Origin of the sequence: Allobosea sp. 2RAB26, assembly GCF_052115465.1 — a bacterium.
Taxonomy (GTDB): Bacteria; Pseudomonadota; Alphaproteobacteria; order Rhizobiales; family Beijerinckiaceae; genus Allobosea.
In genome coordinates, this window is the sequence record NZ_JBFRGS010000023.1 from 1 (window position 1) to 56,937 (window position 56,937).

General features: G+C 63.7%; 54 protein-coding genes (1 of these 54 only partly in view). 21 read left to right on the top strand and 33 right to left on the bottom strand.

Annotated elements, in window-relative coordinates:
• Positions 1-147 precede the first annotated feature (147 nt).
• From AB4118_RS29490 to AB4118_RS29505, 4 genes are all read right to left on the bottom strand, one after another.
• On the bottom strand, positions 148-477 hold the full coding sequence (locus tag AB4118_RS29490) for a hypothetical protein (protein WP_441493100.1): 330 nt from the start codon (positions 475-477) through the stop codon (positions 148-150).
• Between the two features lie 231 nt (positions 478-708).
• The gene (locus AB4118_RS29495; protein ID WP_441493101.1) at positions 709-1,872 is read right to left on the bottom strand and encodes a helix-turn-helix transcriptional regulator; all 1,164 of its coding nucleotides are present in this window, start codon (positions 1,870-1,872) and stop codon (positions 709-711) included.
• Between the two features lie 848 nt (positions 1,873-2,720).
• On the bottom strand, positions 2,721-2,852 hold the full coding sequence (locus AB4118_RS29500) for a hypothetical protein (RefSeq protein ID WP_441493102.1): 132 nt from the start codon (positions 2,850-2,852) through the stop codon (positions 2,721-2,723).
• Between the two features lie 12 nt (positions 2,853-2,864).
• Positions 2,865-3,245, bottom strand: coding sequence for a phasin family protein (locus AB4118_RS29505; protein WP_441493103.1), 381 nt, complete (start codon positions 3,243-3,245; stop codon positions 2,865-2,867).
• Between the two features lie 949 nt (positions 3,246-4,194).
• Between AB4118_RS29505 and AB4118_RS29510 the strand changes: the two genes are divergently transcribed.
• On the top strand, positions 4,195-4,827 hold the full coding sequence (locus AB4118_RS29510; protein WP_441493104.1) for a DedA family protein: 633 nt from the start codon (positions 4,195-4,197) through the stop codon (positions 4,825-4,827).
• Positions 4,828-4,891: 64 nt separating this feature from the next.
• On the opposite strand, the gene AB4118_RS29515 is transcribed toward AB4118_RS29510, so the two are convergent.
• From AB4118_RS29515 to AB4118_RS29545, 7 genes are all read right to left on the bottom strand, one after another.
• Positions 4,892-6,955, bottom strand: coding sequence for an alkyl/aryl-sulfatase (locus AB4118_RS29515; RefSeq protein WP_441493105.1), 2,064 nt, complete (start codon positions 6,953-6,955; stop codon positions 4,892-4,894).
• Positions 6,956-7,221: 266 nt separating this feature from the next.
• Positions 7,222-8,058, bottom strand: a complete 837-nt coding sequence (locus AB4118_RS29520; RefSeq protein ID WP_441493106.1) for a hypothetical protein — start codon at positions 8,056-8,058, stop codon at positions 7,222-7,224.
• A 202-nt stretch (positions 8,059-8,260) separates the two neighbouring features.
• Positions 8,261-9,259: an HAD family hydrolase gene (locus AB4118_RS29525; RefSeq protein WP_441493170.1), complete on the bottom strand. Its 999-nt coding sequence runs from the start codon at positions 9,257-9,259 to the stop codon at positions 8,261-8,263.
• Positions 9,260-9,333: 74 nt separating this feature from the next.
• Entirely contained in the window at positions 9,334-9,729 is a 396-nt protein-coding gene (locus AB4118_RS29530) for a hypothetical protein (protein ID WP_441493107.1), read from the bottom strand.
• Between the two features lie 156 nt (positions 9,730-9,885).
• Entirely contained in the window at positions 9,886-10,107 is a 222-nt protein-coding gene (locus tag AB4118_RS29535) for a hypothetical protein (protein WP_441493108.1), read from the bottom strand.
• Positions 10,108-10,205: 98 nt separating this feature from the next.
• Positions 10,206-11,885 carry an arylsulfatase gene (locus AB4118_RS29540; protein ID WP_441493171.1) on the bottom strand — a complete coding sequence of 560 codons (1,680 nt, stop codon included), beginning with the start codon at positions 11,883-11,885 and terminating at the stop codon, positions 10,206-10,208.
• 157 nt (positions 11,886-12,042) lie between these two features.
• The gene (locus AB4118_RS29545; protein WP_441493109.1) at positions 12,043-12,966 is read right to left on the bottom strand and encodes a formylglycine-generating enzyme family protein; all 924 of its coding nucleotides are present in this window, start codon (positions 12,964-12,966) and stop codon (positions 12,043-12,045) included.
• Positions 12,967-13,399: 433 nt separating this feature from the next.
• Between AB4118_RS29545 and AB4118_RS29550 the strand changes: the two genes are divergently transcribed.
• From AB4118_RS29550 to AB4118_RS29575, 6 genes are all read left to right on the top strand, one after another.
• Positions 13,400-15,619 (top strand): sensor histidine kinase, encoded by a 2,220-nt coding sequence (locus AB4118_RS29550; RefSeq protein ID WP_441493110.1) that lies wholly within the window; start codon positions 13,400-13,402, stop codon positions 15,617-15,619.
• Between the two features lie 43 nt (positions 15,620-15,662).
• Positions 15,663-16,232, top strand: coding sequence for a response regulator transcription factor (locus AB4118_RS29555; RefSeq protein WP_441493111.1), 570 nt, complete (start codon positions 15,663-15,665; stop codon positions 16,230-16,232).
• A 100-nt stretch (positions 16,233-16,332) separates the two neighbouring features.
• Entirely contained in the window at positions 16,333-16,710 is a 378-nt protein-coding gene (locus AB4118_RS29560; protein ID WP_441493112.1) for a response regulator transcription factor, read from the top strand.
• Positions 16,711-16,730: 20 nt separating this feature from the next.
• Positions 16,731-18,509 (top strand): ABC transporter ATP-binding protein, encoded by a 1,779-nt coding sequence (locus AB4118_RS29565; protein ID WP_441493113.1) that lies wholly within the window; start codon positions 16,731-16,733, stop codon positions 18,507-18,509.
• 42 nt (positions 18,510-18,551) lie between these two features.
• The gene (locus AB4118_RS29570) at positions 18,552-19,544 is read left to right on the top strand and encodes a phospholipase D-like domain-containing protein (protein WP_441493114.1); all 993 of its coding nucleotides are present in this window, start codon (positions 18,552-18,554) and stop codon (positions 19,542-19,544) included.
• A gap of 432 nt (positions 19,545-19,976) precedes the next feature.
• Complete coding sequence (locus AB4118_RS29575) at positions 19,977-20,816, top strand: hypothetical protein (RefSeq protein WP_441493115.1); 840 nt, start codon at positions 19,977-19,979, stop codon at positions 20,814-20,816.
• A 202-nt stretch (positions 20,817-21,018) separates the two neighbouring features.
• Here the strand turns inward: AB4118_RS29575 and AB4118_RS29580 are convergent, their stop codons facing one another.
• The 13 genes from AB4118_RS29580 to AB4118_RS29640 all read right to left on the bottom strand — a co-directional run bounded on the left by AB4118_RS29580 (position 21,019) and on the right by AB4118_RS29640 (position 34,650).
• On the bottom strand, positions 21,019-21,831 hold the full coding sequence (locus AB4118_RS29580) for a c-type cytochrome (protein WP_441493116.1): 813 nt from the start codon (positions 21,829-21,831) through the stop codon (positions 21,019-21,021).
• The gene (locus AB4118_RS29585) at positions 21,828-23,447 is read right to left on the bottom strand and encodes a cbb3-type cytochrome c oxidase subunit I (protein ID WP_441493117.1); all 1,620 of its coding nucleotides are present in this window, start codon (positions 23,445-23,447) and stop codon (positions 21,828-21,830) included. The genes AB4118_RS29580 and AB4118_RS29585 overlap by 4 nt, the downstream gene beginning before the upstream one ends.
• Complete coding sequence (locus AB4118_RS29590) at positions 23,437-23,973, bottom strand: cupredoxin domain-containing protein (RefSeq protein WP_441493118.1); 537 nt, start codon at positions 23,971-23,973, stop codon at positions 23,437-23,439. Before AB4118_RS29590 ends, AB4118_RS29585 begins: the two co-directional genes overlap by 11 nt.
• Entirely contained in the window at positions 23,966-24,190 is a 225-nt protein-coding gene (locus tag AB4118_RS29595; protein ID WP_441493119.1) for a hypothetical protein, read from the bottom strand. Before AB4118_RS29595 ends, AB4118_RS29590 begins: the two co-directional genes overlap by 8 nt.
• Before the next feature lie 4 nt (positions 24,191-24,194).
• The gene (locus tag AB4118_RS29600) at positions 24,195-26,426 is read right to left on the bottom strand and encodes a xanthine dehydrogenase family protein molybdopterin-binding subunit (protein WP_441493120.1); all 2,232 of its coding nucleotides are present in this window, start codon (positions 26,424-26,426) and stop codon (positions 24,195-24,197) included.
• Complete coding sequence (locus AB4118_RS29605; RefSeq protein ID WP_441493121.1) at positions 26,423-26,893, bottom strand: (2Fe-2S)-binding protein; 471 nt, start codon at positions 26,891-26,893, stop codon at positions 26,423-26,425. The genes AB4118_RS29600 and AB4118_RS29605 overlap by 4 nt, the downstream gene beginning before the upstream one ends.
• Before the next feature lie 260 nt (positions 26,894-27,153).
• Positions 27,154-28,311: a tetratricopeptide repeat protein gene (locus tag AB4118_RS29610; protein ID WP_441493122.1), complete on the bottom strand. Its 1,158-nt coding sequence runs from the start codon at positions 28,309-28,311 to the stop codon at positions 27,154-27,156.
• Between the two features lie 10 nt (positions 28,312-28,321).
• Positions 28,322-29,821, bottom strand: coding sequence for a DUF4331 family protein (locus tag AB4118_RS29615; RefSeq protein ID WP_441493123.1), 1,500 nt, complete (start codon positions 29,819-29,821; stop codon positions 28,322-28,324).
• 79 nt (positions 29,822-29,900) lie between these two features.
• A complete protein-coding gene (locus AB4118_RS29620; protein WP_441493124.1) occupies positions 29,901-31,661 on the bottom strand; it encodes a di-heme-cytochrome C peroxidase in 1,761 nt (586 codons plus the stop codon).
• A gap of 62 nt (positions 31,662-31,723) precedes the next feature.
• Positions 31,724-32,281, bottom strand: a complete 558-nt coding sequence (locus AB4118_RS29625; RefSeq protein ID WP_441493172.1) for a HupE/UreJ family protein — start codon at positions 32,279-32,281, stop codon at positions 31,724-31,726.
• Positions 32,282-32,495: 214 nt separating this feature from the next.
• The gene (locus AB4118_RS29630) at positions 32,496-33,596 is read right to left on the bottom strand and encodes an extracellular catalytic domain type 1 short-chain-length polyhydroxyalkanoate depolymerase (protein WP_441493125.1); all 1,101 of its coding nucleotides are present in this window, start codon (positions 33,594-33,596) and stop codon (positions 32,496-32,498) included.
• Between the two features lie 14 nt (positions 33,597-33,610).
• Positions 33,611-34,003 (bottom strand): CopG family transcriptional regulator, encoded by a 393-nt coding sequence (locus tag AB4118_RS29635; RefSeq protein ID WP_441493126.1) that lies wholly within the window; start codon positions 34,001-34,003, stop codon positions 33,611-33,613.
• A gap of 143 nt (positions 34,004-34,146) precedes the next feature.
• A complete protein-coding gene (locus tag AB4118_RS29640) occupies positions 34,147-34,650 on the bottom strand; it encodes a YciE/YciF ferroxidase family protein (protein WP_441493127.1) in 504 nt (167 codons plus the stop codon).
• A 156-nt stretch (positions 34,651-34,806) separates the two neighbouring features.
• On the opposite strand from AB4118_RS29640, the gene AB4118_RS29645 reads away from it, so the two are divergent.
• The 3 genes from AB4118_RS29645 (at position 34,807) to AB4118_RS29655 (ending at position 36,341) form a co-directional block, all read left to right on the top strand.
• Positions 34,807-35,106, top strand: coding sequence for a PepSY domain-containing protein (locus tag AB4118_RS29645; RefSeq protein WP_441493128.1), 300 nt, complete (start codon positions 34,807-34,809; stop codon positions 35,104-35,106).
• 89 nt (positions 35,107-35,195) lie between these two features.
• The gene (locus tag AB4118_RS29650) at positions 35,196-35,732 is read left to right on the top strand and encodes a hypothetical protein (RefSeq protein WP_441493129.1); all 537 of its coding nucleotides are present in this window, start codon (positions 35,196-35,198) and stop codon (positions 35,730-35,732) included.
• Positions 35,733-35,855: 123 nt separating this feature from the next.
• Positions 35,856-36,341, top strand: a complete 486-nt coding sequence (locus AB4118_RS29655; RefSeq protein ID WP_441493130.1) for a pyridoxamine 5'-phosphate oxidase family protein — start codon at positions 35,856-35,858, stop codon at positions 36,339-36,341.
• Between the two features lie 58 nt (positions 36,342-36,399).
• Here the strand turns inward: AB4118_RS29655 and AB4118_RS29660 are convergent, their stop codons facing one another.
• The 3 genes from AB4118_RS29660 to AB4118_RS29670 form a co-directional block, all read right to left on the bottom strand.
• Entirely contained in the window at positions 36,400-37,836 is a 1,437-nt protein-coding gene (locus tag AB4118_RS29660) for an NAD(P)/FAD-dependent oxidoreductase (protein WP_441493131.1), read from the bottom strand.
• 84 nt (positions 37,837-37,920) lie between these two features.
• Complete coding sequence (locus tag AB4118_RS29665; protein ID WP_069881941.1) at positions 37,921-38,265, bottom strand: RidA family protein; 345 nt, start codon at positions 38,263-38,265, stop codon at positions 37,921-37,923.
• Positions 38,266-38,332: 67 nt separating this feature from the next.
• The gene (locus tag AB4118_RS29670; RefSeq protein ID WP_441493132.1) at positions 38,333-38,953 is read right to left on the bottom strand and encodes a helix-turn-helix domain-containing protein; all 621 of its coding nucleotides are present in this window, start codon (positions 38,951-38,953) and stop codon (positions 38,333-38,335) included.
• A gap of 303 nt (positions 38,954-39,256) precedes the next feature.
• Here AB4118_RS29670 and AB4118_RS29675 point away from each other — a divergent pair, with 303 nt between their 5' ends.
• The 3 genes from AB4118_RS29675 to AB4118_RS29685 all read left to right on the top strand — a co-directional run bounded on the left by AB4118_RS29675 (position 39,257) and on the right by AB4118_RS29685 (position 42,897).
• Positions 39,257-40,942 (top strand): peptide ABC transporter substrate-binding protein, encoded by a 1,686-nt coding sequence (locus tag AB4118_RS29675; RefSeq protein ID WP_441493133.1) that lies wholly within the window; start codon positions 39,257-39,259, stop codon positions 40,940-40,942.
• A gap of 88 nt (positions 40,943-41,030) precedes the next feature.
• Positions 41,031-41,984 carry an ABC transporter permease gene (locus AB4118_RS29680; RefSeq protein ID WP_441493134.1) on the top strand — a complete coding sequence of 318 codons (954 nt, stop codon included), beginning with the start codon at positions 41,031-41,033 and terminating at the stop codon, positions 41,982-41,984.
• Positions 41,985-42,021: 37 nt separating this feature from the next.
• Positions 42,022-42,897 carry an ABC transporter permease gene (locus AB4118_RS29685; protein ID WP_441493135.1) on the top strand — a complete coding sequence of 292 codons (876 nt, stop codon included), beginning with the start codon at positions 42,022-42,024 and terminating at the stop codon, positions 42,895-42,897.
• 248 nt (positions 42,898-43,145) lie between these two features.
• Here the strand turns inward: AB4118_RS29685 and AB4118_RS29690 are convergent, their stop codons facing one another.
• Both AB4118_RS29690 and AB4118_RS29695 read right to left on the bottom strand, forming a co-directional pair.
• Entirely contained in the window at positions 43,146-43,802 is a 657-nt protein-coding gene (locus tag AB4118_RS29690; protein ID WP_441493136.1) for a MarC family protein, read from the bottom strand.
• Between the two features lie 135 nt (positions 43,803-43,937).
• A complete protein-coding gene (locus AB4118_RS29695; protein WP_441493137.1) occupies positions 43,938-44,831 on the bottom strand; it encodes a hypothetical protein in 894 nt (297 codons plus the stop codon).
• 625 nt (positions 44,832-45,456) lie between these two features.
• Between AB4118_RS29695 and AB4118_RS29700 the strand changes: the two genes are divergently transcribed.
• From AB4118_RS29700 to AB4118_RS29720, 5 genes are all read left to right on the top strand, one after another.
• The gene (locus tag AB4118_RS29700; protein ID WP_441493138.1) at positions 45,457-46,719 is read left to right on the top strand and encodes an ABC transporter substrate-binding protein; all 1,263 of its coding nucleotides are present in this window, start codon (positions 45,457-45,459) and stop codon (positions 46,717-46,719) included.
• 69 nt (positions 46,720-46,788) lie between these two features.
• Positions 46,789-47,757 carry a YVTN family beta-propeller repeat protein gene (locus AB4118_RS29705; protein ID WP_441493139.1) on the top strand — a complete coding sequence of 323 codons (969 nt, stop codon included), beginning with the start codon at positions 46,789-46,791 and terminating at the stop codon, positions 47,755-47,757.
• A 139-nt stretch (positions 47,758-47,896) separates the two neighbouring features.
• Positions 47,897-48,649: an ABC transporter ATP-binding protein gene (locus AB4118_RS29710; protein WP_441493173.1), complete on the top strand. Its 753-nt coding sequence runs from the start codon at positions 47,897-47,899 to the stop codon at positions 48,647-48,649.
• Entirely contained in the window at positions 48,646-49,518 is an 873-nt protein-coding gene (locus AB4118_RS29715) for an ABC transporter permease (protein WP_441493140.1), read from the top strand. The genes AB4118_RS29710 and AB4118_RS29715 overlap by 4 nt, the downstream gene beginning before the upstream one ends.
• Positions 49,515-50,180 carry a hypothetical protein gene (locus AB4118_RS29720; protein WP_441493141.1) on the top strand — a complete coding sequence of 222 codons (666 nt, stop codon included), beginning with the start codon at positions 49,515-49,517 and terminating at the stop codon, positions 50,178-50,180. Before AB4118_RS29715 ends, AB4118_RS29720 begins: the two co-directional genes overlap by 4 nt.
• 58 nt (positions 50,181-50,238) lie before the next feature.
• Here the strand turns inward: AB4118_RS29720 and AB4118_RS29725 are convergent, their stop codons facing one another.
• The 4 genes from AB4118_RS29725 to AB4118_RS29740 form a co-directional block, all read right to left on the bottom strand.
• Positions 50,239-50,787 (bottom strand): PQQ-dependent catabolism-associated CXXCW motif protein, encoded by a 549-nt coding sequence (locus AB4118_RS29725; RefSeq protein WP_441493142.1) that lies wholly within the window; start codon positions 50,785-50,787, stop codon positions 50,239-50,241.
• A gap of 2 nt (positions 50,788-50,789) precedes the next feature.
• Positions 50,790-51,737 (bottom strand): substrate-binding domain-containing protein, encoded by a 948-nt coding sequence (locus tag AB4118_RS29730; RefSeq protein WP_441493143.1) that lies wholly within the window; start codon positions 51,735-51,737, stop codon positions 50,790-50,792.
• Positions 51,712-52,236, bottom strand: a complete 525-nt coding sequence (locus AB4118_RS29735) for a c-type cytochrome, methanol metabolism-related (RefSeq protein WP_441493144.1) — start codon at positions 52,234-52,236, stop codon at positions 51,712-51,714. Before AB4118_RS29735 ends, AB4118_RS29730 begins: the two co-directional genes overlap by 26 nt.
• A 115-nt stretch (positions 52,237-52,351) precedes the next feature.
• A complete protein-coding gene (locus tag AB4118_RS29740; RefSeq protein WP_441493145.1) occupies positions 52,352-54,172 on the bottom strand; it encodes a methanol/ethanol family PQQ-dependent dehydrogenase in 1,821 nt (606 codons plus the stop codon).
• A gap of 510 nt (positions 54,173-54,682) precedes the next feature.
• Between AB4118_RS29740 and AB4118_RS29745 the strand changes: the two genes are divergently transcribed.
• The 3 genes from AB4118_RS29745 to AB4118_RS29755 form a co-directional block, all read left to right on the top strand.
• Complete coding sequence (locus tag AB4118_RS29745) at positions 54,683-55,621, top strand: quinoprotein relay system zinc metallohydrolase 2 (RefSeq protein ID WP_441493146.1); 939 nt, start codon at positions 54,683-54,685, stop codon at positions 55,619-55,621.
• A 33-nt stretch (positions 55,622-55,654) separates the two neighbouring features.
• Positions 55,655-56,473, top strand: coding sequence for a quinoprotein dehydrogenase-associated SoxYZ-like carrier (locus AB4118_RS29750; RefSeq protein WP_441493147.1), 819 nt, complete (start codon positions 55,655-55,657; stop codon positions 56,471-56,473).
• A 77-nt stretch (positions 56,474-56,550) separates the two neighbouring features.
• Positions 56,551-56,937, top strand: partial view of a pentapeptide repeat-containing protein gene (locus AB4118_RS29755; RefSeq protein ID WP_441493148.1) — the 5' portion only. Its footprint extends 357 nt past the window's final position; the window shows 387 of its 744 coding nt (coding positions 1-387); its start codon is at positions 56,551-56,553; its stop codon lies off the right edge, out of view.

Consider the following 56,937-nt stretch of genomic DNA (forward strand, 5'->3'; position numbering starts at 1 on the left):
AAGAGGCAATGATGAGATGGACGAGGTCTCGGGCGACGGATGGGCCAAACTTCAAACGGACGGCTCCCTCAAGGGCGAAATCCGCGTCCACAACGGTGACGATTCCACCTTCATCGCCCGCCCTAGGACGACTTCTTCAACAGCCTGCTAGCGCTTTGCCGTCGTGATCGGTCCCAGTGCGAGAATGCTGTCATAGAGCGCGAGCGCTTCGTCGACGCGACCGGCATAGCAGACCGAGCGCGCGCGGAGCTGCGTCTCAGCTGCGTCATGCAGCCGCTCCGACGGCAGGATCGCGGCCTCGCCATGATCCTCGATCAGGGTGATGGTCGTGATCTCCTTCGCGGCGCATTCGCGGGCAAACCCTGGCTGGCCCTGCGCCATTGCACCCGGCACCATCACCAGGTGGACGCCCAGGACAGATGCGGCAAAGACACGGCAAATTCCGGTGATCGGGCCAGCGGCTCTCGAAGCAGCCATCACGTCTCTCCTCGTCCTGCGTGCAGGGAGCAACCATCCGAAGCTGTGGGAGGCTGCCAACTCCGGCCCGGTTTCGGACCGATGCACAATGCTAGGCAAACGCTTCGCATCCGCATCATCGAAACCGATGAGGCCAGCGACCGGATCATGGCCGAGAGCGGATAGGGCTCATATTCCTGTCCCCGCACCGAAGTGCGGGCCGAGGAGGCGTACAAGCCCGCCCGAACGTGTTCAGGCTCTTAGAGCAGGCCCCTGCGAGGCACGAACCGGCGGCGTCGAGTTGTGCAGCAACTGCAGGAGCTTGCCCTGTCGGGAGGTGCCGGTCTTGGCGAAGATATGCTGCAGATGGGTGCGAAGGGTCGGCTCGCTTATGCCCAACATATCGGCCGCTTCCTTGCCGCCCAATCCCTCGGCCAGCGCCAGCAGCACGCGCAGTTCGCCACCGGTGAGCCCATGCAGCCTGGCAAAGGCCTCGCCCGGCATCAGCGGCGCCTGGGCAGGGTCCTGCATGAACACGGCGCAGGATGCGGCAAAGGGGGCAACCGTGCTGCGGCGCTGCCCGGACGCGACTGGAAGGAAGGTTGCGACATAGCCGGTGCCCCCGGCATCCGGCAGGGCCAGCGAATGCGTGTTCGTGTCAATCGCGATGTCGTCGCGCCCGGCCTGGTCGATGGCCCGCGAGAGGCTGGCGCGCGCCGCCGGATCCGTGGGGGAAAGCCGGTTGTTCACGAGCCGGATCGAGCCACCGGTTCTGACCTGGCGCTCGGCGGCCGCATTCATATAGACGACGCGGCCATCGCGGGCGGTGAGGTAAACACCTGCAGCAAGCGCATCGAGCGTCCGTTCCAGCATCTCCGATTTCAGCACCCTGATATCCAGCGCATCGGAGATGGCGAGCGCGCGGCAGACATGCGGCGCGAGCAGCTTGAAGAGGTCGATATCAAACTTCTGATAATACTCGATCTTTTCGCCGCGAGAGGCGTGCAGCGAGGCCATGCGGCCACCGGTCCGCAGGGCCGGAAACCAGATGATGTCCTGCACGCCGAAGGGCTTCAGCACATCGCTGAAGAACCTGCTCTCGACCAGTTCGGAGTGATTCATCGAGAGCGCGCTGACATCGCCGAGATTCGCGACGACATCGGCAGCGGCCATAGGACTTTTCGCATAATGCGTTCCGAGCTGCACCAGGAACTCCGGCGGATACCCGAAGACGAAGAGCTGGTCGTTCAGCACCTGCCGGAGATCGTGGACGCAGATTCCACCTGCCGTGCTTTCGCAGAGGGCGGCAATGCTTCGGCAGGTGTCGGGCCAATGTTGGGGGTCGAGCGCACAATCATAGATTCTACCGATTGTGTCGGATAACGCCTGGGCCGAGGCTCCGTCGAGATCAGCCATGTGCAATCCCCAGCCCGTCAGTTGCCGCGAGTACCTGCTGTTATTGTCGCCAGTGGGAAAATGCTGCACCACACTGAAGAATGACGCAACCGGATTGACTCGAAATACTCGATCCCTGTGCTTTCTTCCAAGTAATATGACGCAAGGTTAATCATCGCTTCCGTCGCTCGTTCCTGTCGCTCCAGCGCGCGGAATGAAAGTTCGCAGTTTCGGCGAAACCCTGCACCAGCACTCAGGATCCGACGCGCGGCGCGAGATCCAATGCGGTGTCAGACCGTTTCATGCTAGCGCGCCCGGATTAGGTCAGCGGCAGGCGGAGCAGCAAGCAGGCTCATTGGTTCCGACGATGTGCCAGCTTCAGTCGGATGCGTAGCATCGCGCCTCACCACGCTCCGACATCGCCACTCCAGGAGGCTACCATGCTCGCTTCGGCTCCTGCGCTCCCGCTGGCTACAGACTGCCCCCTCGAAATCCCCCGGCTGCAGCCTGTCCCGCCGCCGGTCCACCCGCCTTCTGACCTCTGCGGCACTGCGGCAACCACGAAGGCGGGGCCTGCCGCGGCCCCGCTGCAGGTCACGCCGGAGCTCATGGAATTCTACCGGAACCGCGCTCATGATCTACGGGCCGAGGCGATCCGGAACGCGGAAAGCAGTGTCTGGTCCTTCCTCACGAGGATCGTTGGGCCGCGCTGACGGCACGTGGCGATGAGGTCCGGGATCCATCGCGAGCCGATGGGCCGCCCCTTGCGGCCCTCCGGGGAGCCGGAACCTGTCCGCTGCAGACCTGGCTCGCGAGCGTGGCGGCACCCCCTGCCCTAGATTGGCGCCGCCTTCGGCGGCGGAACATGATCACGCCCTGCGCCAGGCGAGCCACGCGCTCCAGAGCAGGCTCGAGAAGAAGCCTTCGGGCCGCTCGAAGCCGGCGCGATCGAGCAGTTCATGACAATCGGCCCTTGGCTCACCGCATGCGAAATCGCGCATCGGGCACCCTGCTCACGCAGCCTTGCGCGAGACTCTGCCCTGCAGGGACAGCGGCTGCGATGATGGGCCGATGACGTCTTCGGTCAGCCGGCCGCATTCCACCATGATCCCCTCGCCGAGATCGGCGAGCGCCATGCTGTCGTCGATCAGCTTTTCGGACAGGCTCATCGCGGCCTCGATCTGGCCGGCCTGGAACGCCATGAGGCCATCCGCGTCCTTGATCTCGGCGGCTGCGCTCAGCCGCGCGAAGCCCAGGTCCATGCAGCTCCGCAGCATCCTCATCTGCAGCACGCCAAGCTTCTGGGCGGCGTCCAGGGCGAGCCTGTTCGTCTCGACTGCGACAGTCAGAGAATTTTGCAATGGGTCCATCAGGGTGTTCGAGAGCTCAGGCATGGTCGCGTCTCCCTTGCTGTGATGGTGGGACGACAGCGCCTGGAAGGTGGCCGCGCTCGGGCCGCTTTCGGGCCGTCCTAGCCAAGATCGGATCGTCCCATCGCGGCGACCGTGGACAGCGCGGCCGATATCCGCGAACGAACCAACCGCGGCCCGCCGCAGTCTGGGATGAGGCTGCGCCGCATGCCGGGATGATGCCCGCGTTGTGCTCGTGGATGATGGCGGTTTCCTGACGGGAGAGTTCGTCGCCCCCCGCGCAAGCCGCGGGACCGCGTTGCCCGTTGACGAAGTCGTGACCCCGGCCAGGAGCCCGGCAGCCTCAACGCCGCTTGCGCCGCGCAGGGGCAGGTTCAAGATGAGATCGAGGCTTGGCTGGCTCCGTCACCGGAATGCAGGTCCGCGACGGGTTCGCTACGTGAGTTCCGTCGTTGTGTCTGAGGGAGCGTCGCATGCTTGTGAGACATCACGTCAGGGCTGTCTGGCTGCGTATCGGGGTCGTGCTGGCACTCGCTGCACTCTTTGTCGCCCCGATGGCGTTCAAATAGCAGCGCGAGACGGCGCCGAGCCGGGGAGCGGGATCCGGCCGCCCGGTTTGCGCCCGCGACAGCCGGCGGCTCAAGTCACACGCTCGCGGGTCAGGCTAAAACGTGAGTCCGCCGAAGACCTTGCGCGCGATGACTCAACGTCCACAATAAGATGAAGATGGCCCCGCGACCGGACTGCGGGGGACAGTCCTGGCCCGGCGACCGGCCAGGCAATCATCTGCTCCGGGCAGCCTGGCGCCCGACGATCCATGGGAGGGTTTCGCGCCGGTCGACCGTGGAGCCTTCCGCCGCGACCAGTCGATTTACAGGCCGGGCGCTTCGCCCATAATCACCGCAGATGTGCCGATTTGTCTTCGGGCAGGATACGATATCGGCTCCGATGGTCCAGCGAGGCGACGCGCGGAATGGAACATCTGTTTTCGGCCGTCGAGCCCTATATTCGCGAATATGGCGCTGTCGCCATCTTCGTGATCCTTTTTCTGGAGTCGCTCGGGGCACCTTTGCCGGGAGAATCCGCGCTGATCTTCGCCGGCGTACTCGCATCCCGCGGCGAGCTGTCCTTGTCCGCCGTCCTCTTCAATGCCTGGGTGGGAGCTGTCCTCGGCGACAATTTCGGCTACCTGATCGGCCGGACCTTCGGCCGAGCCGTCATACTCAAGCATGGATCCCGGATCGGATTGACACCTGAGCGCTTCAATCATGTCGAAGCGGTCTTTGCACGTTATGGTCCCGCGACGGTGGCCGCGGCGCGGTTCGTCAACATCCTTCGGCAGTTCAATGGCATCGCCGCCGGCACGACCGGAATGGATTGGCGGCGCTTCCTGCTCTTCAACGCGCTCGGCGGCGCGCTGTGGGTGGCCGTCTGGGGTGCCGGCGCCTTCTATTTCGGCACGCATATGTCCGGGATCGCGGCCTATATCCCGCGATGGGGTCATGTTGGGATAAGGGTGCTCCCGCTCGTCCTGGCTGCCATCGGCGCGATCGTGCTCCTCGTCTGGCTTTGGCGCAGCCGCAAGCAACAAGGCTCGCCGCAATAGAGGTCCGAAAAGAAAACCGAGGAGCTTTCGCGCTCCGGGATGACTGAGCCCTTCCTTCGTTTAGTCAGGGCCCCTCGTAATAGGTCGCGTCGTCCTGCAGGATTCCGGGCCTTGGCGAAGTTCCGGTCTCCTTCTTCGTGCCCGGCAGGACTTCGAACCAATTGTCGAACTTGACCATTGTCGAACCGAGCTGCGCGAGCACGGCGGGATTTCCTTCCATCCTGGCCCTTCCGGCCGAGACCTTGTCGGCCAGCTTCGCCGTGCCGATCATCACGTCCTCCAGCTCGCGGCGGTCGATCGTGATCGTCAGATCTGCATCCGCGGCCTGATAGCCGGCGATCGTCGTCAGCGTCGCATTGCTCATCTCGACCACAAACCGCTCGCCATTGTCCGGCGTCGAGATATTGATCTTGAACTTCATGCCGTCGGCCTTGCGGCTGTCCATCTGGACCCCGAGGTAATTCAGGAACAGCTCGGTGGTGGTGCCGCGTACGAAGTCGGGGCTGCCCGCCTTTGCCGCCTTCACCGCGATGACGCCATCGCGCAGTTCCTTGGCGCCGGACAGGAAGCTGTTCCGCAGGCTCGGGCTCTCGAACTGGTAGCCCATCTGCTCGAACGTGTCGGCGAGGAGGTTCTTTGCGTCCTGGTTGCCCGGTTCCGCGTAGACCAGCTTGTTGATAATCTCGGTTGCGTGGCGGTATTTGCCCTGGTCGTAGAGCTCGCGGCCCTTCGCCATCACCTTCGCGGCGCCGCCCATCATCTCCACGTAAAGCGGCGCGGAGTCTTCCGGCGACAGCGGGACGAGTGTTGCCGGGTTCAGATCCCAGAATCCAAGGTAACGCTGGATCACGGCTCGGCTGTTATGCAGGTAGGAGCCGTGATAGCCGCGGTCGTACCATTGCTGCAGCAGGCTTTTGGGCGGCTCATAGACATTGTGGATCTGGTTGATCGTCACCCCGGAATTCGCCAGATGCAGGACCTGGTTGTTCAGGTTTGCATACATGTCGCGTTGCCCGCGCATCACCTCGCCAATCCGCGCCTTTCCCCATCGCGGCCAGCTATGCGATGCGAACATCACCTCCGCCTGATCGCCAAACCGGTACAGCGCGTCGTTGATATATTGCGACCACGCGAGCGCATCGCGCACCGGCGCGCCCCGCAAGGTGAGGACATTGTGCTGTCCGGCGACGATGTTCTCGGCGGCCCAGAATGCCTTGAGGTCCGGAAACCAGGTGTTCATCTCCGCCGGCGCTTCCGTGCCGGGTGTGTTCTGAAAGACCATCCGCACGCCGTCGATGGTCAGTTCCTCGATGGGCAACTCAATGCTCCGGGTCGGGGGCAGGATGCCAACATCCCCGCTGGCGACACCCTTGCCGATCGATGAATCCACATGGCCGTAGGGGCTCTGGGACAGGACGTCGCCGTAGGTATAGCTCTTGCGGCGGGTCATCGCGTTGCCGGCGTAGAGATTCTCGGAGATGGCCTCGTTGATGAAGCCCTTGGGCGCAAGGATCTGGACCTTCCCTGCGGCCAGAGCGGCATCGTCCACGACACCGCGGATCCCGCCGAAATGGTCACCGTGGGAATGGGAGATGATCACCGCCACGACAGGGCGTTCGCCGAGCCTCTCGTTGATGAATTTCAGCGCGGCCCGTGACGTTTCCTTGACCGTCAGGGGGTCGATCACGATCCAGCCCGTATTCCCTCGGATGAACGAGACGTTGGCGAGGTCGAAGCCACGGACCTGATAGATGCCAGGCACAACTTCAAACAGGCCATACTCCATGTTGAGCAAGGCCTGGCGCTGCAGTGACGGATGGATGCTGTCAAAGTCCTTCCCGTTCAGGAGGAAGTTCCAGTTATCAATGTTCCAGGCCACGTCGCCCTTGTCATTCATGATCTTGCGATAGGGCGGCGAGGCGATGAAGCCGCGCTTCGCTTCCTGGAAGTCCTGCTTGTCGGCAAGGGGCAATATCCGCCGCTGCTGTTCCTGCGCTTCGATCGTGAATCGCGAAGGCATGTTCCCCTTGGGATGGAAATGCTGCTCCTGCGCGACCGAGGCATCACCAAATGCTCCAGCGACGACTGCGCCAAGCACAAGCGCCAGAATTCTCAATGAGCCGCTCATTTTCTAGCCCTCTGTATTGGCCGAATGAAACATCAGACGCGGAGACGAGACTTCGACGGAGCGGGCCTCTCCAGCGTGTCTCTCCTGTCCACGTGCGGCAAAGTGAGAGCTTGCTACGCAGCGTGGCTGCTGGATGCGACCCGCACCTGCCTTGCCGGCATCCAAGGACATCCCGGGTCGATCCACGCAGAGGACCGCCTCGACGCGAAGGGAACGACCCCGAGCAGTTTGCGGTTGTCCCACCGGCCCGGCGCATCACGGGGGATCTAGTAGCAGGCTGGATAGGGATAGTACCCGCACTGACCATAGCCGTAGCCATAGCCATAGGGCCGCGTCGCGGCGATTCCGGCGGCTGCGCCCAAGGCCGCCCCGCTGGCATACCAGGCGCCATTGTAGACCGGCGCATGCCAGTAGGCGCCGCCAACCCGGGCGCGATCATAGGCGCCCCAGCGGTCATAGCCGACGCGATCGTCACCCAATCGCGCATCGCCCAGTCGCGCATCGCCTCCAAACCGATCGCCTCCGCCGAAGCCACCCAAGTCGCGCCCGCCAAAATCGCCGCCTCCGAGGCGGCCGCCGAACCCGCCGCCGCCGAAGCCTCCGAAGCGGTCGATGAACAACGCCGCCGGCCCGCTCGCCCCGGTGAGGCTCCCCTCGAGGATTGAGACCTCAAAGGTCAGGTTGCCCGCATCGAGTTTCGGCGATCGCAACGTCACCACAGCGTCACTGACCTTCGAACCATCCCCGCCCAGGACCGATATGGTGGCGTTCGGAGGATCCTTGGCGAAATTGTCCTTTCCTTCGTCCCACTGCATGATGAACTGCCTGGTGGCGACATGGCCGGCGGCGCGCACGGGGCGATCAGCGAAAACGATCGAATTCGCCGAAACACCCGTCAAAGTCAGGGTGTTTCCCTCCAGCTTTGCGCCTGTCGAGTTGATGACGGCGAGCGAGGGAACTGGCCCCGTGGGTGTGGCTACACCGATCGTCTTTTGCAGGGGGATGTTCGGCCGAGGCTCGGTGCCTTGCGTCTGAGCCTCACCCCGCACCGATCCAAGCCCAGCAAGCAGAAAAATGACGCAAGTGAAGTGTTTCGTGAGCATTTGGAGCCTCCCTTGTGGGTGTGCACGCCTTCCGCCGGCGCGCGTGCAAAAAGCCCAGATCGCTCGGCGCAATGCGCTTTCACGGCGTGTCAGAATGAATGAGATGTCCCCTTTCACATTGCGCGCAGCCAGACGGAAACCCTGCACCCGTTTGGCGCCTCGGGACATGCTCCCTGCCCCGCGCGGCCGCCGAATGCCGTCCTCACTCCGCGAACGGAAAGATCTTCTTCCAGTCCCGCTTCATGTCGACCACCGTCCATTTGTTCACGGCCGCGGCGTCAAGCGCCTTGTCGAGTTTGCCGAAATGGGAATTGCGGTCATAGGCGTATTCGCGTTCGGCGTCGGTGTGGTGGACGATCAGGCCGAAGCGCGGCCCACCCGACAGCGTGGTCCATTGCAGCATTTCGAGATCCCCGTCGGAATTCCCGAACGCCGCAATCGGCCGGCGGCCGATATGCTGGTTGATACCCACGGGCTTGCCGACCGTGTCGTCAATGAAGTTGATCTGCGGCAGGCGGAAGATCACCGGGCTGCCATCGCGCATCTCGAAGCGGGTCTTGATCGACGAGCCGATGACCTGCTCGGGGGGAATGCCGTAGACCCTGTCGGTCCAGGGGCGCATGAACTCGATGCCGCCGCCGGAGGCGATATAGGTCTTGAAGCCATTGCCCCGCAGATGGGCGAGCAATTCGAGCATCGGCTGGTAGACCAGCTCGGTATAGGGCCGCTTGAAGCGCGGGTGGCGGGCCGTCGCCAGCCAGTCCGTGGTGATCTTCGCAAACTCCTCCGAGGTCATGCCGGCATGGGTGGCGCCGATGAGCTGGATCAGCCCCTTCTCGCCTGATGCCGCCAACGCCCGCATGTCGCCACTGAGGACCGCCTTGAACGGCTGTTTCGTCTTCCAGCCGGGGTTCTGCGGCGCCAGCGCCTTGACCCGGTCGAGCACGAAGGCGAGCTGGACATACATCGGCTGCTCCACCCACAACGTGCCGTCATTGTCGAACACCGCGATACGCTCGGCGGGCGCCACGAAATCGGCTCCGCCCTGGGTCGTAACCCGCGTGACGAAATCGATGATCGATGCCTTGGTCGGGCCCTCGTTCCAGGACGGCAACGGGTCCGTTTGGGCGGAGGCCGAAGTGACTGTGAAACTTAAGGGAATGGTGAGAGCCGGCAGAGCCGCCAGGCCGTTGAGCAGCATGCGTCGGTCGATGTCGGCGGAAGAACCGATCAGCTTCATCCTTGCCTCCCTTCAATGCCGGCGAGAAACAGAACTTAGTACATGAATGGTCCCGGTCCACCCCAGGGGCCGAAATCGAAGGCGTTCTGGTTCATCACTGCCGTCATCTGCTGCTCGTTGGCCAATTTCTGCGCGAAGACCATCTGGCGGAACTGGGCGTAAGCCGCCTGGTTGCCGAAATAGACGCATTGGCAGACGATCGGATCGGCGTAGACGTAGATGATCTGTGAATTCTTGACCTGCTGGACGAATTTGTTGGGCGGCAGCTTCTTCATCGCCGCGACGCGCTCCGCCGTGTTTGCGGGCTGCGGGGTGAAGCCGGCGGCCGAGAGCAGATCCTCCTTGTGCTGCACGGTCTGGGAGGTGGACTGGCAACCGGCCAGGGCGAGCCCGGCGGAGAGCGCAAGGGCAGTGAAGGCGTAGGATGGCATGACGTCCTCCGGATAGTTTGGGGGAATGCGGGGTCGAATGGACTCGAGGTCCTTTCAACGGGGCTTCGCGGACTCGCACCGGGACCCAGGTGTGACGAGGGAAGGTTCAGCCGGAAAGGCTTGGGCCGGATCGGAAGACCCGGCCCAGGACGAGCCTCAGTTTCCGGCCGCAGCGCCGAGCAGATAATCCTTCTGCAATTGCCGCGTGCTTGACGGATAGAGCGTCTGGCATTCACGCCAATAGCCGGACTTGGGCGCCCGGTTGTTGGGATCGGCGCAGATCGCGGCGAGTTGCTGCGCTCGTGATTGCGAGCTCTGGCAGCCTGACAAAATCAATCCGATCGATAACGCAATGCCGGTCATGACATAGGTCTTCATGACGTCCTCCCTTGAAAGAGGTTCTGGTGCTCGCCAGCCTGATGGAAGGGAGCAGGCGCCCCCGAGCAGGACGCCTGCCTGGTTGCTTTCGCCAGCGCTCAGTCGGACCGGCCTTTCGAGTTCTTGATCTGGTCCATGACCTGATCGAGGTTGTAGCTCGCCGGGTCCTGCATCGGCGGGAAGTCCTTGTAGGAGAGAAGCTCCTTCATCCACAGTGCCTGGCCGATCGGCAGCATGTTCCAATCGTAGATATAGGCGGTGGAAGGGGAGCCGATCGAACCGCCCATACCCAGGAGCGTCTTGTATTGCGAGCCGATCGCGGTCTCGAAGGGATCACGCTTGATATTGACGACCTGGGCCCAGTGGAAGGGCAATACCCCGGAGATGAAGCCGGCCGGCGAATCTGAGACCATCGCGAAATAGATCTTCCAGTTCTTGTAGCGTACCGCCGAGGGGTCCTTTCCGGAATAGTAGAAGAACGTATCGCGTGCCGACTTTTCCGACCGTCCGAGCAGGTATTCGACCTGGTCGACGCCATCGAGCTTGGTCTTGACGATGCCGGGATAGCTGCCGGCCATGATGCGCTGGTTCAGCGCGTCGCCCTTGTCTCCGCCCGCGAGGTTGACGAGGGTCGGCAGCCAGTCGAGTGACGCGAAGATATCATTCTTGATTGTGCCCGGCCGGATGCCGCCGGCTGGCCAACGCACGAGCGCAGGCGCGCGCATGCCGCCTTCCCAGGTGCTCAGCTTGCCGCCCTTGAAGGGCGTGGTGCCGCCGTCCGGGAAGGTGATCGTCTCGGCGCCGTTGTCGGTGGTGAAAACGACAATCGTGTTGTCGAGCTGGCCCATGTCTTGCAGTTTCTTGAGCACGACGCCGATATTGTCATCCAGCTGCTTCATGCCGGCCTCGTTGAGGCCCCAGTCCTTGCCGCCGGGCTCGCCGATCATGGCCTCGTATTTCGGCGACAGCATGGTCGTGATGTGCATGCGGGCCGGGTTGTACCAGGCGAAGAACGGCTTGTTGGTCCGCCTTGGGTCATTGCGCTCGAGGAAGTCGACGACCTTGGCGGAGATTTCCTCGTCCACGGTCTTCGAGCGTTCCAGGGTCAGCGGACCTTCGTCCCGGCAGGTCTGATTGGCCGCGGTGCCATTGGAGGATGTGCAGGAAATCACGGGACGTGGCGGCGTCAGGCAAACGGTTGTTCTTGGATCCACCGCGCCGGGAACCGCGGGAAGGCCCGGGATCGGCGTGTTCAGGCATGGCGGAGCGACCGTCTGCTGTGTCGGGGTCCTGTTGATGTCGGGGAAGCTCACACCCTGCATCGCATCGAGGTGATAGAGATAGCCCCAGAATTCCTGGAAGCCATGCGCGGTCGGCAGCGCGTCGGTATGGTCGCCGAGATGGTTCTTGCCGAACTCGCCGGTGTTGTAGCCGAGATCGATCAGGAATTTCGCCAGCGCCGGGGTACCCGGCCGCAGATAGGACGGGCTGCCCGGCAACTGGGGCGGGATCATGCCGGTGCGCAGCGGATGCATGCCTGTGAAGAAGGCATTGCGGCCAGCCGTGCAGCTCTGCTCGGCGTAGTAGTGCGTGAAGAGCGCGCCTTCCTGCCCGATCCGGTCGATATTGGGCGTCTCCCCGACCATCAGGCCGCGGTGGTAGATGCTCGGCTGCATGATGCCGATGTCGTCGCCCATGATGAACAGGATGTTCGGTCGGGATTGCGCCTGGGCAGGGGCCGGCGCCTGTGCCGGGGCCTGTGCGACGGCCGGCGTCAAGGCGCTTGCACAGATGAGCGCGGTAGCTCCCAGGAGAGCCGTTCGCGTGGTGTCGCGCGCGCTGGCAAGAATGCGGCTGAGCCCCCATCGATTATCATCAGGGGTAGTGCTCGTAGTTCCGGCGAGAATGTCATGCTTCACGGCATATCCTCCTCTTTTAGATCTTCGAGACTCCGCGCCGGACGCAGCGGAAGCCGATATGGCTAGCCGAGGTGTCGACGAGCTGGGGGTGGCGTGCCGCCGGGCGGTAGCGGCGGCAGTAATTGGGCGCACACAGGTGTGAGCCGCCCTTCAGGACCTTGCGCGGGATCCTGAGTTCCGGATGGCATGGGTCGTAGCTCTGGTCCTCGCGCCCGCCGCGCGGGTTTTCCGGGATGCAGCAGGCTTTTGGCGCATCGGCGGCGTGCCTCGCCACGTAGAAATCGCTCGTCCATTCCCAGACATTGCCGATCATGTCGTAGAGGCCGTAGCCGTTGGGCGGGAAGGCGGTAACCGGCGAGGTGCGCGTAAACCCGTCCTGCGCGAGGTTCTCTCGTGGGAAGTCGCCCTGCCAGGTATTGGCCATGTGCTGGCCGCCGGGCGTGAACTCGGCCCCCCAGGCGAACTCCGCGCCGTCGAGGCCGCCGCGGGCCGCGAATTCCCATTCAGCCTCGGTCGGCAGGTCGATCCCGGCCCAGTGCGCATAGGCCAGCGCATCGGAGAATGCCACGTGCACCACGGGATGGTTGTCGAGCCCGTGAATGCTGCTCCTCGGGCCGTAGGGATGCCGCCAGTCAGCGCCCTTCAAGTAAGTCCACCACTCGCCCCAGAAGCGCAGGTCAGCGGGATTGTCGGGGGGCGAGAAGACGAGAGAACCAGCATAGAGCATCTCTGGCCGGGCCGCCGGGTAGTCCTTTGGATCCGGACACCGCTCCGCGAACGTGACGTGTCCGGTGGCGCGAACGAAGTCGCGGAACTGGCGGTTCGTGATGGGCGTCCGGTCCATCCAGAAGCTGTTCACGGTCACCCGGTGGACCGGAGCCTCTTCAGGGTAGTGGCGATCCGACCCCATGAGGAACGTGCCGCCGGGTATGACGAGCATATCTCGCGGAGGCGCAGTACCCGCACTCAACGCGCGATTCAGAGGATCGCTGGGGGCCGCGGGCGGTCGTTCCGTGATTTCAAGACTTCGCATGAAACACTCTCTGAGTGCTCGGCTCTCAGGCAGGCTGTACCGATAAATCGGGGGTCGCTCTACTGGACCATGGCCCAGTATCGAGGCTTGCCGGGCTCTCCGGCCTCCGGGATTTCCCGAGGCTCCGCGGTCAAGGTTCAACCGCGGACACCATGCCTGTGCCGAAAAGGACTGGGCGCCCACGAGCTTCGACCCCGGCAAAAATGCATCTCGACAGGGTAGAGATGACGCTGAATAATGCCGCCTTCCAGAACTTCGAGACCTTTCACGTGCCGCTGCGGTAGGAAAGATGGAAGTTCGGTTACAACTTCGAGCAGATGCAGCGCGAGGTGTGGGAGCGTTGGGCCTGCTCCTTCTGGTGCTCGCCTTCCCTTGGCTGGCTCCGGCTGCGCGGTCGCAGCGGAAACCAGCGCGCATCCTCTTTCTGCATGCGTTCAACTATACATTTCCGGCCACGGCGGCCATCAGCGAGGCCGCGCGCAATCGGTTCTCGGAACGCGCTCCTCACAAGATCGAGATCGATGCCGAGTTCCTTGACCTCGCGCGCAGCTCCGACCCCGCGCATGAGGATCGGATGGCGTCGTTCCTGCGTGACAAGTACGCGCGTTCCCCCCCGGACGTCATCGTGACCCTGGGGAGCCTGGCACTGCCCTTCATCATCAAGCATCGCGCCACGATCGCGCCCGCCGTACCCGTCGTGTTTACGAGCATCTCGTCGGCAACCTATGCCGTCTCACGGCCGCCTCCCGATGTCACCGGGATCATCACGGAGTTCAATCTGGAAAAGACGCTCGCATTGGCGAAGGCGCTGCAACCCAACTCAGGGCGCGTCGTGATGATTGCTGGGAGCGCCGAAGTGGATCGCCGTTGGCAAACCCAAGCGCGGGCGACGATGCAGGCTCACGCCGAATTGGAAGCCACGTACCTATTTGGACTGCCTTTTGACACTCTCGTTGCAGAGTTGGAACGTGTTCCCGCGGACGCGATCGTTATCGTCCTGACGGTATTCGCGGACGGCACGGGCAAGAGTTTTGTTCCAGCCGAAGTCGCGACTGCGCTGGCCGCGCTTTCTCCTGCTCCCGTCTATTCACCTTACGATACCTATCTTGGCAATGGCACGGTTGGCGGCTTCATAGAGACGTTCGAGTCTGTCGGCATAGCCGCAGCCGACCTCGCACTTGAAATCATTGCAGGCGCTGACCCGGCCGCGCTCCCGCCACGAACAAATCCCGGACAGAGCTACCGCGTCGATGCCAGGGCGATGCAGCGTTGGAATCTGCGGGAAAGCAATCTTCCGGCCGATGCTGCGGTGTTGTTCAAGAAGCCGACGATCTGGGACCAGCATCACAATCTGGTGCTTGCGGCTCTCGGCATCTCTGCATTGCAGATGGCCGTTGCCGGTGCCCTGCTGCTCCAGAGGCGCAGAAGACAACGTGCCGAAGCCCTGCTCAAGGAGAGCGAGGAGCGGATGACCTTCACAGCGGCGTCCGTGAACCTGGCCCTCTGGCAATTCCATCGCGAGACCAACGAACTCTGGTCAACGGAGCACGCGCGGGCCCTGTTCGGTCTTGGGGAGGATACGCCTCTCACCCGCGATGCGCTCCTTGCCGCAATCCATTCCGAAGATCGCACGGGAGCAATCAACTCGCTGACCAAGGCGGCAAACAGCGACCAGTCGGCCGTCGCTGACGTTCGCGTCATGCGAGATGGGGAGCCGCGCTGGATACGGATTCGCGCGCGGTTTCATCCCGACCCCGCGGGCGATCCGAAGCAGCTCAGCGGAATCTTCATCGACGTTACCGACCAGAAAATGGCCGAGATCGAAACGGCCCTGCAGCGCCAGGAGGTGGCGCACCTGATGCGGGTTTCGGTACTGGGCGAACTGTCGGGCGCGATCGCCCATGAGATCAATCAGCCGCTCACCGCAATCCAATCCAATGCGGAAACGGGGCTCGATTTGCTTGCCGCGGCTTCGCCAGACCTGGCCGAGCTCCGCGATGTGCTGCAGGATATCGTCGACGATAATCGCCGGGCCAGCGAGGTCATCCAGCGCTTGCGTAACCTGCTCAAGAAGGGCGAGACCACAGCTGTTTCCGTCGATGTGAACGAGCTCGTTACCTCGACGCTTTCATTGCTCCATAATGAACTCGTCAGTCGCAGGATCAGTGTAAGCCTCGAACTGGCGGGCGAATTGCCCGCGACGGTCGCAGACCCCGTCCAGCTGCAGCAGGTCCTGCTCAACCTCCTGGTCAACGCCATGGACGCGATGGCTTCCACCCCCACGCCCGAACGAAACATCGCCGTTTCGACGTTGCGTACGCCGACGAGGATGATTGCAGTCCGCGTCAAGGATTGCGGACCCGGGATTCAGCCGGAAGCTGTAAGCCACGTATTCGAGCCCTTTTACACGACCAAGCCAAACGGCCTTGGCCTCGGACTGGCGATCTGCTCAACTGTTGTCGAGGCCTATGGTGGCGAGGTCGAACTCGCGAACGACGAGGCGGGTGGAGCGGTCGCGAGCCTCTTGCTGCCAGCCAAATCGCCGATCTCAGCCGAGTGAGCGCCCGATGTTTACAGTCTTCCTCGTTGATGACGACACATCAGTGATCAAGGCCTTGTCCCGCCTCCTTGGCGTAAGGCGATACACGATTGCGGCTTTCACATCCTCGCAGGAGTTTCTCGCCGAACATGACGCTTCCATTCCAGGCTGCGCCGTCATTGACGTCTGCATGCCAGGCCTCGACGGCCTTGAACTTCAGCAGGCACTGACCGCCAAAGCGACCAGTCGGCCGGTCATCTTTCTCACCGGCAAGGGCGACATTCCGACCACAGTGCGTGCCATGAAAGCGGGCGCCGTTGATTTCCTGACCAAGCCGGTCCGCGCCCAGGATCTGGTGGCCGCCATAGAACGCGCGAGGGAAGCGGATTCTCGTGCCCGGCAGGTGCAAGCCGAGCTGAACTCGGTCGAGAGCAGAATTGCAACCTTGACGCCCCGCGAGCGTGAGGTTCTGACACATGTGGTTGCTGGAAAGCTGAACAAGCAGATCGCATACCAGCTCGGCACCGTCGAAAAGACGATCAAATTCCACCGTGGGTCGATCATGAAGAAGCTCGGCGTTCGCATGGTCGCCGACCTCGTGCGCCTGACAGAGAAGGCCGGCATTTCCGCGTAGTCGCCCCGCGATGCGTACTGGCCCAACGGTCAGGTCGACAACGGGAAAAAACCGCCTCACGTTCCGCCCCATGGGGCAGGATTCTTCCTGGATCGCTATCGTGGACGACGATCCGTCCGTGCTGAAGTCCCTGAGTCGGACGCTGAGGGTTCGCGCCTATGAGACGAAGATCTTCAGCTCCGCCCGCGAGTTTCTGGAGGCCTTGCCCACGGGGACGCCTGCCTGCCTGATCCTTGACTTGCAAATGCCTGGGATGACCGGCCTCGAGCTGCACCATCAATTGGTCAAGGCTGGCGTCCATATTCCGACCATCATCATTACGGCCCATGGTGACGGGATGCGCGAGCCGTCTCACCCCTCGGACATCGTCGCCGTTCTTTCGAAGCCGTTGCGGAATGCGAACCTATTCGACGCGCTCGTGATTGCACTCGGATCAACTGGAAAAAATGATGCTGTGAGTGTGCCGAGCCGAGACTGACCCCGTGCAGGAGTTGGCGAATGACACGCCTGGTTCTAGACCTGCTCCGCCCCTATCGTGGCTGGCTGCTCATCGCCTTTGGCGCAATGCTGGTCGAAATTGCCGCCAGCCTCGCCGCGCCCTGGCCGCTGAAGCTGGTCCTGGACGATGCGCTCGGCAACCATCACTTGCCTGAATGGCTAGCATGGCTGCATCAGTACGGTTTCAGCCGCAACACGACCGGTGTCGCGCTCTTTGCGGGCGTTGCCACTCTGCTCATCGCCATCATCGGCGGGATAGCGACCTACCTGGACAATTACTACACCACCAGCATTGGCCAGTGGATTGCCAATGATCTACGCATCCGCATCTATGAGCACCTGCACCGTCTGTCGCTGCGATACTATCAGAATGCCAAGATCGGCGCCCTGATCTCCACCATCACCTCCGATGTCTCGACCCTGCAGAGCTTCGCCTCGTCGTCGACGTTGAGTATCGTCGTCGACCTTCTCACGATCGTCTTCATGGTCGGGCTGATGTTCTGGCTCGACTGGGACTTCACCTTGATCGCAATCGCCGTCATTCCCTTCCTCCTGGTCTTCATCATGCGCTTCAAGCGGGCGGTGAAAGAGGCGACGCGCGTGGTGCGCGTCAGGCAGAGCGAAGTTCTGGCGGTCGTCGAACAGGGCCTGGGCTCGGTTCGCGCGGTCAAGGCGTTCGGGCGGCAGGATCTCGAACTCGCGCATCTGCAGGATGTCAGCCAGGCGACAGTCGATGCGGCGCTGAAGGCACGGCGGGTCAAGTCCCTGCTCTCGCCGGTGGTCAGCATCGTGGTCGCGTTCTGCACCGCCATCGTTCTCTGGAAGGGAACGGCGCTGATCATCGCAGGCACCATGACGGCCGGGTCACTGACGGTCTATCTCGCCTATCTCTCGAAATTCTTCAAACCCGTTCAGGATCTTGCGAGCGCCACGACGGCAATCGCGCAGACGACCGTGGCGCTGGAACGCATCCAGACGATCCTCGCAGCCGACGAGATCGTCTTCGAACGCGCCGATGCGGTTGATCCGGGGCGCGTCAAGGGCGCGATCACCTTCGAGCATGTCGCGTTCGGCTACGAGGCCGATGCGCTCGTGCTGCGCGATGTTTCCTTCTCGATCGCGCCTGGGCAGGTCGTTGGCATCGTCGGGCCCACGGGCTCAGGCAAATCCACCGTGCTCAGCCTGCTGCCACGCTTCTATGACGTGAAGAGCGGGCGCGTCCTGATCGACGGCACGGATGTCAGGACGTTCAAACTCGCCGCCCTGCGCGCCCAGATCGGTTTCGTGCTGCAGGAGACGGTGCTGTTTCGCGGGACGATCCGGGAGAACATCGCCTATGGGCGGCCAGGTGCGACAGACGAGGAGATCGTGGCGGCCGCCAGGATCGCCAATGCCGACGAGTTCATCGCCCGCATGCCGCATGGCTATGATTCCATGGTCGGGGAGCGCGGCGATACGCTGTCGGGCGGCCAGCGCCAGCGCATCGGCATCGCCCGGGCCGTCGTTCGTGACAGCCCGATCATGATCCTCGACGAGCCGACAGCGGCGCTCGATACCGAGTCCGAGCACCTGGTGATCGAGGGGCTGCGGCGGCTGATGGCGGGCCGCACCGTCATCATGATCGCCCATCGCCTCAGCACGATTCGAAATGCCGACAAGATCATCGTGCTGAAAGACGGGATCGTTGCGGAAGAGGGCTCGAATGACGAGCTGATTGCCCGCGGCGGGATCTATGCCGAACTCAACCGCGCCCAATTCGAAACGACCGCGGCCACGTGAGGTCGCCCCGTCCCTTCCTGCGCAAATCAAGGAGTGCCGGCCATGTCGCACAAGCTGATTGTCCTTCCCGACGACACCCCCGATGCCATCCTCGCACCGATCAACGCCGCCACGCGGGTGCTCAATATCAGGATGTTCCTGTTCACGGACCCGACCCTGCTTGGCGCTGTGCTCGCAGCGAAGCAACGCGGCGTCCAGGTGCGCGTCATGCTCAACCCGGCGCGCCGCGACGGCGCGAGCGAGAACGAGGAGACGCGCCAGGTGCTCGACGCTGCCGGCATAGAGGTGCGCGACAGCAGCCCGGCCTTTGCTCTCACCCACCAGAAGTCGATGGTGATCGACGATACGATCGGCTTCGTCGAGTCGCTGAACTGGGAGACGCGGGATCTCACCGAGACGCGTGATTATGCCGTCACCACCACCGACAAGCTGGAAGTCGCGGAGATGGTGCGCTGCTTCGAAGCGGACTGGGTACAGACGGAGTTCGAGCCCGATCCTGCATCGAAGCTGATCTGGTGCCCCAATAACGGCCGAGAACGGATCGCGGCCTTCATTGACGACGCCAAGCAAACCTTATGGCTGCAGAATGAGCGTTACCAGGACACGGTGATCATCGAGCGCCTCGTCCGGGCGCTGAACCGCGGTGTTGAGGTCCACATCATGGCGCGGCAGCCGCACAAGCTGAAGAGCGACAAGCTGGTGGAAGGCGTCGGCGGCCTGCGGATCATGGAAGATGTGGGAGCCAAGATCCATCGGCTGAAGAATCTGAAGCTGCACGGCAAGATGCTCCTGGCCGACGAGAAACGCGCGATCGTCGGCTCGATCAACCTGACCCCCGGCAGCTTCGATGCACGGCGCGAGCTCGCCATCGAAACCGACGCCCGCCACCTTGTCGAGCGCCTGGTCGAAGTCTCGCATCACGACTGGAAGCATTCGCACCGGCTGGACCTGTCCGACGAAGGGTTGCTGGCCGATCTGCAGAAGCATGGCGTCGATGGCGCCAGCAAACTCGCGATCGCGAACAAAGGTTCGTAGCTGGGATGGGCTGCGACAGGCCCAGATTTCTCAGGTACAGCCATCCGCCCAATGAGCAAGCCAAGCCACGCCGACGGATGCGACGCTCAGTGCAAAGTGGTCACCCCGTGCATTTGCAGGGCTTCAACTACGCCGTCGAAAATCAGGCCGCCCCCGATCGCGGAGACGAAGAACCCGACAATACACGTGATCGCGTCGATCCCCATCGGCCCGATTCTTTGCGTGAGCTTCTCCCATCGAACTGTCTCGCAATCCCAATGCATCGAATACTGGCGCAGACACAGCGGAGCCTCCGCCACAACATTGTCGACATGTATCACACAAGCAACACACGGTGATGATTGCGCATTGCAAGCAATACCTAATCTGGCACTCAGCAGCGAACTCTGTTCCAATGGTCAAAGATGGTCTGGATGACAGACGGAGCACATCATGACTGGACGACGCACAGGCTGCGGACGATTCGGACTGAGGGTCGCGCTCGCCATCTCAATCGGCTTGGCGAGCTCTTTCGCCATCGCCCAGGAGGGCCCCGAAAAGAGCACCGACGATCTTGCCAAGGCGGCGCAAAACCCCGTTGCCGACATGATCAGCCTGCCGTTCCAGAACAATTCCAACTTCAATGTCGGCCCGCATAAGCAGCTGCAGAATGTCCTCAACATCCAGCCCGTGATCCCGATTACGCTGAACAAGGACTGGAACCTGATCACGCGCTGGATCACGCCGGTGATCTCGCAACCGGCCCTGACGGTGAATGGTGACCGCGAGTTCGGCCTCGGCGACATCAACCCGAGCTTCTTCTTCTCGCCGAAGCAGCCGACGCACGGCATCATCTGGGGCATCGGGCCGACCTTCGTATTCCCGACCGGCACCGACAAGACCCTCACCAGCGGCAAGTACTCGGCGGGCCCGGCCTTCGTTGCCCTGGCGATCGAAGGGCCCTGGGTCGTCGGCGTCCTCGCCAACAATGTCTGGTCCTTCGCGGGCAAGAGCAACCGCAGCGCGGTCAATGCGATGACGCTCCAGCCCTTCGTGAACTACAATTTCCACGGCGGCTGGTATCTGACCTCGTCTCCCATCATCACCGCCGACTGGGAAGCCGGCCACGGCGACCGCTGGACGGTGCCGATTGGAGGCGGTTTCGGGCGCGTGTTCAAGATCGGCCATCAGGCCATCAACGCGCAGCTTGCAGCCTATTACAATGTCGCAAAGCCCAGCGGCGGCGCCGACTGGCAACTCCGGGCCCAGGTGCAGTTCCTGTTTCCGAAATAGCCCGGCGAACACGCCGCATCGAACGTTCAACCCAGTACCGTTCTGGTTAGGGCTGCACCATGGCAGCCGCGACTGGTTCGGCCCATTCCTCACTCCCCCTCGCATGGTTTCGCGAGGCTAGCCCAGCAGGAACCGATACCCGCTTGCAATCAGCAGGCCGCGCGCCGGCAATCCTTTTTGATAAGGAAACGCTTCCCCGCGGTCATTGCTGGCCAAGGCCGGAATAATAGGCAGCAATCATCGCGATCTCTGCGCTCGTCAGTTGGCGAGCGATGGAGCGCATTTGCTCCCTGATGTCATTGCGGCGGCTCTCCGTCGCAAAGGCCTGCAGTTCCTGTTCGAGATAGGCACGCTGCTGGCCTCGCAGGCTCGGAGCGCCAATCGTCGAGCCGAGCGGTCCGTGACATGCCGCGCAGGGCGCCATGCCTCGTCGGGGATCGCCGACTTCAATCAGGTTCCGGACGTTGGAGGTCGCTGGATCGCTCTTTTCCGGACGCCCGGCAACGGGGAGCGGCAGCGACGCAAAGTGCTTCGCGAGATCGAAAACATCCTGCTCCGACAGGGATGAGACGAACACGCCCATCACCACCGGGTTGCGCTTGCCGCTCCGGTAATCCTCGAGCTGCTTGTAGATCGCGTCCGCGCTCTGACCGACGAGATTTGGGAAGGCCGCGTCAGTGCTGATGCCGTTCAGGCCGTGGCAGTTGTTGCAGTTGACCGCAAGCGCTGCACCGCGCGCGGCGTTACCTTGCGCAAGCTGCTGTCGCGTCGAGGCGGTCCAGGCAACCGTCGAAGCGGGCTGTGTGGTTATCGCGACGGGAGCCCGCGCACTTGCGTTGGGCAGGCCGACTGCACGGCAAATCACGCTCCAGAGATCGAGACCTTCGGCGTCCCTCTGGACGGATGGCAACCATATGAAGCCGATCAGCACCGCGACGATGAACAGCGCGACGGTGGCGCTGATCCATACGGCGAAGCGGGAATCGCGCGATGCTTGGCGCCCCCCGCTGCTCATCGTACCTGGCTCGAATAGGCAGGAACGCTCGTCCTGTTCAGGAAAAGAAACTGGGCCAGTGGATAGCCATAATTCGCGGCGGTCAGGGCCACGACCAGCAGCGTCCAGACCCCGAAACTGTTCAGGGATTTGGGCAGCCGGCGAGGAGGATTGACCGCAAGGGAAAATCTGAGCGGCGGGATCGTGGCTTTCGGGGCACGATGCGATGCGAGCAGCACGCCCACGAGCAGCATCGCCGAGACAACTAGGATGAAGCCGCCGATCGTCGACACGCTCACCCAGATCGCCTGCGGCGCGAGCGCCGAATTGGTGAAGTCGTAATAGGCCATGCGCCGCGGCTGTCCCATGACACCGACCAGATGCCAGGGTAGCGTGACGACCATCATGCCGACGAACCAGGTCCAGAGCTGCAGCCGGACGAGATGCGGCGATGCGAGCGGGCGACCGGTCAGGCGCGGCCAGAGTTCATAGGCAATCGCGAAATACATGATCACGATCGCCCCCCCGTAGATCAGGTGGAAATGCCCGGTGACCCATTGGGTGTTGTGGATCGTCAGGTTTAGCGCATAGCTCATGTTGATCAGGCCGCTGGCCCCACCCATGCCCAGCATGACCAGCGAAAGCACGGAAGCCAGCACCAGTGGGCGGTCCCATGGCAGAACGGCGATCCAGCCGAAAAGACCGCGCCCGCCCCGCAGGCGGCCCGCGATTTCGAGAGACGCGCAAATGGTGAAAATCGTGAGCAGCGTGGGGACCGCCACCATTCCCGTGAAGACGGCATGGAGAAACTTGAAGCCGGCACCGATCTGCGGATCGGCGAAGAGATGATGAAGGCCGATCGGCATCGCGAAGATCAGCAGTTGCAGGAAGGCGATCCGGCCCATCTTGTCGCTGTAGAGCCGGCCGCCGGCGGCGTGCGGCAGCAGCACGTAGAAGGCGATATAGGTGGGGATCAGCCAGAAGTAGACGATGGCATGCAAGGTCCAGGAGAACAGCAGACGCGCAAGGGCGGGGTCGATCGTGTCCGTCCAGCCGAAGGCATTGGGCAGGATCAGAAAGACGATCTCCGCCCCGACTCCCAATGACGTCCAGGCCCAGAGCAATGCGCCGGCCGTGGTGGCAAACATCGCCAGCGGAACCGGGAGATCCGGATAATCACGCTTCCAGCGCCTGAAATGCGAGATCATCAGGCCGACCCAGATCCATGAACCGATCACCGCAATCAGGATGCCCAGGTAGTAATACGGGCTGCCCAGCAGCGGTGGATAGAAGGTGTAGAGAACAGTCGCCTTGCCGGCCGCCACGGTCGCGATCGCCAGCACGCCCCCGGCGATCACCAGTCCGAGAGACGCCCAGGCAAGCCGCGCCCCGTGCATCGGCCGGCCGAGCGACACCGCGCAGACCGCATAGCCAAAGCCCATCGCAACGAGCGTCGGGAAGACATAGGCGAGCGAGGTGCCGTGCGCCGTGACCGCCCGGTAGTAGAGTTCCGGGTCTATCCACCGATGCAGCGGGCTACGCACCAGCATCTGCCAGGCGCCGAGCGGAATCATGACGGCGAAGACCGCGAAGGCGGTCCAGAAATGGGCGAGCACGAGGCGGTTGCTACCCTGCACAGGATGCTCGCAATCTGCCGCCATAGGATCGGGCGAATTCGAGGCGATCGACGACCTTCACCCGCGCCCACATACCCTGGTGCCCAACGCTGCAATATTCCTGGCAAGGCATCAGGTGTTCGCCGGGCCGCTCGAAGCGCGTACGCGCCTCGGAGACAAACCCGGGCACCACCATGCTGTTCACATTCGTGCCGGCGATCAGGAAGCCATGCACCACGTCGGGGCTGGTGACGCGGAAAACCACCCTGGTCTCGGTGGGAACGACGATGCAGGCCGGCACGAACGAATATTGCTCGGCGACGACGCGCACGACCACCGATTGATCCGCCACGACCTCGGTGCCCAGATTGGTCTCGACAAACTCCCCGGCGAGATGGAGGCGATCCGCATCGATCGTTTCGACATTCGACGGGGGTTGCACGGCCCAGTGCACGCCGTTGAACGTGATCACCGCAAGCACGAGGACCATGACCCCGGTGACGACCCAGGCCCATCTTCGTTCGGATTCGCCTGTCAGATCAGTCAACGGCGCCTCGCGGGAGATAGATGAACAGGAAGAAGGCGAACCAGATGACGAGGATGGCGGCCACCGCCAGGCCGGCAACGGCCATGGCGCCGCTCACGCCTTCTGCGGCGACCCTTCGGATTTCGTCGGGGCTGCCCACGATGGCGACGTTTTCACGCCGAAAAGCGGAGGAGACGTAGTCCTCTCCTTCGTGATCCTGTGCTTCCACGGTGCTCATCCCGCTATCTCGCTTTCGCCAGGCGCATCGCCGCCAGAACTTTGGCCGCTCTGAACGGCACCGATCGCAAGCGCACGCCGGTCGCGTCGAAGACCGCATTCGCTATGGCCGAGGGCACGACGGAAGTAGTCGGCTCGCCCGCTCCCCATGGCGCTTCGTTTGGCCGGTCGATCAGGTCGATCATGACCTGAGGGACGTTCGGAAAGGTCAGGATGGGGTAGCTACCCCAGTTGAGGCTCGTGACCGCACTGCGGCTGAAGGTGAGTTGCTCGACCAGCGTCCGGCTGATCGTCTGGACGACGTTGCCTTCGATCTGATTGCGCAGCCCGTCCGGGTTGATGATCTGGCCGCAGTCGTGAACGACGAAGACGCGATCGACCTTGATCCGGCCGTCCGACCAATCGACCGTCACATCGGCGACGATCCCGACATAGGTCCGGACCAGCTCGTATTTGGCGTAGGACACGCCCCGCCCCCGCACCAGCATGCCGCCATCGCGCGGCCGCGAGCCGCGGGGCTCCCACTGCGCGAGGTTCCGCAGGCTCTCGAGCAGCTCGAGCCCGCGCGGGTCCTTGAGATTCCGGGTGCGGATATCGAACGGATCGACAGCCGTTGCGGCCGCGATCTCGTCGAGAAAGCTCTCATTGCCAAACGTGTTCTGCATGCGGGCAGGCGCGCGAATCCATGCCGCCGGGAGTGGCGTGTCGGCGAGCCAATGCGCGGTCAGCTTGCTGTTGGCCAAGGCATAGGGGATGCCGAGGCCCGGATTATACACCCCGGCTCCCGACCCGAATTTCGGCAGCTTCGCGAGAGTGGCCGCCAGGAGCGTCGCTCCGGAGCGCTGCATCGGTCGTTCGCTGAGGAAGATGTCCGATTGCCAGGTGGCAATTCGACCCTGGTCATCAAGACTGGCGCGGTAATCGAGCAGGACCGGCGGCCCCTTCGGATCCCAGCCATGTTCGTCGCTTCGCATCCATTGCAGCCGGACCGGCCGGCCGAGCAGCTTTGCAAGCAACGCGGCTTCGGACGAGCAATCATCGGCTCCGTTGCGGCCATAGCATCCTGCGCCTTCGACAAAGATGCAGCGCACGCGCTCCTGCGACAGTCCCAGCATGGTGGCCAGTTGCGACCGCAGGAGGTGGCTCGCCTGTGATGGTGTCCAGACCGTGAGAACACCATCCTTGAAGTCGGCCACCGCGCAGGACGGGCCGATCGAGCCATGCGTATTGAGGGCCAGGTCGTAGGTCGCTTCGATTATTCTACCGCTCGCCCTCTCGTCGCCGGTCGTATCGCCGGTGGCCTGCAGCACCTCGTTGCGGACGACTTTCGAGCTGCGAACATATTCGAACAGCCTGGCCTCGTCGGGCAGGCCCGCCCAGGCCGACCAGGTCGCGACGATCGCGGTCGATGCCCGGATGGCCGCCCATTCATTGCCGGCGACTACGGCCAGAAAGTCGCCCTTGCGGACCGTCCGCACATAGCCGGGGATCTTGCGGCAGGCGGCATCGTTCCAGGCTTCGAGCTTGGCGCCGAGCGCCGCTGGATGAACCATCCGCGCGTGCAGCATGCCAGGCAACGTGAAATCCTGGATGAAGGTAAACCTGCCAAGGACTTTCGCGGGAATATCAAGGCGAGGCACGGGCGTGCCGACGATCGTGTAATCTTTCGGGTCCTTCAGCGCCGCAGCGGGATCGACCTTGATCTTCAGTCTTCGTTCGCCGACCAACTGCGCATAGGAAAGGCTCTCGCCGCCTTGCCGGGGCGTGATCACGCCGTCACGCACCTCAAGCATGTCCTTGGCGACCTCGAGGCGAACTGCAGCCTGATCGAGCAATGCGGCGCGTGCGGTGGCCGCAGCACGGCGAATCTGCATGCCACCGTCCTGAATGGTCAGGCTGGCATAGGTGGGCCCCTGGTTGGGCGTGAGTTCGGTATCACCCTGGATCATCGTTACCCGGCCCATCGGGATGGACAGCTCCTCGGCCGCGATCTGGGCGATGGCGGTGATCGCACCGGTGCCGAGCTCGACCTTCCCGGATTTGATCGTGACGCGCCCGTCAGTATCGATTGCAATGAAACCGCCGACTTCGTCTGCGACGCCGACATTCGTCGGGGGTGGGGCCTGCGCCCATGACGGTGATCGCAGGGCTTCGAACGTTACGACGAGCGCTCCGCCATAGGTCAAGACTGCACGACGAGAGAGTGGCGCCCCGGAGATCTGCCCCCCCGCCCTCATGACATCTGCTCGGCGGCGCGCATCACGGCGCGCAGGATCCGGACATGTGTGCCGCATTTGCAGAGATTGCTCGCCAGTGCCAGTCGGGCCTGTTCCTCCGTCGGCCGCTTCGTGGTCGAAAGAAACGCGGCCGCCTGCATGATCATGCCGTTGATGCAGTAGCCACACTGGGCAGCCTGTTCGTCGATGAAGGCCTGCTGCACCGGATGCGGCTTTTCCGCCGTCCCCAGGCCTTCCAGGGTCACGATCTCGGCCCCGGCGACCGCCGAAACCGGCATGAGGCAGCTACGCAACGCCTCCCCGTAATAGTGCACGGTACAAGCTCCGCACTGACCGAGCCCGCAGCCGTAGTGCAAGCCATGCAGGCCAAGCTGCTCGCGCAACGCGTAGAGCAACGGCATATTGGGATCGTCAATACTTAGGACACGCGCCTCGCCATTGACGGATAGCTTGATCGTGTCGGCCAAGGTGATTCTCCGCACATAGCTTTCCGTGTCGTCGTCAGAGCCCTCGTCTCATCATCGCCAGGCCGTTCGCCATCCATGACCGACGCGCAGCCAGACCTGACTCTCCGGGTCGCTGTCGTCGGGATTGCTCCAGCCTGCGACCATCAGGACAGGCGCAATTACAGTTGCCCGCGCCCGAGAAGGCTGCGGCAGGGACAAGGCGATGGCGGGCGTGACGGCAGCCAGGCCTGCGCCCACTACGAACCTGCGACGGTCGATCATCATGCGACGGCTCCATCGGTTTCGGCAGCACCGTGTTGTGCGAGCGACGACAGTCGGAATGCGGCCGTGGTGGCCCAACGCCCACGCGCCGACGCGGCGATCGCGGCGGCGGCCTCGGTTTCGCCAGCGCCAATGGCGGTCTCATGAGCCTGCTCGAAGGCGCGCAGCGTCGGTCGGTTTTCGAGATTGAGCCGCGACAGATCGAAAGCTCTCCTCGCGTCGTTGCCGCTGCCGGCGTAGAACTCCGCGCCGTGATCGGCAAATGCCAGCAGATGCTTCGTGAGGAGCGCCTCGAAGCCCGATCGTGCGGCGTCCAGATGCGCGTCGGCCTCGCTGCAACGGCCATTGGAAGCCACGAGCGTATCGGCGAGCCGCCAAAGCACCTCGGGATCGCCGCTTGCAATAGCGGGAACAAGAGTGGCTTCCGCTTCCCGCGTCCGGCCGTCACCGGTCTGGATTTCGGCCAGATGCACGCGGGCCTTCACATAGGAGGGCAAGCAGGCGACTGCCTTTCGGTACCAGCGCTCGGCGCGGGCCAAATCGGGTTCCGGCACGAGCTCGCCCCAGAGCACGCCGAGCTGGAAGCAGGCCCAGGCCACGGGGAATGGCGAAACCTCGCGGTAGTCGCGGAGCGCTTGCCGATAGATCTGGTCGGCGCCGGCAAAGTCGCCGAGATCGGCCAGCAGGGCGCCGAGCGCCACCTGATCCGGCAAGAGCCCGGATTGCTCCGCGATGCGGCGCCGCTTCTCCAGCACCGCGTCCAGCCCGGTGCCGCAGGCCTGATCAATCGTCAGCAGCAGATTGTCCGCCGCTAAGGCGTCGCCGAGGCTGGCGAGCTCCGCATGGCGCCGCGCCTCGGTAAAGCGATGCAGGGCCGACGCAACCTGGGCCTGGACCAGTGCGGTCCGTGGCGATGACGGGTCCAGCCAGGCGAGCTGCTCGGCCAGCGTTTCCATGCGGTCGAATGCCGACATGTCGCCCAGGTACTGCGCCTTCAATTGCTCGTGTTCGAGCACGGTTTCGGAGACGCCCGTTCGTTGCGGATCCTGTTCGAAACGCGTCCAGGAACGCAGGCGCGCGCTATTGAGATTAATCGCGGCGATCTCGCCGTCGGTGGTCTGAAAGACCACGTTGTCGGACTCTGCTTGCGCAATCATACCCCTGTCCTCAAAAGCGCGACTTGAGGCTATCGAGCCCGGTCTTGAACAGCGTCGACACAATCGTCTTGACGATAATCGTGCCTTGGCCGTTCGGAACGAATTGTGCGCGCCACTCGACGGTGCTGCCTGAGCCACTCGGCTTGACCGAGAGCATTCCCGTGTAATTCGCCACCGGCAGCCCTGCGATAATCGTATAGCGGTAGAATCTGGCCGTGCTGTCGCTTGCGTCGAGACGTTCGATGATCTGCTTGCCTTCCGTCGTCTGGATCGTGCGCAATTGGCCAACACCCGTGCCCGTCAGCACGATCTGGGCGATCAGCGGGTGCCAGGTGCCGCCGAATGGTCCGATCAAGTCCCAGACCCGGTCGGGTGGAGCACTGAGCTCGACGGTTTCCATGATGGTCTGCAAGTCGGTGTTGGGTGTGGCGAAGTAGGGGAAATTCCTGGTGCCGGGCTTCGTTGCCTTGGTCGTACCGCCCTGGAGGGGGGTGCGGTCGCGATTCACCAGCCAGGTCAGAAGCACATCGATGACATCGGCATCGACGGTGCGTCCGCCGCCGGTCTGATAGGGTTTTCCGTTCAGTGTGCTTCTTTCGATTTCGAAATGGCTCGTATCGGTGATCGGCTTCGCCACGTCGAACAGCATGAAGTCGTCGAGAAACATGCTGGCGTTGGATGCCAGCGCGGCCGGGGTCCAATCCTGCCTGCCGTCGCGCATATCCCAGTTGGCCAGGCTGTCCTTCAAGCGCTGAAGGAACAGGGGCTTGAGCGTTTCGTCGATCGCAAACGGTGTCTGCTGGTTCCAGAGATCGCGCAGATCGTCCACGCCGGCCAGCCCACCATTGTTGAGCCGGACATTGGTCTGTTCGGGACGGCCGACCCAATCGAGGCGTGGCGGTTCGTGCCCAACAAGAGCGCCGGCATGGGGCAACGGCACCGTCTCGGCGATCACTCCAAAAAGAGACCCCCTGTCGGGATCGAGCACACGTTGCGTATCAAATTCGATAGCGATGCAGAGCACGTTGTCGTTGTACAGGAGGTTCTCGAACTTCCTCATGCCATCGCCCCCGAGCAGCCACGCGAGGATGAATGGATCAGACCGCACCCCCGCATAGACCCTGAAGACGCCATCGGGCGTGGACGCACCGCGCTCGTCGTTGACGACGAAACGAAGCGTCTGACCATCAGGCAGGGTGCAGGTGCCACGCTGGATCGGAGGCTGTCCGGCCGCGCCATGTTCCAGCGCGTCGAACCGACAGGAGAACCGGATCTCCGGGTCGCTCGTCTCGAATTTCGTTGCCTCGCCAACCCCGGCTACCTTCGCGCGACGAACCACGATTGCGAAGCCGACAGCATTGGAGAAGATCGCGTCCGCACCACAGGTCGGAAAGGCATTGGCGGCCAGCACCGTACGAGCCGGGTTTTCGGGGCTCGTGAACGCGAACAGGTCAGTGAGATCGGCCGAGGGGTCGCCGATCTGCCTCGGCCCATCGATATGATCGGACATCGCCCGGCTCCCGTTTACGCTGTCAAAACCTCGCGACCGCCCGGCCTGATGCCGGACGATTCCCCACGCGCCCCGAAGGTCACGGCCTCGGGGGAAGGCTGGCTTGCGCTGGGCCTCCGAACGGCGTCACGCGGCCGGGCTCCTCCGGAATGGATTTCAGGTACTCGACAAGCGCCCAGCGCTCCTGTTCCGCCAGCAAGGGGCCGATGATGCCGTTTCCGCGCGGCCCGTTCTGGAACGAGTGACCAGCGTTCGAATTCCCCAACAGTGACGTATCCACGAGGAAGGTCCCGGACGTCGCGGTGGTATCGAGGCCCACCTTGACGGGATCGAAGTCGCCGCCGAGGTAGAATTTCTTGGTGCGTTCTGCCGCCGGTATCAGCATCTCGTAGAGGTTGGGCACCGACCCGTTGTGCAGGAATGGCGGTGTAGCCCAGACCCCGTCCCGCGGAGCAGCCTTGTAGACATGTTCCGCCGGGCGTGGCGTAGGAAGCTCGCGATAACCGCGCAGGTCCAATAGCTGGGCTTCGGTGAGCTTGAGCTTTGCAATCGCCAGGCCGCGCACCTCGTCACCAATCAGTGCGTTCAACAGCATCGGCGGCAAGAATGGTTGGCCGCGGAATTCGGGGGGCAGGAATTTGCTCAATTCGCCGGTAAACGCCAGTGGCTTCGGCGCCTCGATCTGGGCCCTGTCGGTGCCTACATATGTCTGTGGAGTCAGTCCAACGAGGACGAATTGCTTCCCGTGTTTGTTCGGTTCGGTCCAGCGATAAGGCCAGGCATTATGGCAGCTCGCGCAAAGCTCCACGAACAAGCCCTTGCCCACCTTCGCTTTGTCACGGTCGATCCTGCCGAACACCTCTTCCGGCCAACTTGGCGGCGCCAGTCGTTCCAGTTGCTTCTCGACCCGCCCAAGATCGAGGATGGCTGCGTTGGACTGAAACAGTCCTTCGGCGGGAGATTTGGAGCTCAGGTCAACCGGCAGGTAGACGCCCAGCGTTTCTCCAAAATTGCGACCGATCGGATTCTGGGCGAACGCGCCCCACTGTGTCCATAATCCCTGCGGAGCGTTCCATAGGAACGGCGGTTTGACCGGTGCAATTGCCATCGCCCAGTTCTCGGGGATTCCCGGTAGTGTCGCGGTCGTGCGATTGATGATCAGCGAGAGCGCGTCCATGCGGCCGGGACCCCATGGGTGCGAAGTGCGGGACGTTCGGGTGGCATACTGATTCACCCGCTCCGCTTCGCTCTCAACCCGTTTGCGCAGCTTGTCCTTCCCGTCAGGGGCAGTGGCTCCGAGCCGCCCCGCCAAACGGTCGAATTTCGCCGCATCGGTCAAAGTCGCCTGCACCGCATCGTTCAGGCTCTGAATCATCCTCTGTATATCGAACGCGGTCGCGATGCCGCCATCAATGCGAATGGCCTTGTCCTTGTAGTTCAGCTGCCCCTGATGGCAGGCGGCGCAGGTCAGACCAGCATAATCACCAGCCGGCCAACCCTTTACGGTTTCAGAAACAGCGGTCTTGGTGACGCCGATCGGCAAGCTATCCCTGTTATTGGCGCTCGCGGATTGGGGGGTAAGTCCGTGGGCCTTGTTGTTCGCGTCGGATCGAAACAAATCCTGGCTGTTGGCGACTTCCAGGTTCAGATAAAGATCGTACGTAATAATCGCGGAACCCTGCGAGAAATTATAATACCACTCGCGATCTTCCTGCGACCAAGCTTGGTTGAGATAAACGACGGACGGGCTCGTCGCAGGCGGAGCAGCCTGCTGTGCGCTTGCCGATACTGCCAGACATGATCCAACGGCGAGCAGCGACGCGTAGTTTGCCTTTTTCATGCGAGCGCTCCTGAGGACTGGCTTGAGTGATCCGGCTGGGTGCCACCGCGCCTCGATGAGCGTCACACCGTGCCGGTCAGAAAGGCGATCCCGGTGCACGCGATGGCGGCGCCTGCGGCGCAGACGGGGACCGAGCCCCAGTTCCAGCGCGTCAGCAGGCCCATCCCGATGCCAGCGAGATGAAGCAGGCCTGTCGCGACAACGAAGCCGACGAAGAACGTTACCGCCTCCGCGGCGTCCGGCACCTCACGACCATGCGCATAGCCATGGAAGACGGCGAACGCCCCGACGAGACCGGCGGCGATCCAGAGCGGCGCGCGCACGGCGAAGGCGACCATCAGGCCAAGCACAAGCGCAGATGCTGCTATTCCGCTTTCGAAACCAGGCAGAGGAAGGCCAAGGACAGCGATCCCCCCCCCCAGAACCATGACGAGGGGAAAGACGATCGGCAGGACCCAGATGGCCCGACCACTGAGGTAAGCGCCCCAAAGACCAACCGCGAGCATCGTTGCGACGTGGTCGAGCCCGGTCAGGGGGTGATGGAAGCCTCCGGTGAATCCACCCAAGGCATCCGCCTCCGTGTGCGCCAAAGCTGGCGCAGCACAGGCGATCACCCCCATCAATGATAACAAGGAAAAGCGTCGCAAAGCGCAGACTCCTCATCCAGAGATGGTAGGGCAGGCTTGGACTTGGCTTGGCCGTGCCAAACTAAGGGCGCGTGCCGAGGATTGTCGACCTGTCCCTTGGGCCAGTAGCAAGCACGATCGTTACCCCAGCGACTTTGACATCAGGCTCCTTTTCCCGCCCCCCAGCATGCGAGGAGAGACGATCCCGTCAGGTCTCCAGGAAGAACCGGATCATCTCGCGCGAGGCATCCGGGCCCGACACATCGGTGAAGCTTCCCGCCCCATCCCCGCCCGACCACGCATGACCGGCTCCCTGGACCAGCCAGTATTCCGTGGTGGCCGGACCATGGGTGGGTCCGACCAGCGTGCGGGTGACATGCCGGCCGTTGACGACGACATCGGTCGTCAACTCCCCCAGCGCGCCATTGCGGGCGCTAGCCCGAGCAAACAGCGTCTCGCCATTCGAGGGGTGAACGGTGGCATCGGCCGTACCGTGGAAGATGATCTGCCGGGCGCCGCTTCCCGTCCCCCGGGATATCGGCTTCGCATTGCCCTTCATCGCCGCAAAGGCCGACATGACGTCGCTTGCGGCGCCATGGGGAAGGCCGGAATGGATGCCGGCGGCGGCAAAGATATCGGGATAGGTCGAGGACAGCACATCGGCCATCGCGCCGCCCGCAGACAGGCCGGCGACAAAGACGCGGGCGCGATCGATGCCAAACTCGGCAGCGAGTTCCTGGGCCAGGCCCGCGAGAGCCGCGGGCTCTCCCGCCCCCCGCCGCTGATGACGCGGATCGAACCAGTTCCAGCAGCCCTGGGCATTGGCCGAACGCGGTTGGTGGGGATAGGCGACGATGATGCCGAATTCGTCGGCGAGCCGGTTCATCCGGGTTCCCCGCGCAAAATCATCGGGATCCTGCGTGCAGCCATGCAGCATCACGACGAGCGCGAGTTCGCGCCCGGCATGATCCGCCGGCACGTAGAGCTTGTAGGCCAGAGCTCCGGCGGCGCTGCGAAAGCTGCGGGAACGAAAGCGCCCGTCCTCCTCTGCGGGGCCAGGCTGGCGACGCGCCGTGCCGGGCTGATCGGCGACGCGCGCCTGTACAGTCCGAAGCGATTGCAGGACGTCACCGAGGCAGCGCGGGACGATCGACCCGGCCCTCCCCGTCTCGTCGCCGCCGGGTTCTTGGGGGGGCTGAACAGGCCGCCCGGCGAGCGCCTGCTGAATGGCCGCAGTCGCGCCTGCAACATCGGCGCCTCTCAGACGTGTCATGGCTTCGCCCACAGCGGAGCGGATGCGGATGTTCATGTCGCTGTGCCTTTTCATGCCAGTCGGTCGGCCAGGGCGGCCTTGATTTCAGGGGCGGCATGGAGCGCGCCGAGCACGGTCAGGGAGGCAATCGTCTCCCGCGCGAGGTCCGGCGAGACATCCGGCTCGATGACGGCGAGGCCGAGCACGCGGATCTCCAGGCGTTCGCCGGCGGCCTTGGCCGCTTCGAGATCGCGCCTCGTGAAGACGCGCAGGCCAAGCTCGAGAGAAAGCCGCGTCGTCGCCTGCGCGGCGACATCGGCATGGGTCGCGAGCTGGTTGCGCACCGCGGTGCGAATGAAGTCCGAGCGGTTCGAATAGAACCCGTCCCTGACGAGCAGGTCGATGCGCCCGAGATCGACGAAGCCGAGATTGAGCGTGAGCTTTTCGCTATCGGGCATTTTCATCTGGTCATCCATATACCATCCATAGGGATGGTATATGGATGGAGTTGGCCGAAGCACAAGGGCACCGGGCGCCCCCTGCGCGAGATCGAGCCAAAGAAACGGCCCCGGCAGCCTTGGCCGCCGGGGCCGGATCGGCCGTTCGCTCAGGCCGCCTTGGCAACCGCTGCGGAATTGGCGGGCCCGCCAAGCTGCGTCAGGGCCTTGTCGGTCCTGGTCTCCTCGGCAAGGGTCGCGTCGAGCAGCTTGACGGCATCCTTGTGGCCGAGCTGCTGCGCCCATGCCTTCAGAGTGCCGTAGCGCGCCATCTCGTAATGCTCGACTGCCTGCGCGGAGGCGACGAGACCCGCATCCAGAGCCGGGCTGTCAGCATAGTCCTCCATCACGGCTTTGCCCTCCTCGAGAATGCCGAGGATGGCATCGCAGGTCTTGGCGCGCGGCGCCTTGCCGATCAGATCGAAGACCTCGCTCAGGCGTTCAACCTGGCCTTCCGTCTCGGCCCTGTGCGTCTCGAACGCCTTCTTCAGCTCGGGCGAAGTGGCGACCTTGGCCATCTTCGGCAACGCCTTCAGGATCTGCTTTTCCGCGTAATAGACGTCCTTGAGCATGTCGTGAAACAGCTCATCGAGTGGCTTCGGTGTTGTGGCCATCGGGTGTCCTCCAGCGATTTCAGGATAGCGCTGGCGAAACCGGCGACGCAGCCATGTGTTCCACCCATCAGAAGTATTTATTTGCGGAACTCTCTGCCGGGGGTGCCGGTTGATACGACATCAGGACGTACAATCGCGAACCTGCGGAGAATTACCATGAAAAAGCTTCTCATCGCCTCTTTGATCGCCTCGACGACTGCTTTCGGAGCGCTTGCGCAGACCTCGACGACGTCGCCAATGCCGGCACCAAAGGCAGAGGCGGACAAAAACGCCCCGTTGCCGGGCGCAAACAGCTTCACCGAAGGCCAGGCCAAGAGCCGCCTTGAAGCCAATGGCTATTCGAACGTGACAGGCCTGAAGAAGGACGCAAACGGCGTCTGGAAGGGCACGGCCATGAATGCCGGCGCCAAGGTCGACGTCTCCGTCGACTATCGCGGCAACATCGTCCGCCACTGAGCGCCAGATCACTGAGCGCAGATCACTCGCCGCCGGCTCGCCCGGCGCCAGATCGCGCCTCCCGCTTTCTCAAAGCAAGAGAGTTGAACATGACCCGCACCATCACCCGTTCCTATGACAGCTATGAAACCGCTCTCTCGGTCGTCGAGCAGCTCGAGGCCGCAGGCGTTCCCAGCCGCGATGTCAGCCTCGTCGGCCGACACAGCAAACCCGAGGAGAGCAATGCAGCCGAGGGCGCCGGGATCGGCGCCGGCGTCGGCGGCGCGGCCGGTCTGCTCGCCGGCCTCGGCATGCTCGCCATCCCGGGCATTGGCCCGGTGGTGGCAGCCGGCTGGCTCGCCTCAACCGCGGCCGGGGCGGTCGCCGGCGCGGCGGCCGGCGGGATCGTCGGGTCCTTTACCAGCGCCGGCGTCGACAAGGACGAGGCCGAATACCATGCCGAGACGGTGCGCCGCGGCGGCACGGTGATTGCGGTCAGGGCCGAGCCCGAGCACGAAGCCACCGTCGTCGCGATTATGGACGGAGCGACGCCGATCGATCGCTCCACCCGCGAGGCCGAATACCGCGCCGCCGGCTGGAGTCGTTTCGACGAGAACGGCACCGCCTATCGTCCGCCAGTCGTCTGAGGGCGGAACCGGAAACCCCGCGGCCTCGCCGCGGGGTTTTTCCGCGTATCCGCCGCCAGCGGGGACCACCCCGAACATGGCCATCACGCGGCCGTTCAACGCAAGGGAAGCAGGAGTAATGCCATGCCGACGCCAAGCGAACTGGAAGCGAAATTCTGGAAGGCCCTGAAGTCCGACATGACCGTCATGCTCGGCCTGGCCGGTTCCGAGCAGGGCCATACCCGCCCGATGACGGCGCAGCTCGAGGCCGATCATGGGCCGATCTGGTTCTTCGCCTCCCGCGACACCGAGCTGGTCAAGGCGCTGTCGGGCAGCAAGCCCGCGGCCTTCAGCCTGGTCTCGAAGGGCCATGACCTGTTCGTCTCGGTCGAGGGCGATCTCATGATCGACATGGACCGCCAGGTCATCGACCGGCTCTGGAACAGCTTCATCGCGGCCTGGTTCGAAGGCGGCAAGGATGACCCCAATCTCGCCCTGCTGCGCTTCGACCCGAGCAGCGCCGAGATCTGGGAGAACGCCAACAACCTGGTTGCCGGCATCAAGATGCTGCTCGGCGTCGACCCCAAGGACGACTACCGGGACAAGGTCGCCAAGGTCCAGCTGGGCTAAAGCATCGCCCCCAAAAGCCGATGCGGGCACAAAGGGTTAGGTCATCGGAGCGCGGTTCTCAGCGCGTTCCGATGCGCAGGCCGAAGAGTTTCGGGATCGCCGCTGCGGCGCTCATCGCGGGGCCGGCACGCTCGCCCCTTTCCTCGGCCTCCTCGCATCCAATGATGCCCCATCGCACCAGCCGGCCGCCGACGGCGCGGAACGGCTCGGGCGGAAGCGAGGGAAGGCTGCGGGTGCACAGCGGCAGGCTCGCCCAGTCGTCCCTGGCATTGAGGACCAGCGAGGCCAGGCATTGCCCGCCGATATAGGTCGGGTTCACGCCATGGCCGGAATAGCCGCAGCCATAATGGACGCGCGTGCCCGGCACGGTGCGGAAGAATGGCAGCCGGTCGGAGGAGACGTCGATGCCGCCGCCCCAGATCTTGGCGATGCCCACATTCGCGAAGCCCGGCAGCAGCCTGCGAAGCCCCTTCTCGGCCCGGGCGGCCGAGGCGAGGTCGGTGGTCAGGCGCGGATCGCGGGCATTGCCGCCGAAGCTGATCGGGCCGGAGCCCGAGCCCATCAGGATGCGCCCGTCGACCGTCTTGCGGAAATAGTGGACGAACATCCGGAGATCCGCGAGCCCTTCATCGCGGGTCCAGCCCATTGCGGCGAGCTTCTCGGGCGCCGGATCGGTCATCAGCGCAAAGGAGGAGAACACGCTGACATGCGGCTTCACCTCCGGCCGCTTCGCCAGCTCGGTATTGGTGGCGAGCACGACCTCCCGGGCGATGATTTCGCCATCCGGGGTTCGCACGCGGCTCGGCGTGCCGGCATCGAGCGCGACCATCGGGGTGTTCTCGAAGACGGAAACGCCGGCATCGATCACGGCCCGCCGCAGTTCGCGCGCCAATCTGGCAGGCTGAACGGTGGCGCCCTCGGCCAGGTAGACGCCGCCGCGGAAGACCGGCGAGCGGCAATAGGCTGCCACCTCGTCGGGCGAGAGCTCATGGGCCATATCCGGCACGCCAAGACGGCGCGCGGTCTCGACATACCCCTTGATCTTGGCATCCTGCGCCGGCGAGGCCGAGACGCGGATGCTGGCGCCGTCGCGCCACCAGACATCGCGACCGGGAGCCGTCGCGAAGGTGCGGATCGCGTCCTGGGCGCGGGCTCCGGCGCGGGCGACCGCCAGCGCGCCGTCTGAGCCGATATTTGCTTCCATCCCGGCAAGCGAGCCCCAATAGCCCGAAACCTTGCCGCCGTTCTTGCCGCTTGCCCCCGAGCCGCAGCGCGAGGCCTCGATCAGGGCGACCGAGAGCTGCGGCGCCCGCTCCTTCAAGGCCAGCGCCGTCCACAGCCCGGTGAAGCCGCCACCGATGATCGCCACATCGACCGTGATGCTGCCCGACAGCGGCGCTGAATCCGGCCGGCCTGCTTCAGCGCTGATGGCCTCGATGAACCACCAGGACGGGTCGCCGGGGACGACGCTCGGAAGGGCAGATGACTGAGGCATGGCGGACCGCTTGCGCTGGAGGACGCGAGGATTTGGGGACACGCGAAAAAGTCCGCCGCGATCACCCGCGGCGGACGTTGAGGCTCAGACGAGGGCCTGGACCTGGATCTCGACGAGAATGTCGTCCGCAGCCAGGCGCGACTCGACGGTCGCCCGTGCCGGCGGCTGCTTCGGGTCGACCCAGGCTTCCCAGGCCGCGTTCATCTCGCTGAAGGTGCTGATGTCCTTCAGCCAGATATTGCCGACGACGATGCGGGTCTTGTCCGTGCCGGCCATCGCCAGATAGGCGTCGATCTGGGCGAGGATATCGGCGGTCTGCTCCTTGACGCCGCCGCTGCGGTCCTTGGCGGTGAGGCCCGACAGGAAAGCAAATCCATTGGCGACCAGCACCTTGCTGAGACGGCCGGTGACTTCGTGACGCGTGATCATGTTTCCTCTGGGTCTGCTGGAATGGCAGGCGAAGGCGGCCTTGCCGGCCCCGCCTGATACGATCGCCCTACAGGTGCGATTCCCGGATATTGATGATCCAGATCAGCTTCGCCTCGCTCGCGGAGCGGTTGACGACCTGATGCGGAATGGTGCTGGGGAACTGGAAGCTGTCCCCCTCACCGATTTCGAAGACCTCGTCGCCGATGCTGAGCTCGACCCGACCGGAGAGGACATAGCCGCCCTTGTCGCCGGGCCCGCTCAGGAAGCTGCCGCTCTCGGCGCCCGGCGGTACGGTGAGGATCATGAAGCGCAGCTCGTTGTTGTCGCGCGGCGACAACAACTCCTTGGTCAGTTGATTGGTGCCGACGACGATGCGCGGGCGATTGGCCTGGCGCCGGACATATTGCGACTCGCGGGCCGGTTCGGCCGCGTCGCTTTCCAGGAACGACCAGAGCGTGACGCCAAGCGCGGCGCGCAGCTTCTGCAGCGTGCTGACCGACGGGTTGGAGGCGCCGCGTTCGATCTGGCTGATGCTGCCGGAGGAAACGCCCGCCTTCGCCGCCAACTCCAGGATCGTCAGTCCACGCTCGGCCCGCAGGGCTCGCAGCCGCTGCCCGATCCTCATGGCCTCGAGCTGCTCGTCGCTGTCGACGTCGGTGTTCTCGGCGGGCAGCACTGTATCCGGCATGGGGTCCCAGGGAAGCAATTGAAGGCCCGCAAACGATATGATGATGAAAATGCCCGCGCAACTATTTTGATGAAATTCCGATGATTTATAAAATTACCCTTTAAATACAACGCATTGCTTGTAATAACGGCCAAATTCTACAGACCGGAGCGCCCTCAGACCTTGACGCACGATATCATATGATGAAGATTTTTAGCCGAATGACGCCCATTGTGAAAATGGGTCGCCGCTTGTGTTCATTATTATGATGATGCCTTTCAGCGCATTCGCTGAAAGCGGTTGCCTTGGGAGAGGGGAAGCACGATGCGAGACAGTCACGATCCACGGCGGTTTTCGAACTGGAACCTGAACCGGCGCGATCTCTTCGGCCTCGGCGCCGGCGCACTTGCCGCGACCTACGGCTTTGCCGCACAGGCTCAGACTGCGACTAAGCCCACTGCCCCGCCGCCTGCCAAGCCGACCGGCGTCGTCGTGGTCGGGCTCTCGCAGGAACCGGTTTCCTTCAACCCGCTGATGCCGGGCGTCGAGGTCGACGAAGTCGTCTGGACCAGCGTCTTCAACTCGCTCTGGGTCGCCGAGCCCGATGGCACGCTGCGCCCGGATCTCGCTCTCGCGGTGCCGAGCGAGGCGAATGGCGGCATCTCGGAAGGCGGCCTCGCCTGGACCGTGAAGCTCCGCGACAACGTGAAATGGCATGACGGCACGGCCTTCACTGCCGAGGACGTCAAATACTCGCTGGAACTGATCAACACCGCCGGCTTCAAGGCGCGCACGCGCGTCGGCCATGCCTTCGTCAGGGATATCGTGGTCAAGGGCCCGCACGAGATCTCGTGGCGGATGGAGAAGGCCTACGCCCCCTATCTCGCGATGCTGGCGAACACGCATATCGTGCCCAAGCACATCCTGGGCAAGGCCGCGGACCCGAATACGGCGCCGTTCAACAATGCTCCCGTCGGCACCGGCCCGTTCCGCTGGAGCACGCGGCAGCCCGGCGACAACATCACGCTCGTCGCCAATGAGAGCTATCACGGCGACGGCCCCTATCTCGAGAAGGCAGTTCTCAAATACATCCCGGATCTGACGGCGCTCTATGCCCAGTTCCGCACCGGCCAGGTCGACCTGGTCATCATCTCGGGCATTCCCGCGAATTTCTACCAGGAGGCGATCAAGCTTCCCGGCCGCAAGGTCGCGGTCGCGCCGAGCGGCAATCTCGAGATCATCATGCCGAATCTCGGCAACAAGGTTTTCGCCGAGAAGGCCGTGCGGCACGCGCTCTATGCGGCGATGGACAAGCAGGCGATCATCGACGCGATCTATTATGGCGTGCCGAAGCCGACGGAATCCTTCGCGCCGCGCGAATCCTGGGCGTTCAACCCCGCCCTCCCCGTCCAACAGCGCGATCTTGCCCGGGCCAACAAGCTGCTCGACGATGCCGGCTGGAAACGTTCCGGCTCGGGCACGCGAATGAAGAACGGCGTGCCGCTCGAATTCGCGGTCTCGACGACGACCGGCAACCAGCTGCGCGAGCAATGCCAGCAGCTGATCCAGCAGGATTGGCAGCAGGTCGGCGCGAAGATGACGATCAACAACATGCCGGCAGCGGTGATCTGGGGCGAGTTCTACGTACGCTCCAAATTCGAGTCGCTGCTGGTCGGTACGACCTTCCGCACCGGCGTCGACCCCGACCCGGCCTCGCGCTTCGCCTCCGATGCGATTCCGGTGAAGGGTGGCAGCGGCGGCAACTACATGCAGTGGGAAAATGCCGAGGCCGATGCGCTGATGAAGGAAGGCCAGGAAACCTTCGATCAGGAGAAGCGCAAGGCGATCTATTTCAGGCTGCAGGAGATCGTCCGCGAGGAGCTGCCGATCCTGCCGATCTTCCAATACGCGCCGATCGAGGGCGTGAAGGAAGGCCTGATCGGCTATCGCCCCAATATCAACCAGCGCCAGAACGCCTGGAACATGGGCAGCTGGTACTGGGCCAAGTGATTGGCACCGAGCGAAGTGATTGGCACCGGGTGAAGTGATTGAACGGGCGAAGTGACATGAAGCGCGGAGCGGCCGGGAGAACGGCGCCATGATCGGATTCCTCCTGCGCCGCCTCGGCCAGTCGCTGCTGTTGCTGCTCATCGTCTCGGTGATCGGCTTCGCCATCCTGCACCTGGCGCCAGGCGGGCCGCTCTCGCAATTCGCCGCCGGTGGCGACATGACCCAGGCCGATCTCGACCGCATCGCGGAACAGCTCGGCCTGAACCGACCCCTCCCCGTGCAATATGCGGAATGGCTCTGGCGCATGCTGAGCGGCGACTGGGGCCGCTCCTATCGCGACCAGCAGCCGGTGCTGCACGTCATCGCCTCCCATATCGGGGCGACGCTGGAGCTGATGCTGACCTCGACGCTGCTCGCCATGCTGCTCGGCGCCTGGGTCGGCATCCTCGGCGCGATCAAGCGCTATTCGATCTTCGACTCGCTGGCGACGATCGGCGCGATGATCGCGCTCTCGATCCCGACCTTCTGGTTCGGGCTCGTCATCATCTATGTCTTCTCGGTCGGCCTCGGCTGGCTGCCCGCCGGCAACCGCTACACGGTGGGCGACGGCTCCTTCCTGAACCAGCTGCATCACCTGATCGGCCCCTGCATCGTGCTGGCGCTGGTCTCGACCGCAGTCTGGAGCCGCTACATGCGCTCCTCGATGCTTGACGTGATCAACCAGGATTACGTGCGCACCGCCCGCGCCAAGGGCGTGCCGGAGCGGACCATCCTGCTGCGGCATGTGCTGCGCAACGCGCTGCTGCCGATGATCACCATCACCGGACTGCATGTGCCGACGCTGCTGTCGGGCGCACTCGTCACTGAGACCGTCTTCACCTGGCCGGGCATGGGCCGGCTCTTCCTCGATTCGATCAGCTACCGCGACTATCCCGTGGTGATGGGCATCCTGATGTTCTCCGCCATGCTGGTGCTGCTCGGCAGCCTGATCGCCGACCTGCTCTACGGCGTCGCCGATCCGCGCATCGCCGGAAGCCACTGATGAGCCGGATGTCACCGATGAGCGAGAGGCGCCCTTCATGAGCATGGCCGAACCGATGCTTGCGCCCGCCCCGGGCTTCTGGAACAGCCCGGGCATGCGGCGCTTCCGGCGCCACAGGCTTGCGGTATTCGGGGCTGCGACCATCACCCTGCTCACGCTCGCCTGCATCGTCGGGCCGTGGCTGCTGCCCTATACCGACACTTTCATCGACATCCGCTCCCGCTTCGCGGCGCCCTTCTCGGGCCCGCATGTGCTCGGCACCGACCCGCTCGGGCGCGACATCCTCGCGCGGCTCCTGATGGCGGGCCGCATCTCGCTCGCCGTCGGCTTCTCCGCCATGGCGATCGCGATGGCGATCGGCGTCGTGGTCGGGCTGGTCGCGGGCTTCTACGAGGGGGCCCTGGGCGCCGCCCTGATGCGCTTCGTCGATGCGATGCTGTGCTTCCCCTCGATCTTCCTGCTGCTGGCGGTCTCGGCGCTGATCCAGCCCTCTGTGCCCTCGATCGTGCTGCTGATCGCGATGACCTCCTGGATGGAGGTCGCCCGCGTCGTCGAGGCGCAGATCCGCTCGCTCAAGACCAGGGAATTCGTGCAGGCTTCAGTCTCCTTCGGGGCCAGCAGCAAGCGCACCATGTTCCGTGTCCTGCTGCCCAATGCGGTTGCGCCGATCGTGGTCGCAGCCACGCTCAATGTCGCGCATGCGATCCTGGCGGAGAGCTACATCTCGTTCCTCGGCTTCGGCATCCAGCCGCCGACGCCGAGCTGGGGCAACATGCTCGAAAGCGCGCAGAGCTACCTGACCAGCGCACCCTGGCTGGCAATCATCCCCGGCGCCGCGATCACGCTCGCCGTGACGTCGTTCAACTTCATCGGAGATGGACTACGCGACGCGCTCGATGCGCGGCAGGATTGAGACGCCCATCAGACGGCCGCTCGAAAGCGCGGGGCGCGAGCCAGGGCTGCGCCGGCTGAACGCCGCGCCCGACATCGCCGGTCTCGCCGCCCCATGTCCGCCGCCACCTGCCGAAGCTGGCGCCCGCTTGAAGCCGGCCCCGGCCTGTTCCGAGCCTGCCCTCGCAGCGCGGGCAAAAGCCGCCCTGCCCAATAACAGATTTTGCCCGTCCATTTTTCGCAGGCACGCTTCGCGGACGGAGACGCCGCTCAGTGCAAAGTGGTCATGCCATGCATTTCCAGGGCTTCGACCACGCCGTCGAAAATCAGGCCGCCCCCGATCGCTGAGACAAAGAACCCGACAATGCGGGTGATGGCGTCGATCCCCATCGGGCCGATTCTTTGCGTGAGCTTCTCGGCATAGATCAGGCAGATATAGGTGGTGAACATCGTTGCCAGGATTGCCGCGGAAATAGCGATGAAGGAGAGGATTTCCTTGGATGAATCCTTGATCGTCGCGGTCATCCCGATGATCGTGGCGATGCCGCCGGGACCGAACATGATCGGCATCGCCAGCGGCACGAAAGCGATGTTCGCTTCGCCGGTATCGGCGCCCGAGAGACCCAGATCGTCGCCAGATTTCTTCGGCATGAACAGCTCGAAGCCGATCTTCATCAGGATGATGCCGCCGACGACCCGCACCATGCTGAGCGGAACGCCGAAAATCCGGAGCAGGAGCGTTCCGAAAATGAAGAAGAAGAAGCAAAGCAGCAGCGCGTAGACCGAGGCTTTCAGGGCGACCGTGCGGTGCGTTGCGTTATCCTTGCCGGACAACAGCTTGAGGTAGACCGGCAGGACCTCGAACGGATTGATGATGGCAAGCAAGGTCGTGAAGGTGCCCACGAAGAGAGAAAGCTCGGTCCTCATCCGCATCTCCCCTTCCGATTGCGTGTGCGCGCAGGCCTCTCTTGTCAGGAAATTGCTCCCGGTCGGCGTCCCTGCCGCGCGTTGTCACCTCGACAACGTCGGCCCGCCGCCAGGAACCGGTATCCTGGCCTTGCTTCAGAACCGCAGGCTGAGCCCGACGACCGGGCCATGCATCAACATATCGAAAGCATAACGCCGACGTCCCTCTCCCTGGGCATAGTCGGCGTAGAGCGCCCGATAACCGAGGATGCCCGAATAGGTGATGCCGTTCTTCTCCGCGAAATCGAAGCTGTAACCTGCAATGCCCTGCCACGAGAATTTGCTGCCGCCACCACCAAGGTCGCCACGCAGGAAGATTTCGTGGCCCGGCGCGACGCCGATCCGCATGCGCGCGCCGGCAAAACCGTCAACCCAATCCACCGAGCCGGAACGGGCGATCGCGACATTGCGCCCGAAGCTGAGATCGCCGACATCGACGGTCGCGCCCGCATCGAAGGAGATATCGGCGCGCTGATACCAGTAGCGCGCGCCCGCCAGGACGTCGAAGCCGACTGATCCGTAGCGCGCGAACTCGTAAGCGGCCCCGGCTTCAAGGATGGCCATCGAGGTCTTGGCATCGCCGGACGCGCCGATCGCGCCCGAGATATCCGGCGTAACGCTCCGCGTCCTGACGTTACCGCGATCGATGCTGACCTTGAGCCCGGCGAAATTGCCGAGGAGGGAGAACCGGCCGTTGCGGGCCTCGATATCCGCCATCAGGGCAAACAGCGTGCCCCCATCTCCGAGTGTGGCATCGACGATATCGATGAAACTGGCATCGACCTTCGCGGTTCGCCCCTTCACGGTCTGGTTTCCGTTGAGCGAAATGAGCCAGCCATAGGGCGTGAATCGGTAGGTCCATGCCGAAGTCATCACGGGCGGCACGGGCGTAGTCGGGGGCGGCAGATCGGCGGCCTGCGCCACGACGCTGCCGAGCCCGAGCACCATCGACAAGGTGAAGCCGCATGCCCTCGCGTGGTTGAGTGTCATCGCAATCCCCTTTTCTTGCGATTCATGCTGCGAATTCCACACCCAGCATCCGTCGAAGACTGATCCCGCTCAATGCGCAACTTGCTTCCCACCGCAAAGCAGCGATGGGTGTGACATATTTACTTATCCCACATGCCCAAATTCGGCTTCACAATCACCAGTTTGACGACATGGACCTGGCGTTGCTGCCTTCACCGTCCGCGGCAAGAATGGCCTATCGGATTCGCGCCGCGTTTCCTGAGAGAATCCTCATTACGATCGCCCTAGGATCGAATCGAATACTGTCGCCGGCGCAGAGGAACCTCGCGACGACCCTTGCGATAGGTATCCCGCAGCCAACGTGGGCTCGGATTTACGGCCCGCTCTTTCGGCTTGGAGCGAAAAGCACACTGCGTGAATCCCGCGAGCGTTTACGGAGTCGCTTTCGAATGTCCGCTCAGCGCGCGCTCCGACCCCATGCAGTGGCTCAGGCGCAGGTCGGCACTCCACATCCTTGTGGAACGGCCGGGCATCGGCTTGCCGAGCCGTGCCCCGGTTGACGTCGATTGCGGCTGGGCGCAGCTTTGGAGGGCGTGGGCGACGCGCACAGCTGTAGCTGGCCTTCGCCCATCGGGGAGTGCCGCGCATGGAGGATTGCGAGGCCCATCGCCATGACCTTCGCCTGAAGGCCGGGATGCTGCGCCTTGCGGCCATCTTTCTGGTCTTCGGCGTGATGCTGCTCGCCGGCGGGCCGATCAAGGCGCTTGCGCAATCAGCGCCCCCGACGGAGGCCAGGACGATCGGCATCCTGCTCGTCCGGGAGATCCAGGAGCGCGCTCTCCCGCTGTCGCTGCTCGACATTCCGCCGCCCGACGACGGTATCGCCGGCGCGCGGCTCGCCATTGCAGACAACACCAATACGGGGCGTTTTCTCGGCCAGGAGTTTCGCCTGGACATCATCGAGAGCGCCAAGGCCGAAGAACTGCTCGTCGAAGCCGAAAGCCGCGTCGCCGCGGGGCAACATTTTCTGGTGCTCGACGTGCGCGCCCAGACCGTTCTCAGGCTCGCCGACGCGCTGAAGGGAAAGGATGTGCTGCTGTTCAACGCCGGCGCGCCGGACGAAAACCTGCGCGAGGAGGATTGCCGCGCCAATGTCCTGCATACCGCCCCGTCACGCGCGATGCTCGCCGATGCGCTGGCGCAGTATCTCGTCTGGAAACAGTGGCGGCGCTGGTTCCTGGTTCTCGGAACGCGGCCAGAGGACGAGGCCTTCGCCGGGGCGGTGCGACGCGCGGCAAAGCGCTTCGGCGGCCGCATTGTCGAGGAGCGGGTTTTCTCCGACGAAGGCGGCTCGCGGCGCGCCGATGGCGGTCACGAACAGATTCAGCTGCAGATCCCGGTCTTCACGCAGAATGCGGCGGCCCATGACGTCGTGGTCGTGGCCGACGAGGCCGGGCTGTTCGGCGAGTACTTCCCATTTCGGACCTGGGAGGCGCGACCGGTGGTGGGGACACAGGGGCTGACGGCGACAAGCTGGCATCCCGCGCTCGAACAATGGGGAGCGACCCAGTTCCAGAACCGCTTCAGGCGATCGGCGAACCGGACGATGCGCCCGCTCGACTATGATGCCTGGCTCGCGATCCGCAGCATCGGCGAGGCGGCAGCGCGCCGTCGCTCGACCGCGTTTGCCGAGATCGCGGCCTATCTGCGCTCCGCAGAGTTCGACGTGGCAGGCTTCAAGGGCCAGAAACTGACATTCAGGGACTGGAACGGCCAGTTGCGCGAACCGATCCTGATCGCGACGCCGAAGCTCCCGGTCTCGGTTTCGCCGCAGCCGGGCTTTCTGCACCAGTTCTCGACGCTGGATACGCTCGGGCTCGACCGGCCGGAAACGAAATGCAGATTGTAGGAGAGTAAGTCAGAGCCTGAAGCCAATCGCGTCCTGGTTTTTCGACATCATCATCGGAAACGGAACACCATGCGGCTCACATCATTTCTTTCGGCGGGCGCGCTTTTACTGCTCGGATCCACAGCCAACGCCTACACGGTGTTCGTCTCCAATGAAAAGGACAACACCGTCAGCGTCATCGACAGCACGACGCTGGAAGTGACCAAGACCATCAAGGTCGGTCAACGTCCGCGCGGGGTCGTGCTGGCCCGGAACGGCGAGTGGCTGCTGATCTGCGCGAGCGACGACAATGTCGTGCAGGTCTTCGACACCAAGACCCTGGAATTCGTCAAGAATCTGCCCTCGGGTCCTGACCCGGAGCTCTTCACCCTGCATCCGAAAGGCAACCCGCTCTATATCGCCAACGAGGACGACAATATCGTCACCGTCGTCGATATCGAGAAGGGCTCGGTCCTGTCGGAAATCCCCGTCGGTGTCGAGCCCGAGGGCATGGGCATCAGCCCTGACGGGACCATTCTCGTCAACACCTCCGAAACGACGAACATGGCGCATTTCATCGACACGGGAAGCAATAAGACGACCGACCATGTCCTGGTCGACGCCCGCCCGCGCTATGCGCAGTTCACGCCGGACGGATCGCAGGTCTGGGTCAGCTCCGAGATCGGCGGCACGGTCAGCGTCATCGACGTCAAGACGCGCAAGCCCGTCGGCAAGGTGTCGTTCCAGATCAATGGCGTCAACGCCGACGCCATCCAGCCCGTCGGCATCCGGATCACCAGGGATGGCAAAACAGCCTTCGTCGCGCTCGGGCCGGCCAACCGCGTCGCCGTCGTCGATACCGCAACCCTGAAAGTGGAGCGCTATCTCCTGGTCGGGCAGCGCGTCTGGCAGCTCGCCTTCACGCCCGACGAGAAGCTGCTCTTCACGACGAACGGCACATCGAACGACGTCTCGATCATCGATGTCGAGAAACTGCGTGTCACCAAGTCGGTGAAGGTAGGACGCTACCCCTGGGGTGTCGCCATCGCCCCATTTTGATCAGCGCGCGCCTCGGCACGCAGAAGGCCAAGAGTCGTTCGGAGGAGAGCATGAAGGCTTGCATCGTTGCTCCATCTTTGGCTAACGCGGCGCGGATCATCGTCACGTGAACGCAGCATTCGACGATCGGCGGGTCGGCATGGCGCTCTCGGTCGCCGGGGTCAGCCATGCCTTCGGCGAGCGGCGTGCCCTCGTCGATGTGTCGCTGGAGGTTCCGGCCGGTTCGTTCACCGTTCTGCTCGGCCTCAACGGCGCGGGTAAATCGACGCTGTTTGCGCTGATCACGCGGCTCTATGACAATGTCAGCGGCGAGATCCGGGTCTTCGGCAATGATGTGCGTCGCGCCCCGTCGGCAGCGCTGCGGCAGATCGGCGTGGTGTTCCAGAGCCGCTCGCTCGATGCCGACCTGAGCCTGCTGCAAAACCTCGCCTATCATGCGGCGCTGCATGGTTTCGGTCTCGCCGCGGCGCGGGCGCGCGCCATGGAACTGCTCGACATCATCGGGCTCTCCGACAAGGCACGCGACAAGGTGCGTGCGCTGTCGGGCGGCCAGGCGCGCAGGGTCGAGATCGCGCGTGCCCTGCTGCACGAGCCGCGTTGCCTTCTGCTCGATGAAGCCACCGTCGGCCTCGATATCGGAGCGCGCGAGGGCATCATCGCCTTGGTGCGCGATCTCGTCGCCAGCCAGGGGCTCGGCGTCCTGTGGGCGACTCATCTGATCGACGAGGTCGCGCCGAGCGACCGCATCGTCATCCTGCACAAGGGCCGGGTTCTGTTTGCCGGCGATCACGACAACCTGCTCGCCATGACGGGCACGGCAACGATACGCGAGGCATTCACGACGATGACGGGCTCTGCGGCTGCCAATCCTGCCGGCACGGTGACGGCATGAAGACCATCCCGCTGGATCATGCGCCACCGACACTGGCGGACGCGCCGGAGCGCTCGGGCTTCTCCGGTTATCTCGCCTGCTTCAACGGTATCGTCTGGCGCGAGATGCTGCGCTTCATCCATCAGCGCGAACGCTTCCTCTCCGCGCTGGTGCGGCCGCTCGTCTGGCTCTTCATCTTCGCCGCCGGCTTTCGCCAGGTTCTCGGCGTCTCGATCATCCCGCCCTATGAAACCTATGTGCTCTACGAGGTCTTCGTGACGCCGGGCCTGATCGGCATGATCCTGCTCTTCAATGCCATGCAGTCCTCGCTCTCGATGGTCTATGACCGCGAAACCGGCACGATGCGAACCTTGCTCGTCAGCCCGTTTCCGCGCTGGTTCCTGCTGACATCGAAGCTGATCGGCGGCGGCACGGTGGCGCTGCTGCAGGTCTATGTCTTTCTGCTGATCGCCTATTTCTGGGAAATCGAGCCGCCCCTGCTCGGCTACCTCACGGTGCTGCCGGCCTTGTTCCTGGCGAGCCTGATGCTCGGCGCGCTCGCCCTGTTCATGTCGTCGATCATCAAGCAGCTGGAGAACTTCGCCGGGGTCATGAACTTCGTGATCTTCCCGATGTTCTTTGCCTCGTCCGCGCTCTATCCGCTGTGGCGCATCCGGGAATCGAGCCCGCTGCTCTATGAGATCTGCCGTTTCAATCCCTTCACCCATGCGGTCGAACTGATCCGCTTCGCCCTCTACGCGCAGATTGATCCTGTCTCGCTTGCGGCGGTGCTGGGTTTTACCGCCGTCTTTCTCGCTGCTGCCATTTACGCCTATAATCCATCGAAGGGTTTGCTGGGTCGGCGTGGTGCTCCCGGAGGCACGGCATGACGTTCCCGAGAGGTCTTGTCCCGAGCCAACGCCTGATCCGCACGAGGCTCCGGATCGCCTGCGGCGCGGCCCTGTTGGCAGGCATGTTCGCAGCCTTGCCGGCGCGCCCGGACGAACCGGAATGGCCCTGCGTGCAGCGCAGGGTCGCGACGCTCACTGCGGCGCAGATGTGGGATGGCCCCGATGTCGAGGCGCTCACCGGCTGGCAGGACGACGCGGAGATGGAGCGCCTGATCAAGGCACTCGTCAGCCGCGCCAACCCGATGGAGCAAGCAAGCGAGAGCCTGGCGCAATGGGCCAAGGCCCAGCCGGACTCAAGCCGGGACGAGAAGCTGAAAATGCTGTTCGCCGGCGTGTTGAAGACCATCAATGACGACCGCGCCATCGTGCTCGCAGGGATCGGCCGGTTTCAGCATCGGCAAAGGCAGCTCGCCGAGCGGATCCAGGAGCAGGGAGCGGCGCTGGGTGCGCTGCGCGCCAAGGCGGCGCTGGACGAGAAGGCCAAGGCGGAGCTCACCGTGGCGGAGGACAGGTACAAGTGGGATACGCGGTTCTTCGCCGAGAGGCAGGAATCTCTGCCCCTCGCCTGCGAGATACCGGTGCAGATCGAGCAGCGCGCCTTCGATCTCGCCCGCGAAATCCGGGCGCTGATGAAGGATTGACGCCGCCTCGCCGCGGCCACGGCACTTCGGTGCCGGGCGCTTCGGTCCGGCGCGGGTCTCATAGCGCCGGCGCAATCTCGACGAGCGGAAGCAGCGCCTCGCCCCAGCCATCGCTGCCGTCGGGAAACCAGATGACATTGCTGTACCCCCAAGAGACGGCGCGCTTGGCTGCGTTCCAGGACATCCAGCAATCCTTCAGGCAGAAGAAGACCAGCGTTTTCGCCTTGTCGCCGCTGCTGAGCGTCGCGAGCTGCGCCTGGAAGGCCTGCAGCAACGGTTCGGGGATGACGCCATAGCCGGTATTGGCCAGCCAGACCGCGCCCGGAATGCTGCGATGCGGCGCCTCGCGCCAGACCATGTTCGCCGGCAGGTTGTCGGGTTTCACGGGGCGTGGCAGGACATCGATGAAGACGGCTGATTTCCCGCGCCACAGCAGCTCTGCCGCCCGTGTGTCGATGACGCGGGCGCCCTGGAGCATCGCTGGAACCGGCGCGCGATAATTCTCGGTACGATAGCCTGCGGGTTCGTCCGGGACGGCCCACGCCAGGCCGCCGGCCGCTGACCCCGCCGCCAGCCAGAGTGCCAACAGGGGAGTGCCGCGCCACATGCTCAGCGCCGCGGCGCTGTGATCGGCACCGTGTCCTCGTCCAGCAGCGGGACGCCGAAATCCAGCAGGATCGCATCGATATCGCCCTGCCTCCTGGCGATGATCTCGTTCAACTTGCGTTTCCAGTCATCCTCCTGATGACGCACGCCGAAGGTGATCCGATAAGCCATGCGCGGCCCCATCGTTTCCCTCAGCAGCGGCGTCACGGTCAGCTTTTCGCCGCCGCGGCTGGCGAAATAGCCGCCGATCGGCCCCCACAGGATCCCGGCATCGATCTCTCCGGAACGGATATCGGCGATCATGCGCTCCGCGGGAGAGTCGAAGCGCCGGTCGACCGTCAGCGGATAGGGCCTTGCCTTCTGCATCAGCCCGAGCATCGCCATGTTGTTCCCGGGCGGTGTGCCGGCGACGATGCCGATGCGCTTGTCCTTCAACCGCTCGTCGGCAAGCGTAACGACGCCGTCGAGCCCCTGCCCCGGCCGATGAACCAGGACATAGCTCGAGCGGTAATAATGGTTGCTGTTGAGGACGAGATCGTCGCCCTGCGCGTAACCGATGATCAGGTCGCAGCGCTTTGCGAACAGCGTCTGGCGCACAAATCCCGTCGCCTGCGGAAACCAAGTGTATTCGAGCGGAAGCTTCAAATCATCCGCGACGAGTTCGGCGATCTTGTTCTCAAAGCCCTGCCCCGCCTCGTTCGAGAAGGGCAAATTGGCCGGGTCGCTGCAGACGCGGAGGACTTCGTGATTGACCAGATCGGCACGGCCGGTCTCGGCGGCGTGGCTGGCGCCCCCCGCGGCGAAGAGCAGGATCGCGCAGCAGATCAGCCAGCGAAAGACATCAGCGGGCCGCCATGCCCGCACTGGTGGCCGGGTGGTGGCAGGGCCGGACACGCAGCTGCTGCGCAGCCGTCCGGGCCTCGCTCTAGGAGCCCATGCAGGTCTTTTCATTTTGGACGGCCGTCTCCGGCTTTTCGACGGCGCGTTCCGGACGCGTGCCCCGCGGCAGCACACCATCGGCGCGCGCCTTGAGATAAACGTAGATGTCGTCGAGATAGCACATGACATTGGCGTTATCGCCGAGCGCCGGCATGACGCTCGTCTTGTCGGGGCGCGTGATCGTGCGCCCGCCAGCCACCACTTCCGTGAAGTCGGTATATTTCATGGTTTTCAGGGACCCGACCAGGGCCGGGGCATAGCTCGACCCTTCCCCCTCCGGCCCGTGACAGACATGGCATTCCGAATGGTACCGCCGGAAGCCGGAATAGGTATACCAGTCGACCTTGCCGTCAGCCGTGATGTTGTAGGTCGGCGTGCCGTCCTCCAGCGTCCATTTTCCATCCTGTTCGGTCTTTGCCGGCTTGTCCTGCGACGACCCGCCGGTCGCCGGCAACAACACGGCCAAAAGAGCGAAACCTGCAAGTGCGAAGCCGATGCCGAAATGTTTCACTTTCAGCCTCTCCGGTAGCCGCTGCATCGTCGATTGTCGGCCGTGACAGCCGGGGCGGGCATCAAAAAGGCCGGCGCAACCTGTTCAGCCGCGCCGGCCATCCGTCACGCGCCGATCATGGCAGCGTGAAGACCGTTAACACGCCACCGAGCGCGGTGTAGTCGCGCAGCGCGGCATAGCCGCCGACTGCGCCGAGACCGTCGGTCGGATTGGTCAAACCGGCAGCGAGACCGATCCCGGCCCAGCCACCGATGCCGGACAAGACCGCGACCTGCTGCTTGCCCTTGTGGGTATAGGTCATGACGTTGCCGATGATGCCCGACGGCGTCTTGAACTTGAACAGTTCCTTGCCGTCCTTCTCGTCAACCGCCTTCAGGTAACCTTCCAGCGTGCCGTAGAAGACCACCCCGCCTGCGGTCGCGAGCGCACCCGACCAGACCGAGAACTGCTCCGGAACCGACCAGACGATCTTGCCCTGGCCCGCATCCCAGGCGACGAAATTGCCCATGCCGCCATGGCTGCCGGGTGCCGGATACATCGAGAGGGTTGCGCCGACATAGGGTTGGCCGGCCGTATAGGACACGCGGAACGGCTCGTAATCCATGCAGACATGGTTCGTCGGCACGTAGAACAGACCCGTCCGCGGCGAATAGGCGGCCGGTTGCTGGTCCTTGGAGCCCAGCGCCGCCGGGCAGACGCCCTTCGTGTTCTTGTCCTGGCCGGTCTGGAATGTCGACATGGCCGACACGACCTGCGGACGGCCATATTGCGGGCTGTTCTTGTCCATCACGACCCCGGTCGTCCAGTTGACTTTCGGGTCGAATTTCTGGGCGACGAGCAATTCACCGGTGACACGATCGAGCGTGTAACCAAGCCCGTTGCGGTCGAAATGAACGAGCGCCTTACGGGGCTGGCCGCCAACCGGGATATCGGCGAGGATCATCTCGTTGACGCCGTCATAGTCCCACTCATCGAATGGCGTCATCTGGTAGGCCCATTTCGCGACGCCGGTGTCGGCATCACGGGCAAAGATCGACATGGTCCATTTCTGGTCGATCGGCTTGCCGTCGGCGCCGGCGCGCTGCACCGGGTTCCAGGTCGAGGGATTGGCGGTGCCGTAGAAGAACAGGTTGGTTTCCGGATCATAGGAATACCAGCCCCAGCTCGAGCCGCCGCCGATCTTCCACTGATCGCCCGTCCAGGTCTTCAGCGAGGAATCCTTGCCGACCGGCTTGCCGAGCGACGTGGTTTTCTCCGGATCGATCATCATCTCGCTGTCGGGGCCGGTCGAATAGGCCCGCCAGAGCTGCTTGCCTGTCTTCATGTCGTAGGCGGTGACATGTCCCCGCACGCCGAATTCCGCTCCGGAAATGCCGACGATGACCTTGTCCTTCACCGGCAGGACAGTGGCCGTATTGGTCTCGCCCTTCTTCGGATCGCCGTTGACGACCTTCCAGATTTCCTTGCCGGTCTTGGCATCGAGCGCCACCACCGTGGTGTCGGCCTGATGCAGGAAGATCATGCCGTCCGCATAGGCGACACCGCGATAGACCGTATCGCAGCACATCACCGGAATGACCGACGGATCCTGCTTGGGCTCGTATTTCCAGAGGATCTTGCCGTCCTGATCCAGATCGAGCGCATAGACGATGTTTGGAAACGGCGTGTGGACATACATCGTGCTGCCGATGACCAGGGGCGCGCCTTCATGGCCGCGCAGCACGCCGGTCGAGAAGGTCCACGCCACCTTCAGATTTTTGACGTTGTCCCGATTGATCTGGTCCAGCTTGGAATAACGCGTATTCGCGTAGTCGCCAGTCTGGATGGCCCATTGATTGGGATCAGATGTCTGCTTGATCACATCAGAATTAGCCAGCGCGAGCGCTGGAAAGGCCACGGTCGTCAACAAAGCTGCCGATTGTATAAGCTTGCGCATGACGTTCCTCCTGGCGTTTTTTGTCTGCTGCGATAGCGCTCCATAGCGTGGTCACGGCTGAACACCCGAAGCGTCCAGGCGTTTCGGCATGCGTTCAGGCTACGGCTGCATCGACGCCAACCGGGCGTCAGTCATAGAAGCCGATTTCTACCGGTGCATGTGTAAGCCCTTTTTCAATGACGGACAAGATCGCAGCAAGATTCCACCCCCTCCAATCCTACAAAATTACGTCACAACACGATCCGGACACGCGCCGACACGTCACGATTACTGACCTACGCAAATGCAATCGCAATGAATGCTGCATCGCACAATTCGGGGAGGAGACAGATCAACTTGAGACACGGCACGACCTAAGCGCGAAATGGCACTGCCTTCTTCCGCATGCTAAGAGAGCGGATGGCCGCCGCTGCCCTGCCATCGCGCCCAGATCTGCGATCTTCGCTGCGCGCCCTCAATCGGCGGCCATGTGCAAGACGGGGCCGGCGCATCCGGGCTGTGCTGGGAGCGATGCTCTGTCTCGCACTGGCACTGCCTGGCCGTGAAAGCGGACCCGTTTCCCCGGCGGCGGCCCAGACAACCCCGGCAGCCCAGCCCTTGAGCGTCACCGAGATCGCGCCTGGCGTTTTCGTGCATCAGGGCGCTTATGCGCTCTTTGCGCCGTCAAATCGGGGCGACATCGCCAACCTGTCCTTCGTGATCGGTCGCGATGCCGTCGCCGTGATCGACACCGGCGGCAGCCTGGCCATCGGGCAGGCGCTGCGCGCCGCGATCCGGACGGTGACCGACAAGCCCATTCGCTACGTGATCAACACGCATATGCATCCCGACCATCTGTTCGGGAACGCCGCCTTTGCCGATGACCGGCCGGAATTCATCGGCCATCACAAGCTGGCGCGTGCCTTGGCCGCGCGGGCCGAGCGCTATCTTGCCCTCAACGCGCAACTGCTCGGTCCGGACGCCTTTGCCGGCACCCGCCTGATCGCGCCGACGCGTGCCGTCGAGGACCGGTCGGTCATCGATCTCGGCGAACGCGAGCTCATCCTCGAAGCGCAACCGACGGCGCATACCGACAACGACCTGACCGTTCGGGATTCGGCCTCGGGAACGCTCTTTCTCGGCGACCTGCTGTTCATGCGGCATGTTCCGGTCCTCGACGGATCGATCCGCGGCTGGCTGGCGCTGATCAGCCGCCTCGAACAGGTCGCGGCAAAGCGTGTCGTGCCCGGCCATGGGCCACCGACGGCGGCCTGGCCCGAGGCCGTGCAACCGCAGAAGCAGTACCTGCAAAGAATTTCCGCGGATGTGCGGCGCATGATAAAAGAGGGGCGATCGATTGCCGAGGCCGCCGCGACCGCCGGGCTCTCCGAGAAGGAGAGCTGGCTCCTGTTCGACGAGTTCAACGCCCGCAATGTCACGGCCGCGTTTGCCGAGCTTGAATGGGAGTGATCGCAGCGCCGCCAGCCTGATCCGGAGGATGCCATGACTGAGCTCATCGCACGCCGCAGCGTCCTTTATCTTGTCGGCGCCATGGTCACGGGCCTGCCGGTTACGCTGGCGCGGGCCGAGGACGATCCCTGGCCCGGCCTCCACCAGGACGTGTTCCAGAACCGGCCGATCAGCGAGGAGGACGGGCTGGTGACGCTGGAAGCGCCCGTGCGCGCCGAAGACGCGGCCCTGGTTCCGCTGACCGTGAAAATCGACCGCGACAAGGCATCGGCCCCGCTCACACTGACCTTGCTGATCGACAAGAACCCGGCGCCGGTTGCCGCCACCTTCTTCTTTGGCGAGGGCTCGGGCGAGATCATGCTGTCGACGCGCGTACGGATCGACGCCTATTCGAATGTGCGCGCCGTGGTCGAAACCAGCACCGGGGCGCTGCACATGACCACCAAATATGTGAAGGCATCCGGCGGCTGCTCGGCGCCGGCACCGAAGGATGCCGAGCTCGCCGAGGCCGAACTCGGCAAGATGCAGCTGCGGCAATTCGAGGCAAGCCTCCCGGCCTCGACCTCCCGCGAGGCGCAATTGATGATCCGGCACCCGAATTATTCCGGGATGCAGATGAACCAGCTGACCGGCTACTACATCCCGGCGAAATTCATCACGGATGTCGAGGTAAAGCGCGGCGATGCGCTCGTCTTCCGCATGGAGGGCGGCATCTCGCTAAGCGCGGACCCCAATATCCGCTTCACCTTCCGGTCGACAGGTCCTGATGATGTGCTCACCGCGGTCGCGAAGGATACGGACGGCCGCGTGCTGCACGGCAGCTGGCCGGTCAAGAGCGGAAAGGAAAGCTGATCACGCAGCCCTATAACCCAGCCAGACGCGCCCGCAGGACAGCCGCGCTTGTCGCGCTCTGCCTGTTCTGCACGCCCATGCCGGCGGTCGCCGAAGCCAAGCTGACCGTTCGCGAGGTTACGCAGCGATTGTTCCAGCTCGCGCCCGGCGCGCGTGCCGATCTCGGCGGACAGGATTTGCGCGGCCTCGATCTGAGCGGCCTCGATTTCCGGCGGGCGCGGCTCGCCGGCAGCGATCTCTTTGGCGCCGATCTGGTTCGTGCCGATCTTTCTGGAACCGATCTGCACGGTGCCCGGCTCGACCGGGCGGTGATCATCGGCACCGATTTCAGCGGCGCCGACCTCTCCGACGCGACCCTGCTGCTGCCCAGCGCCGTTTCGAGCCTGTCCTATGATGCAAGCGAAGCGCCTCGCTTCCGGAACGCCAATCTTGCACGCGCCGTCATTGTCGCCCACCTGAGCGGC

Coding starts and splice junctions, on each gene's coding strand:
- AB4118_RS29490 (WP_441493100.1), bottom strand. CDS start 477: ATGGCTGCTTCGAGAGCCGCTGGCCCGATCACCGGAATTTGCCGTGTC.
- AB4118_RS29495 (WP_441493101.1), bottom strand. CDS start 1,872: ATGGCTGATCTCGACGGAGCCTCGGCCCAGGCGTTATCCGACACAATC.
- AB4118_RS29500 (WP_441493102.1), bottom strand. CDS start 2,852: ATGCGCGATTTCGCATGCGGTGAGCCAAGGGCCGATTGTCATGAACTG.
- AB4118_RS29505 (WP_441493103.1), bottom strand. CDS start 3,245: ATGCCTGAGCTCTCGAACACCCTGATGGACCCATTGCAAAATTCTCTG.
- AB4118_RS29510 (WP_441493104.1), top strand. CDS start 4,195: ATGGAACATCTGTTTTCGGCCGTCGAGCCCTATATTCGCGAATATGGC.
- AB4118_RS29515 (WP_441493105.1), bottom strand. CDS start 6,955: ATGAGCGGCTCATTGAGAATTCTGGCGCTTGTGCTTGGCGCAGTCGTC.
- AB4118_RS29520 (WP_441493106.1), bottom strand. CDS start 8,058: ATGCTCACGAAACACTTCACTTGCGTCATTTTTCTGCTTGCTGGGCTT.
- AB4118_RS29525 (WP_441493170.1), bottom strand. CDS start 9,259: ATGCTGCTCAACGGCCTGGCGGCTCTGCCGGCTCTCACCATTCCCTTA.
- AB4118_RS29530 (WP_441493107.1), bottom strand. CDS start 9,729: ATGCCATCCTACGCCTTCACTGCCCTTGCGCTCTCCGCCGGGCTCGCC.
- AB4118_RS29535 (WP_441493108.1), bottom strand. CDS start 10,107: ATGAAGACCTATGTCATGACCGGCATTGCGTTATCGATCGGATTGATT.
- AB4118_RS29545 (WP_441493109.1), bottom strand. CDS start 12,966: ATGCTCGTCATACCCGGCGGCACGTTCCTCATGGGGTCGGATCGCCAC.
- AB4118_RS29565 (WP_441493113.1), top strand. CDS start 16,731: ATGACACGCCTGGTTCTAGACCTGCTCCGCCCCTATCGTGGCTGGCTG.
- AB4118_RS29570 (WP_441493114.1), top strand. CDS start 18,552: ATGTCGCACAAGCTGATTGTCCTTCCCGACGACACCCCCGATGCCATC.
- AB4118_RS29575 (WP_441493115.1), top strand. CDS start 19,977: ATGACTGGACGACGCACAGGCTGCGGACGATTCGGACTGAGGGTCGCG.
- AB4118_RS29580 (WP_441493116.1), bottom strand. CDS start 21,831: ATGAGCAGCGGGGGGCGCCAAGCATCGCGCGATTCCCGCTTCGCCGTA.
- AB4118_RS29595 (WP_441493119.1), bottom strand. CDS start 24,190: ATGAGCACCGTGGAAGCACAGGATCACGAAGGAGAGGACTACGTCTCC.
- AB4118_RS29600 (WP_441493120.1), bottom strand. CDS start 26,426: ATGAGGGCGGGGGGGCAGATCTCCGGGGCGCCACTCTCTCGTCGTGCA.
- AB4118_RS29610 (WP_441493122.1), bottom strand. CDS start 28,311: ATGATTGCGCAAGCAGAGTCCGACAACGTGGTCTTTCAGACCACCGAC.
- AB4118_RS29615 (WP_441493123.1), bottom strand. CDS start 29,821: ATGTCCGATCATATCGATGGGCCGAGGCAGATCGGCGACCCCTCGGCC.
- AB4118_RS29620 (WP_441493124.1), bottom strand. CDS start 31,661: ATGAAAAAGGCAAACTACGCGTCGCTGCTCGCCGTTGGATCATGTCTG.
- AB4118_RS29625 (WP_441493172.1), bottom strand. CDS start 32,281: ATGGGGGTGATCGCCTGTGCTGCGCCAGCTTTGGCGCACACGGAGGCG.
- AB4118_RS29630 (WP_441493125.1), bottom strand. CDS start 33,596: ATGAACATCCGCATCCGCTCCGCTGTGGGCGAAGCCATGACACGTCTG.
- AB4118_RS29635 (WP_441493126.1), bottom strand. CDS start 34,003: ATGAAAATGCCCGATAGCGAAAAGCTCACGCTCAATCTCGGCTTCGTC.
- AB4118_RS29640 (WP_441493127.1), bottom strand. CDS start 34,650: ATGGCCACAACACCGAAGCCACTCGATGAGCTGTTTCACGACATGCTC.
- AB4118_RS29645 (WP_441493128.1), top strand. CDS start 34,807: ATGAAAAAGCTTCTCATCGCCTCTTTGATCGCCTCGACGACTGCTTTC.
- AB4118_RS29650 (WP_441493129.1), top strand. CDS start 35,196: ATGACCCGCACCATCACCCGTTCCTATGACAGCTATGAAACCGCTCTC.
- AB4118_RS29655 (WP_441493130.1), top strand. CDS start 35,856: ATGCCGACGCCAAGCGAACTGGAAGCGAAATTCTGGAAGGCCCTGAAG.
- AB4118_RS29660 (WP_441493131.1), bottom strand. CDS start 37,836: ATGCCTCAGTCATCTGCCCTTCCGAGCGTCGTCCCCGGCGACCCGTCC.
- AB4118_RS29665 (WP_069881941.1), bottom strand. CDS start 38,265: ATGATCACGCGTCACGAAGTCACCGGCCGTCTCAGCAAGGTGCTGGTC.
- AB4118_RS29670 (WP_441493132.1), bottom strand. CDS start 38,953: ATGCCGGATACAGTGCTGCCCGCCGAGAACACCGACGTCGACAGCGAC.
- AB4118_RS29675 (WP_441493133.1), top strand. CDS start 39,257: ATGCGAGACAGTCACGATCCACGGCGGTTTTCGAACTGGAACCTGAAC.
- AB4118_RS29680 (WP_441493134.1), top strand. CDS start 41,031: ATGATCGGATTCCTCCTGCGCCGCCTCGGCCAGTCGCTGCTGTTGCTG.
- AB4118_RS29685 (WP_441493135.1), top strand. CDS start 42,022: ATGAGCATGGCCGAACCGATGCTTGCGCCCGCCCCGGGCTTCTGGAAC.
- AB4118_RS29690 (WP_441493136.1), bottom strand. CDS start 43,802: ATGAGGACCGAGCTTTCTCTCTTCGTGGGCACCTTCACGACCTTGCTT.
- AB4118_RS29695 (WP_441493137.1), bottom strand. CDS start 44,831: ATGACACTCAACCACGCGAGGGCATGCGGCTTCACCTTGTCGATGGTG.
- AB4118_RS29700 (WP_441493138.1), top strand. CDS start 45,457: ATGGAGGATTGCGAGGCCCATCGCCATGACCTTCGCCTGAAGGCCGGG.
- AB4118_RS29705 (WP_441493139.1), top strand. CDS start 46,789: ATGCGGCTCACATCATTTCTTTCGGCGGGCGCGCTTTTACTGCTCGGA.
- AB4118_RS29710 (WP_441493173.1), top strand. CDS start 47,897: ATGGCGCTCTCGGTCGCCGGGGTCAGCCATGCCTTCGGCGAGCGGCGT.
- AB4118_RS29715 (WP_441493140.1), top strand. CDS start 48,646: ATGAAGACCATCCCGCTGGATCATGCGCCACCGACACTGGCGGACGCG.
- AB4118_RS29720 (WP_441493141.1), top strand. CDS start 49,515: ATGACGTTCCCGAGAGGTCTTGTCCCGAGCCAACGCCTGATCCGCACG.
- AB4118_RS29725 (WP_441493142.1), bottom strand. CDS start 50,787: ATGTGGCGCGGCACTCCCCTGTTGGCACTCTGGCTGGCGGCGGGGTCA.
- AB4118_RS29730 (WP_441493143.1), bottom strand. CDS start 51,737: ATGAAAAGACCTGCATGGGCTCCTAGAGCGAGGCCCGGACGGCTGCGC.
- AB4118_RS29740 (WP_441493145.1), bottom strand. CDS start 54,172: ATGCGCAAGCTTATACAATCGGCAGCTTTGTTGACGACCGTGGCCTTT.
- AB4118_RS29745 (WP_441493146.1), top strand. CDS start 54,683: ATGCTCTGTCTCGCACTGGCACTGCCTGGCCGTGAAAGCGGACCCGTT.
- AB4118_RS29750 (WP_441493147.1), top strand. CDS start 55,655: ATGACTGAGCTCATCGCACGCCGCAGCGTCCTTTATCTTGTCGGCGCC.